Origin of the sequence: Burkholderia sp. AU31652 (assembly GCF_002223155.1) — a bacterium.
Classification (GTDB): Bacteria; Pseudomonadota; Gammaproteobacteria; order Burkholderiales; family Burkholderiaceae; genus Burkholderia.
Genome location: NZ_NKFG01000007.1, coordinates 625,980 through 683,650 on the forward strand (window position 1 = coordinate 625,980; position 57,671 = coordinate 683,650).

General features: G+C 69.4%; 37 protein-coding genes and 1 pseudogene (2 of these 38 cut by a window edge). 12 read left to right on the top strand and 26 right to left on the bottom strand.

The window, feature by feature from the left end:
* The 6 genes from CFB40_RS34600 to CFB40_RS34625 all read right to left on the bottom strand — a co-directional run.
* Window positions 1-11,408, bottom strand: the 5' portion of a protein-coding gene (locus CFB40_RS34600; protein WP_089433869.1) for a hybrid non-ribosomal peptide synthetase/type I polyketide synthase. It extends 2,635 nt beyond the left edge of the window; only the first 11,408 of its 14,043 coding nucleotides appear in the window; it begins with the start codon at window positions 11,406-11,408; its stop codon lies off the left edge, out of view.
* The gene (locus CFB40_RS34605; protein WP_089433870.1) at window positions 11,408-14,668 is read right to left on the bottom strand and encodes a non-ribosomal peptide synthetase; all 3,261 of its coding nucleotides are present in this window, start codon (window positions 14,666-14,668) and stop codon (window positions 11,408-11,410) included. Before CFB40_RS34605 ends, CFB40_RS34600 begins: the two co-directional genes overlap by 1 nt.
* 79 nt (window positions 14,669-14,747) lie before the next feature.
* Window positions 14,748-16,157: a hypothetical protein gene (locus CFB40_RS34610; RefSeq protein WP_089434036.1), complete on the bottom strand. Its 1,410-nt coding sequence runs from the start codon at window positions 16,155-16,157 to the stop codon at window positions 14,748-14,750.
* Window positions 16,158-16,227: 70 nt separating this feature from the next.
* Window positions 16,228-17,118, bottom strand: a complete 891-nt coding sequence (locus CFB40_RS34615; protein ID WP_089433871.1) for a cupin-like domain-containing protein — start codon at window positions 17,116-17,118, stop codon at window positions 16,228-16,230.
* 28 nt (window positions 17,119-17,146) lie between these two features.
* Window positions 17,147-18,574, bottom strand: coding sequence for an MBL fold metallo-hydrolase (locus tag CFB40_RS34620; RefSeq protein WP_089429907.1), 1,428 nt, complete (start codon window positions 18,572-18,574; stop codon window positions 17,147-17,149).
* Between the two features lie 128 nt (window positions 18,575-18,702).
* Complete coding sequence (locus tag CFB40_RS34625) at window positions 18,703-18,912, bottom strand: MbtH family protein (RefSeq protein ID WP_089429908.1); 210 nt, start codon at window positions 18,910-18,912, stop codon at window positions 18,703-18,705.
* A gap of 330 nt (window positions 18,913-19,242) precedes the next feature.
* Between CFB40_RS34625 and CFB40_RS34630 the strand changes: the two genes are divergently transcribed.
* Window positions 19,243-20,043 carry a thioesterase II family protein gene (locus CFB40_RS34630; protein ID WP_089429909.1) on the top strand — a complete coding sequence of 267 codons (801 nt, stop codon included), beginning with the start codon at window positions 19,243-19,245 and terminating at the stop codon, window positions 20,041-20,043.
* Between the two features lie 41 nt (window positions 20,044-20,084).
* On the opposite strand, the gene CFB40_RS34635 is transcribed toward CFB40_RS34630, so the two are convergent.
* A complete protein-coding gene (locus CFB40_RS34635; RefSeq protein ID WP_089433872.1) occupies window positions 20,085-20,786 on the bottom strand; it encodes a TetR/AcrR family transcriptional regulator in 702 nt (233 codons plus the stop codon).
* A 52-nt stretch (window positions 20,787-20,838) separates the two neighbouring features.
* Here CFB40_RS34635 and shc point away from each other — a divergent pair, with 52 nt between their 5' ends.
* Window positions 20,839-22,893: a squalene--hopene cyclase gene (shc, locus tag CFB40_RS34640; protein ID WP_089433873.1), complete on the top strand. Its 2,055-nt coding sequence runs from the start codon at window positions 20,839-20,841 to the stop codon at window positions 22,891-22,893.
* Window positions 22,894-22,918: 25 nt separating this feature from the next.
* Here shc and CFB40_RS34645 read toward each other — a convergent pair whose 3' ends face one another.
* Window positions 22,919-23,581, bottom strand: coding sequence for an ankyrin repeat domain-containing protein (locus CFB40_RS34645; protein WP_089433874.1), 663 nt, complete (start codon window positions 23,579-23,581; stop codon window positions 22,919-22,921).
* Window positions 23,582-23,779: 198 nt separating this feature from the next.
* Here CFB40_RS34645 and CFB40_RS34650 point away from each other — a divergent pair, with 198 nt between their 5' ends.
* Complete coding sequence (locus tag CFB40_RS34650; protein WP_256976966.1) at window positions 23,780-24,151, top strand: cupin domain-containing protein; 372 nt, start codon at window positions 23,780-23,782, stop codon at window positions 24,149-24,151.
* 27 nt (window positions 24,152-24,178) lie between these two features.
* Here CFB40_RS34650 and ampC read toward each other — a convergent pair whose 3' ends face one another.
* The 4 genes and pseudogenes from ampC to CFB40_RS34670 form a co-directional block, all read right to left on the bottom strand.
* Window positions 24,179-25,348, bottom strand: a complete 1,170-nt coding sequence (gene ampC / locus CFB40_RS34655; RefSeq protein ID WP_089434038.1) for a class C beta-lactamase — start codon at window positions 25,346-25,348, stop codon at window positions 24,179-24,181.
* A gap of 183 nt (window positions 25,349-25,531) precedes the next feature.
* Window positions 25,532-25,729 (bottom strand): annotated as a pseudogene (locus tag CFB40_RS39340) (zinc ribbon domain-containing protein); the annotation flags it as partial.
* A gap of 52 nt (window positions 25,730-25,781) precedes the next feature.
* Window positions 25,782-26,594, bottom strand: a complete 813-nt coding sequence (locus CFB40_RS34665; RefSeq protein WP_089433875.1) for an alpha/beta fold hydrolase — start codon at window positions 26,592-26,594, stop codon at window positions 25,782-25,784.
* A 70-nt stretch (window positions 26,595-26,664) separates the two neighbouring features.
* Entirely contained in the window at window positions 26,665-27,123 is a 459-nt protein-coding gene (locus tag CFB40_RS34670) for a hypothetical protein (protein WP_089429914.1), read from the bottom strand.
* A 402-nt stretch (window positions 27,124-27,525) separates the two neighbouring features.
* Here CFB40_RS34670 and CFB40_RS39345 point away from each other — a divergent pair, with 402 nt between their 5' ends.
* Together CFB40_RS39345 and CFB40_RS34680 are read left to right on the top strand one after the other, a co-directional pair.
* Window positions 27,526-27,660 (top strand): hypothetical protein, encoded by a 135-nt coding sequence (locus tag CFB40_RS39345; protein WP_006767081.1) that lies wholly within the window; start codon window positions 27,526-27,528, stop codon window positions 27,658-27,660.
* Between the two features lie 77 nt (window positions 27,661-27,737).
* Entirely contained in the window at window positions 27,738-28,550 is an 813-nt protein-coding gene (locus tag CFB40_RS34680; protein WP_256976967.1) for a class I SAM-dependent methyltransferase, read from the top strand.
* Window positions 28,551-28,653: 103 nt separating this feature from the next.
* On the opposite strand, the gene CFB40_RS34685 is transcribed toward CFB40_RS34680, so the two are convergent.
* From CFB40_RS34685 to CFB40_RS34730, 10 genes are all read right to left on the bottom strand, one after another.
* The gene (locus CFB40_RS34685; RefSeq protein ID WP_089433877.1) at window positions 28,654-31,560 is read right to left on the bottom strand and encodes a glycoside hydrolase family 2 protein; all 2,907 of its coding nucleotides are present in this window, start codon (window positions 31,558-31,560) and stop codon (window positions 28,654-28,656) included.
* Window positions 31,561-31,633: 73 nt separating this feature from the next.
* A complete protein-coding gene (locus CFB40_RS34690; RefSeq protein ID WP_089433878.1) occupies window positions 31,634-34,318 on the bottom strand; it encodes a glycoside hydrolase domain-containing protein in 2,685 nt (894 codons plus the stop codon).
* Window positions 34,319-34,765: 447 nt separating this feature from the next.
* Window positions 34,766-35,953, bottom strand: coding sequence for a beta-propeller fold lactonase family protein (locus tag CFB40_RS34695; protein WP_089434039.1), 1,188 nt, complete (start codon window positions 35,951-35,953; stop codon window positions 34,766-34,768).
* Window positions 35,954-36,081: 128 nt separating this feature from the next.
* On the bottom strand, window positions 36,082-37,587 hold the full coding sequence (locus CFB40_RS34700; RefSeq protein WP_089433879.1) for a M81 family metallopeptidase: 1,506 nt from the start codon (window positions 37,585-37,587) through the stop codon (window positions 36,082-36,084).
* On the bottom strand, window positions 37,584-38,873 hold the full coding sequence (locus CFB40_RS34705; protein ID WP_089433880.1) for a Zn-dependent hydrolase: 1,290 nt from the start codon (window positions 38,871-38,873) through the stop codon (window positions 37,584-37,586). Before CFB40_RS34705 ends, CFB40_RS34700 begins: the two co-directional genes overlap by 4 nt.
* Before the next feature lie 34 nt (window positions 38,874-38,907).
* A complete protein-coding gene (locus tag CFB40_RS34710; RefSeq protein WP_089429920.1) occupies window positions 38,908-39,609 on the bottom strand; it encodes an ABC transporter ATP-binding protein in 702 nt (233 codons plus the stop codon).
* The gene (locus tag CFB40_RS34715) at window positions 39,606-40,373 is read right to left on the bottom strand and encodes an ABC transporter ATP-binding protein (RefSeq protein ID WP_089429921.1); all 768 of its coding nucleotides are present in this window, start codon (window positions 40,371-40,373) and stop codon (window positions 39,606-39,608) included. Before CFB40_RS34715 ends, CFB40_RS34710 begins: the two co-directional genes overlap by 4 nt.
* A complete protein-coding gene (locus CFB40_RS34720; protein ID WP_089429922.1) occupies window positions 40,370-41,413 on the bottom strand; it encodes a branched-chain amino acid ABC transporter permease in 1,044 nt (347 codons plus the stop codon). The genes CFB40_RS34715 and CFB40_RS34720 overlap by 4 nt, the downstream gene beginning before the upstream one ends.
* A complete protein-coding gene (locus tag CFB40_RS34725) occupies window positions 41,410-42,270 on the bottom strand; it encodes a branched-chain amino acid ABC transporter permease (RefSeq protein ID WP_089433881.1) in 861 nt (286 codons plus the stop codon). The genes CFB40_RS34720 and CFB40_RS34725 overlap by 4 nt, the downstream gene beginning before the upstream one ends.
* Window positions 42,271-42,339: 69 nt before the next feature.
* Entirely contained in the window at window positions 42,340-43,548 is a 1,209-nt protein-coding gene (locus tag CFB40_RS34730) for an ABC transporter substrate-binding protein (protein ID WP_089433882.1), read from the bottom strand.
* Window positions 43,549-43,776: 228 nt separating this feature from the next.
* Between CFB40_RS34730 and CFB40_RS34735 the strand changes: the two genes are divergently transcribed.
* Entirely contained in the window at window positions 43,777-44,631 is an 855-nt protein-coding gene (locus CFB40_RS34735; RefSeq protein WP_089430150.1) for a FadR/GntR family transcriptional regulator, read from the top strand.
* Window positions 44,632-44,809: 178 nt separating this feature from the next.
* Here the strand turns inward: CFB40_RS34735 and CFB40_RS34740 are convergent, their stop codons facing one another.
* Genes CFB40_RS34740 through CFB40_RS34750 form a run of 3 tightly spaced genes read right to left on the bottom strand, consistent with a single transcriptional unit; the run spans window position 44,810 to window position 49,111 of the window.
* Window positions 44,810-46,234 carry an aldehyde dehydrogenase family protein gene (locus CFB40_RS34740; RefSeq protein WP_089433883.1) on the bottom strand — a complete coding sequence of 475 codons (1,425 nt, stop codon included), beginning with the start codon at window positions 46,232-46,234 and terminating at the stop codon, window positions 44,810-44,812.
* Window positions 46,235-46,264: 30 nt separating this feature from the next.
* Window positions 46,265-47,662 carry an aspartate aminotransferase family protein gene (locus tag CFB40_RS34745; RefSeq protein WP_089433884.1) on the bottom strand — a complete coding sequence of 466 codons (1,398 nt, stop codon included), beginning with the start codon at window positions 47,660-47,662 and terminating at the stop codon, window positions 46,265-46,267.
* Window positions 47,663-47,719: 57 nt separating this feature from the next.
* Window positions 47,720-49,111 carry an APC family permease gene (locus tag CFB40_RS34750; protein WP_089433885.1) on the bottom strand — a complete coding sequence of 464 codons (1,392 nt, stop codon included), beginning with the start codon at window positions 49,109-49,111 and terminating at the stop codon, window positions 47,720-47,722.
* A gap of 251 nt (window positions 49,112-49,362) precedes the next feature.
* Between CFB40_RS34750 and CFB40_RS34755 the strand changes: the two genes are divergently transcribed.
* The 5 genes from CFB40_RS34755 (at window position 49,363) to CFB40_RS34785 (ending at window position 54,531) form a co-directional block, all read left to right on the top strand.
* The gene (locus CFB40_RS34755; RefSeq protein WP_089433886.1) at window positions 49,363-50,457 is read left to right on the top strand and encodes an AraC family transcriptional regulator; all 1,095 of its coding nucleotides are present in this window, start codon (window positions 49,363-49,365) and stop codon (window positions 50,455-50,457) included.
* A 613-nt stretch (window positions 50,458-51,070) separates the two neighbouring features.
* Window positions 51,071-51,787: an ABC transporter permease gene (locus CFB40_RS34770; RefSeq protein ID WP_089429928.1), complete on the top strand. Its 717-nt coding sequence runs from the start codon at window positions 51,071-51,073 to the stop codon at window positions 51,785-51,787.
* Window positions 51,784-52,695 (top strand): glycine betaine ABC transporter substrate-binding protein, encoded by a 912-nt coding sequence (locus CFB40_RS34775; RefSeq protein WP_089433887.1) that lies wholly within the window; start codon window positions 51,784-51,786, stop codon window positions 52,693-52,695. Before CFB40_RS34770 ends, CFB40_RS34775 begins: the two co-directional genes overlap by 4 nt.
* A gap of 10 nt (window positions 52,696-52,705) precedes the next feature.
* Complete coding sequence (locus tag CFB40_RS34780) at window positions 52,706-53,359, top strand: ABC transporter permease (RefSeq protein WP_089429930.1); 654 nt, start codon at window positions 52,706-52,708, stop codon at window positions 53,357-53,359.
* Window positions 53,356-54,531 carry an ABC transporter ATP-binding protein gene (locus CFB40_RS34785; protein ID WP_089433888.1) on the top strand — a complete coding sequence of 392 codons (1,176 nt, stop codon included), beginning with the start codon at window positions 53,356-53,358 and terminating at the stop codon, window positions 54,529-54,531. The genes CFB40_RS34780 and CFB40_RS34785 overlap by 4 nt, the downstream gene beginning before the upstream one ends.
* A gap of 162 nt (window positions 54,532-54,693) precedes the next feature.
* On the opposite strand, the gene CFB40_RS34790 is transcribed toward CFB40_RS34785, so the two are convergent.
* Window positions 54,694-55,092: a surface-adhesin E family protein gene (locus tag CFB40_RS34790; RefSeq protein ID WP_089433889.1), complete on the bottom strand. Its 399-nt coding sequence runs from the start codon at window positions 55,090-55,092 to the stop codon at window positions 54,694-54,696.
* Between the two features lie 358 nt (window positions 55,093-55,450).
* On the opposite strand from CFB40_RS34790, the gene CFB40_RS34795 reads away from it, so the two are divergent.
* On the top strand, window positions 55,451-57,671 hold the 5' portion of the coding sequence (locus tag CFB40_RS34795; protein WP_089433890.1) for a PEP-utilizing enzyme. It continues 215 nt past the right edge of the window; the window shows 2,221 of its 2,436 coding nt (coding positions 1-2,221); it begins with the start codon at window positions 55,451-55,453; the stop codon falls past the right edge of the window.

The following is a 57,671-nucleotide window of genomic DNA, read 5'->3' on the forward strand; positions in this document are numbered from 1 at the left end:
GCGACGGCCCGATGGCTGACGTCGACGCCCTTCGGCACGCCGGTCGAGCCGGACGTGAACAGCGTATAGGCGGCCTGCTGCGGATCGATGCACGCGGGCAGCGCGCCGGCGGGCGCATCGCCCAGCACGGCAAACGCGATCGCCGCGCATCCGGGCCATGCCGGCGCCGCCGCCGTGGCGTCGTGCACGAGCAGCACCGGCGCCGCCTGCGACAGGATCGCGTGCTGCCGCGCGGCCGGCGCGGCGGGATCGAGCGGCAGGTAGGTCGCCCCGGCGTGCAGCACGCCGAGCAGCGCCACCAGTGCGTCGAGCCCCGTCGGCAAGCACAGCGCGACGCGGTCGCCGGTGCGCACGCCGCGCGCGAGCAGTGCGCCCGCGACCTGGTCCACCCGGGCCCGCAGCGCCCCGTAGCTGAGCGTCTCGTGCGCGGTGGCGACCGCGGGCGCGGCGTTGCCGGCCGTCAGCGTGCCCGACAGCAGCGACACGAGGTCGGACGCCGCCCGCGCAGGCGCGTCGACGGTGCCGGACGCCGCCTGCCATGCCTGCCGCTGCGCGGCCGACAGCACGCCCGCGTCGCCCAGCGGCGCATCGTCCGGCAGCGTCAGCAACAGGTCCAGCGCCGCGTGGAACTGTTCGACCACCTCGTCCGCCTCGCCCCGCTCCAGCGCGCCGTCGCGTGTCAGCAGCACGCCGCCGTAGCCCGCGCCGTCGCGATGCAGGTTCATCGTCAGGTCGTATTCGGTTTCCGTTTCCGGCGTGTCCTCGAACGCGACGTCCAGCGCGCCGATCCGCACCTGGCGAACCGGCGCCTCCTGCATCGAGAACACCACCTGGAACAGCGGCGTCAGCGACGCGTCGCGCGGGCCGGCGAAACGCTCGACCAGCTTTTCGAACGGATAGTCCTGATGCGCGTGCGCGGCCATCACGCAGTCGCGCACCCGTTCGATCCATGCGCGCGTGCTGCTGGCCGCCGGGAACGCCACGCGCAATGCGAGCAGGTTGACGAAAAAGCCGACGAGCTCTTCGGTGCGGCTCGACGCGCGGTTGGCGACCGGCGAGCCGACCACCAGGTCGCGCTGCCCCGTGCGCCGCGACAGCATCAGCAGGAACGCGGACAGGAACACGACGTACGGCGTCGTCCGCAAGCGCCGCGCCAGCGCGTCGACCTGCGCGGCGCGCCCGGCGTCCACCGCGACGCGGCCGCTGTGCGCGAGGCGTCCGGGCGTGCGCGCGCGACGCCGGTCGCCGCCGAGGTCGAGCACCGGCGCGCCGTCCAGGTGCGCCCAGAACGCCTCGTGCGCCGCGTCGTGCCCGGCGGCGAACCGCGCCGCCTGCTCCTCGCTGTAGTCCGCGTAGTCCCACGCGGGCGGCGCGGCCTCCGGCGCGCGCCCCTGGCTCGCCGCGCCGTACAGCGACGCGAGATCCTGCGCGATCAGCCGGAACGACCAGCCATCGACGACGATGTGATGGAACGACATCAACAGGCACGCGCGGCGCGGCCCGAGTTCGAGCAGCCGCGCGCGGAACAGCGGCGGCCGCGCGAGACCGAACGGCTCCGCCCGCAGCGCGTCGCGATGCTGCGCGATGAACGCGCGCAGCGCGTCGTCCGTGTCGTCCGTGTCGTCCGTGTCGTCCGTGTCGCCGGCGTACGCATGGATCGACAGCGCGACCGCCGCGTCGGCATGCACGTGCTGCTCGCCGCCGCCGTCCGGCCCCTCGTGGAACGACGTGCGCAGCACCGGATGGCGCGCGACCAGCCCGCCGAGCGCCGCGTGCAGCGCGGCGCGGTCGACGTCGCCGTGCAGATGCAGGCATTGCGGCAGGTGGAAGACCGAACCGCCCATGCCGAGCCGTTCGAGCGTCCACAGCCGGCGCTGCTGGAACGACATCGGCGCGCGGCGCGGCCCGGCGGCCGGCCGGCCAGCCGGCGTCGTTGCCGCCCGCTCGGCTGGCTGCGCGGGTTCCGCCTGCATGCGAATCGCGCAGGCCAGCCCGTCGATCGTCGGCGCACTGAAGAACGCCTCGAGCGTCAGCTCCGCATTCAGCCGCTCGTGAATCCGCGCGAGCACGCGCCCGGCCAGCAGCGAATCGCCGCCCAGCGCGAAGAAATCGTCGGTCGGCGTGATCCGCTCATGGCCGAGGCATTCCGTCCAGATGCGCGTCAGCGCATGCCGCACGTCGTCGGTTTCGACCGCTGCGGCGCGCGGGGTGTCGACCGCAACCGGTGCAGCAACCGGTGCAACGGCCGGCGCCTGCGGCTGCGCGCGCTCGAGGGGGCCGCCCTGCTGGGCCGGCAGCCAGTGGCGCGTGCGCTCGAACGGATAGCCCGGCAACGGCAGCCGCTTGCGGCGCTCGCCCGCGTACGCGTCGCGGCGCGTCAGTCGCGCGCCCTTCGCCCACAGCCGGCCGTAGCCGGCGAGCAAGGTCGCCATCGTGCGCGGCGCGCGCTCCGTGAAGCTTGCCAGCACCGCGTCGGCCGGCGCGCAGCGATGCGCGCGCACCAGCGCCGCGAGCACGTCGCGCGAGCCGATCTCGACCCACAGCGCGTCGCCCAGCGCCGCCAGCGTCCGCACGCCCGCCGAGAAACGCACGGTGCCGAGCACGTGCGCAGCCCAGTACGCGGGATCGGCGGCGCGCTGCGCATCCAGCAGCGTGCCGTCGAGGTTGGAGATCAGCGGGATGCGCGGCGCGTGCAGCGTCATCGTCGCGGCATGCGCCTGCACGCGCGCGGCCGCGTCGGCCATCATCGGCGAATGGAACGCGTGCGACGACGCGAGCGGCGCATGCGCGACCCCCGCGTTGCGCAGGTGCGCCGCGAACGCGTCGACCGCGTCCACCGGGCCGGACACCACGCACTGCAGCGGCCCGTTGACCGCCGCGACGGCGAGCGTCGGCGGCAGCTGCGCGGCCAGTTCGTCCTCCGCGATCGATACCGACAGCATCGCGCCGGCCGGCTGCGCCTGCATCGCCGCCGCGCGCGCCGCCACGAGGCCGACCGCGTCGTCGAGCGAGAACACGCCCGCGCAGCACGCGGCGACCAGTTCGCCGAGGCTGTGGCCGATCAGGTAGTCCGGCGTCACCCCCAGCGCCGCCCACGCCTGATACAGCGCGTACTCGTACGCGAACAGCAGCGGCTGGACCAGCGCCGTGTCGGTGGTGCTCGCGTCGCCCAGCAGGTACGGTTCGAGCGCCAGCCCGGCCGCCCCCGCGAACCGCCCGCACACGTCGTCGAGCGCGGCGCGGAACACCGGGTGCTCGCGATGCAGGTCGCGCGCCATCCCGGCGGCCTGCGCGCCCTGCCCGGTGAACAGGAAAATCACCGGGCGCGCGGGCGGCGCGTCGCCGGTGGCCGGCCACCCGCCCGCGGCCAGCGCATCGAGCGCCGTGTCGCGCGACTCGGCAACCACGAACGCCCGGCACGCGTGATCCTGCCGGGCGGCCTGCAGCGTATGCGCGACGTCGGCCAGCGCCCATTCCGGGTGGCGGCGCCACGCGGCGGCGAGGCGGTCCGCCGCGCGCCGCAGCCCGTCCGGCGTGGCGGCCGACAGCCGCAGGCAATGCGCGGCGGCGGCCGTCGGCGCATCCGCCTCGGGCGGCGCGGCTTCCAGGATCACGTGCGCATTGGTCCCGCCGATGCCGAACGAGCTGACGGCCGCGCGGCGCGGCGTGCCGCCGTCCGGCCAGTCGGCCGCTTCCGCGGTGAGGCGGAAGGCCGTGTCGTCGAGTTCGAGCAGCGGGTTGGGCGTGTCGAAATGCAGCGTGCCCGGCACCTTGCCGCGTTCGAGCGCGAGCGCCGCCTTGATCACGCCCGCGAGCCCCGCCGCGCTGTCCAGGTGCCCGACGCTCGTCTTGACCGCGCCGAGCAGGCGCGGGGCGCGTGCCGGGTGCTGGCCGTAGGTCGCCTTCAGCGCGGCCATTTCGATCGGATCGCCGAGCAGCGTGCCGGTGCCGTGCGTCTCGACATAGCCGACCGACGCGGCGTCCACGCCCGCGTCCGCCAGCGCGGCGCGGATCACCCGTGCCTGGCCCGCGGGGCTCGGCGCGGTGTAGCCGGCCTTGTCGTGGCCGTCGTTGTTGATCGCGGAGCCCTTGACGACCGCATACACGTGATCGCCGTCGCGGCGCGCGAGATCGAGCCGCTTCAGCACCACCGCACCCGCGCCGCTGCCCTCGACGGTGCCGCTCGCGGCCGCGTCGAAGGCGCGGCAATAGCCGTCCGCGGAAAAGATCCCGCCGGTGCGGTGCAGGTAGCCCGGCACGCCGTCGACGCCGATCGACGCCGCGCCCGCGAGCGCGAGTTCGCAGTCGCCCTGCGCGACCGCGCGCGCGGCCATGTGCAGCGCGACCAGCGACGTCGAGCACGCGGTGTTCAACGTGACCGCGGGGCCGGTGAGGTTCAGCCGGTAGGCGATCTGCGTCGCGGGCTGGTTCAGCACGTTGATCTGGTACAAGCCGAGCGCGTCGACCGCGTCGCGGTTGCCGAGCACGTGGTTCGCGAGGTACTGGCTCGCGCCCACGCCGACGTAGACGCCCACGTCGCGCGCGAGCCCGGGCCCGGCATAACCGGCGTCCTCGAGCGCGCGGTAGCTTTCCTCCATCAGCTTGCGCTGCTGCGGATCCATGATCTCGGCTTCGCGCGGCGTATAGCCGAAGAACGCGGCGTCGAAACAGTCCGGATCACGAATCAACCCGCGCGCGGCGACGAAGCGCGGATTGCCGAGCAGGTCGTCCGGCACGCCGAGCGCGCGCAGCCGTGCGTCGTCGAGCCGGGTGATGCCGTCCTCGCCCGCGAGCAGCATGCGCCAGAACTGCTCGACGTCGTCCGCGCCCGACACGGCCGCGCTCATCCCGATGATCGCGACGTCGCGGCTGTCGACGGGCGATGGGCTCACGGCCGCGACCGCGCCGTCGGCATCCGCATCGGCCGACGACGTGCCGGACGCGGACAGCCAGCCGGCCAGCGTGCGAATCGTCGTGTAGCGGAACAGGTGATCGATGTCGACGTCGCGGCCGAATTCGCGACGCAGCCGCGCCTGGCACTGGATCAACGCGAGCGAGTGGCCGCCGGCGTCGAAGAAGTTGGTGTCCGGATCGATCTCGGCGAGGCCGAGCACGTCGCACCAGATCGCCGCGACCGCGCCCTCGGCATCGCCGGGTGTGCGGTGTGCGGGGCTGGCAGGGCCGGCGGAATCGGTGGCGCCCGCCGCGTCGAGCGGCCAGTCGGCCAGCCGGAGACGATCGATCTTGCCGCTGCCGGTCATCGGCATCGCGTCGAGCACGACGATCCGGTCGGGCACCATGTACGGCGGCAGCGCCTGTTGCGCATGCGCCTTCAGCGCGCCGTCCGGCAGCGCGCCCGCCGCCTGCACGAACGCGCAGAGCACGGCGCCCGCGCTCCCCGTACGCGCGAGCACCGCGACCTTGGCGACCCCCGGATGGCGGCCCAGCACCGATTCGACTTCGCCCGTCTCGATGCGGAAGCCGCGCACCTTGACCTGCTGGTCGTCGCGGCCCACGAATTCGAGGTCGCCGTGCCGATCGAAGCGGGCCAGGTCGCCGGTGCGATACAGCACGCGATCCGCATCGCCGGTCGCATACGGATTCGGCACGAAGCGCTCCGCGCTCAGCTCGGGTCGGTTCAGGTAGCCCGACGCCAGCGCGCGCCCGGACAGGTAAAGCTCGCCGGTCACGCCGATCGGCAGCCGTGCGAGATCGGGCGCGAGGATGTGCGTGCCGACGTCGCCCACCGCGCGGCCGATCAACACGGGGCCGCTCGCGCAGCGCCATACGGTTGCGTAGATGCTGGCCTCGGTCGGGCCGTAGGCGTTGAACAGCGGCGCGTGCGGCAGCACGCGCGCCGCCAGCTCGACGGTCGCCGGCAGCAGCGGCTCGCCGGCGGCGAATACCGCGCGCAGCGGGCTCGCCGCGCCGGCGTCGAGCGACTGCAGGAACAGGTGCAGCATCGACGGCACGAAATTGACCACCGTCACGCGATGCTGCTCGATCGCGCGCTGCAGGTAGCGCGGATCGTACTGGCCGTCCGGCCGCGCGATCACGATCGCGGCGCCCTTCATCAACGGCCACAGCATTTCGGTAAGCGAAACGTCGAACGATTGCGCGGTCTTCCACAGCACCCGATCGCCCGCGGCCAGCGGATACGTGCGGGCGAGCGCGTCGAACAGCGCGAGGATGCCCTCCTGGCGGCACAGCACGCCCTTCGGCGTACCGGTCGAGCCGGACGTATAGAGAATGTAGGCCGGGTCGCCGGGGCTGACGCGCGGCGCGGCGGCCAACGCGGCCGGGCCCGCTTCCGCCAGCGCCGCCTGCTCGACGAAGCGCACGCCGCACGCGCGCAGGCAAGTGGGCGCGGCGGCATCGCCGACGATCGCCACCGGACGCGCGTCATCCACCATGAAGCGATGGCGCGCTTCCGGCAACGCGGGATCGAGCGGCAGATACACGGCGCCGATCCGGAACAGCGCGAGCACGGTCCGCAGCGTCGCCGCCGTGCGGCCCGCGCACACCGCCACGACGTCGCCCTGCCGCACGCCCAGCGCGGTGAGCGCAGCGGCGTGCCGGTCGCACTGTTCGAGTAGCGCCGCATAGGTCGTTTCGCCCGTGTCGTCGATCAGCGCGACGGCGTCCGGCGCGGCGGCCGCGCACGCGGCAAGGCGCTCGCCGACGCTCGCGCCAACCGGCCGCCCCGGCTTCGGCGCCGCCCAGTCGTCGAGCCGCGCGAGCGTGGCAGGCAGCAGCCACGTCGCCGCGGGTGCGCCGGCAAGCCGCCGCAGCGCTTCGTGCTGCGCGTGCGCGATGTCTTCCGCGTCGGCGCGCCGCAGGCTGTCGGCCCGGTAGCCGACGATGCAACGCAGCCGCTGGTCGCTCGCGGAGACGGAGAAGTCGACCTGCACCGGAAAGCTGTTGACCGCATGGCCGTCGCGGCCCGCGAGCATCCGCACGTCCGCGTCGTCCAGCTCGCGCAGCACGTGGAAGCTCGTGAAATTGAACAGCACCTCACCCAGCTCGATCCCGCCGTTGTCCTGCCGGATCTGCTGCGACGGATAGAAGCGGTGCCGGAAAATACCCGACTCGATCTCGAACACCTGCCGCACCTGCGCGACGGGCGATGCCGCGCCGTCGAGCGCCGCGCGCACCGGCACCGAATTCAGGAACAGCCCGACCGCACGCGCCGCATGCTCGGTCTCGGGCCGCACGTGCGTCACCATCGACGTCAGCACGTCGCGCCGCCCGCTCAGCGCCTGCAGCGCGCGCAGGTGGGCAGCGAGCAGCACGCTCTTGAGCGGCACGTTCGCGTCGCGCGCGAGCGCGCGCAGCGCCGCCTCCAGTTCGACGGAGACCTCGACCTCCAGATAATCCACCCGTTCGTCCGCCGCGTCGCCCGGCAGCGGCGCGCGGCGCAGCGACAGCGCCTGCGCGCCGTCGAGCTGGCCGCGCCAGAACTCGCGCTGGGCCGGATCGGCGAGCGCGGCCTGTTCCAGTTCGATGAAATCCCGGTAACCGGCCTGCACCGGCTCGTCGTCCTGCGGGTTCCGCGCGCCCGTCAGGCCCGCCGTGTAGAGCCGGATGAATTCGGCGGTCAGCGCGGCCTCGCTCCAGCCATCGAGTATCGCGTGATGGAAGCTCCACACCAGCTTGAAGCGCTGCGCCGCCAGCTTGAACACGAAGCAGCGAAACAGCGGCGCGGCGGCGATGTCGAACGCGGCGAACCGCTCGCCGTCCATGAACGCGGCGATCCGGGCGGCCTGCGCCGTCGCGTCGAGCGCGGTCAGGTCGGTGACCGTCAGCGGAATGCGCGCCGTGTCGAACACGAGTTGCAGCGGCACGCTGAACCCCTCCATCCGCAGCGCGGTGCGCAACGCCGGATGGCGGGCCGACAGCCGGTCGAGCGCGTGCGCGAGGCACGCTTCGTCGTACGCATACGCGACCTCGTAGCCGATCACGTCGTGGTACACGCTCGAGCGCTCGTGGCGCAGGCCGTGATAGAGCATCCCCAGTTGCAGGCGGCTGAGCGGATACGCGTCGACGACGCCGGCCGGCAGCCGCGCACGATCCGCTTCGCTCGTCAGCGGCGCCCGGGCGACGGCGGCCTCGGCCGGCGCAACTGCAACTGCGCCCGCCCCCGCGCCGCGCTGCCGCTCGATGTGCTCGCCCAGCGTCCGCACGCTCTGGTGGACGAACAGGTCCTGGATTTCGAATTCGAGCCCGTGGCGCTGCGCCTGCGCCTTCAGCCGGATCGCCAGCAGCGAATCGCCGCCGAGATCGAAGAAGCCGTCGTCGAGGCCGAACCCGCTGCGGCCGAGCACGTCTTCCCACAGCGTGCGCAGCACGCGCTGCGTGTCCGTCAGCGTCTCGGGCGCCGCGTCGACGGGCGCGTCGGCCGGCGTGAGCCGCGCGAGCGCGGCCCGGTCCACCTTGCCGTTCGCCGTCAGCGGAATGTGCGGCACCGCGTGGAAGCGCGCCGGCACCAGATGATCCGGCAGCGACGCCCGCAGCTGCGCGCGCAGGCCGGCTTCGTCCGGCACGTCCGCGCCCGTGCCCGGGCTTGCGGTCCAGTACGCGACGAGCTGCTTGTCGCCCTGCGGCGTCGCGTCGACCGTCACGACGGCGGCCTGCACGCCGCGGCACGCGGCCAGCGCCGCCTCGATTTCCGCCGGCTCGATCCGGTAGCCGCGCAGCTTCACCTGCCGGTCGCGCCGGCCGAGGTAATGCAGCGCGCCGTCATGCGCCCAGTAGCCGACGTCGCCGCTGCGGTACATGCGGGCGCCCGGCTCGCCGCCATGCGGATCGGGCACGAACGCCGCCGCGGTCAGGTCCGGCCGGTTCGCGTAGCCGTGCGCGACGCCGGGCCCCGCGATGTAGAGGTCGCCCGCCGCGCCGGCCGGCAGCGGATTCAGGTCGTCGTCGAGCACATACACCGACGTGCCCTGGATCGGCATGCCGATCGGCACCGTGCGCCCGGCCGCCAGCGCGCCGCGCACCGGGTACGCGGTGGCGAAGGTCGTGGTCTCGGTCGGCCCGTAGCCGTTGACCACCTGGCCGCGTTCCAGCAGCGCGCGGGCGCGCGCCACGTGCGGCAGCGACAGCACGTCGCCGCCGCAGACCAGGTAGCGCAGCTGCCGCAGCGCGTCCGGCGCGTGATCGACCATCGCCGCGAACAGGCCGCTCGTCAGCCACAGGATCGTCACGCCCGCGTCGACCAGCAACGGCCCGAGCTGGTCGAGCGACGCGTCGCGCCCGACCGGCACGACGAGCGACGCGCCGTTCAGGAGCGCGGTCCAGATCTCGAACGTCGACGCGTCGAACGCCGTCGGCGCGAACTGGAGGAACACGTCGTCCGGCGTCACGTCGAGATAGGCCGGCCGGTAGGCGAGCCGCAGGATCGCCTGTTGCGGCACGATGACGCCCTTCGGACGATCGGTGGTGCCCGACGTGTACATCAGGTACGCCGGCATCTGCGCCGGCAGCCCGCTCGCGACGAACGCGCCGTCGCGCGCGGCGATCTCGTCGTCGTGGTCCTCGAGGACGATCAGGTTCAGATAGCCGTCGCGCAGCGCATCGGTGCGCGCCACCACGTCGTCGCGCGTGACGATCACGCTTGCCTGGCTGTCGTCGATCAGGAATCGCAGCCGGTCCGCCGGATAGCGGCTGTCGAGCGGCACATACGCGCAGCCCGCGTTGAGCACCGCCAGCATCGCGACGATCAGTTCCGCGCCCGGCTCGAGGCACAGGCCGACGGTCGAGCCCGGCGACACGCCGAGATCGCGCAAGTGGCCCGCCAGCCGGTTCGCGCGCAAGTTCAGCGCGTGGTAGTCGAGCGTCGCGTCGCCGTGGCGGATCGCCGTGCGGCCCGGATGCTGCCGCGCGAGCGCGTCGATCACCGCGCCGATCGAGTCGGGCAGCGGCTGCCCGAGCGGCCGGCTCTGCCAGCCGCGCAGCGCGTCGAGCGTGGCCGCGTCGCCGCGCGCGAGCGTGCCGAACGGCGCGTCCGGCTGCGCGGTCAGCGCGTCGAGGTACTGCGCGTAGGTGCGCGACAGCCGCTCGATATCGGCGGCCTCGAACAGATCGGTGCGGAACACCGTGCAGCAGCGCACGCCGTCGGACGTCAGCTCGGCGAACAGCGTCAGGTCGAACTGCGCGTAGCGGTACAGGTCGTCGCGCACCGTCATCGCCGGCATCCCGGCCGGCGTCGCCGGCTCGGCGGCGCCGGGCACCGCGCCTTTCGTGTCCTGCAGCACGAAGTTGACCTGGAACAGCGGGCTGCGCGCGGCATCGCGCGCGACGCCGACCTGCTCGACCACCTGGTCGAACGACACCGCCTGATGCCGCAGCGCGTCGGCGACGGTGTCGCGCTCGCGCTCGACCAGCGCGGCGAACGTGGCGCAGCCTTGCCGCGCGGTGCGCAACGCGAGCAGGTTCGCGAAGAAGCCGACGATGCGCTCGCTGCCCGGATGCACGCGGTTCGACGCGGTCGTGCCGATGCAGAAGTCGTCCTGGCCGGCGTAGTCGCCGAGCAGGCACCGCCACGCGGCCAGCATCACGGTGAACAGCGTGCCGCCCTGCCGGCGCGCCAGCGCCTCGGCCCGCGCGCGCACGGCGGCGGGAATCGTGAAGAACACCAGTTCGCCGTCGTGCGCGCGCCGCGGCGGGCGCGGCAGCGCGAACGGCAATTCGAGCGTCGTCGCGCCGGCCAGCCGGCCCTGCCAGTAGGCAAGGCTCGGCGCGCTGTCCGCGGCGCCGCGCGCCTGCTGCCACAGCGCATAGTCCGCATAGTGCGGCTCGTCGTCGGCCGGCGGCTCGAGCTCGCGGCCCGCCAGCCGCGCCGCGTAGGCCCGCCACCAGTCGGCCAGCATCAGTTCCAGCGACCACCCGTCGACGATCAGGTGATGGGCGGTCAGCACCAGAATCTGCCGGACGTCACCGACACGATGCAGCGACACGCGCAGCAGCGGCCCGTGCACCAGGTCGAACGGCTGCGCGATTTCGGCGGTGATCGCGCGGGCGATGTCCGCGTCGGTCGCGCCCGCCGCATGACGATGGACGGGCAGCGCCGGATCGAGCTCGGGGTGCACACGCTGGTACAAGCCGCCGTCGCGCGCGTCGAACGTCGTGCGCAGCGCCTCGTGCCGCGCGACCACGTCGCACAGCGCCGCCCGCAACGCCGCTTCGTCGAGCGTGCCCGCAATCTCCAGCACGTGCGGCACGTGGAAATGGCCAGCGCCGCCGCTGATCGCCATCTGCACCCACATCCGCACCTGTTCCGCCGACGCGGGCAGGTCCGCCGGCCGCGCCTGGCGGGTAATCGCGTCGCGGCTGCCCGCGCCGCGCTGCCTGCCGAACGCTTCGAGCAATTGGCGACGCTTGTTTTCGGTGGAATCGTTATGCGACATCAAACCAGCTCTCCCGACGATGAAAACAGTGTGAGTAGTTCGTCCATGTCGTCCGGCGCGAGGCGATCGAGCAGCGCTTCGAGGCGGTCCTCCCGCTGGGCCTTCTGGCCGAGCGCGACCAGCACCTGTGCGCTGAACCGGTCGAGCTGCGGTGCGCCGAACAGCAGCGGCGGCGACAGCAGCAGCCCGTAGCGGCCATTCAGACGCGCGATCAGCTGGATCGCCTGCACGGAGCTGCCGCCGAGCATGAAGAAATGATCGTCCGGCCCGATGTCGGCGACGTCGAGCACGGCCGACCACTCGGCGGCGACCTCGGCCTGGAACGGTGTCTTGGCGCGCGCCTCGGCGCCGCGCGCGCGCGTCTCGAGCGCCGCGTCGGCGAGCTGGGCCAGGCGCTTGCGGTCGATCTTGCCGGCCGGCAGCAGCGCGATGCGCTCCACCACGTCGATGCGCGCCGGACGCATCGATTCGGGCAGCCGCGCGGCCAGCTCCGTGTGCAGCGCGTCCACCGGCCAGCTGTCCCACCCCGCGGCCGGCTCGACGAACGCATGCAGCAGCCGCACGCGCCCGTGCACCCGCACCGGCACCACCGCGCACTGCGCGATGCCCGGCAGCGCCAGCAGGCACGCCTCGATCTCGCGCAGTTCGATCCGGTTGCCGTTGAACTTGACCTGCTCGTCGCGCCGGCCGAGGTAATGCAGTTCACCGTGCTCGCCGAACATCGCGATGTCGCCGGTGCGGTACATGCGCGCGCCTGCACGGCCCGCGTACGGATCGGGCACGAAGCTCGCCGCGGTGAGATCCGGGCGGCCGACATACCCTTGCGCGAGCCCCGCGCCGCCGATGTACAGCTCGCCCGCGCGGCCGGGCGCGCAGGGCTCGAGGCCCGCGTCCAGCACGTACAGCGACACGTTGTCGATCGGCCGGCCGATCGGCACGCCGGCGCGCGCGTAAGCCTCGCCCGGCGCGCAATGCCACACGCTCACGTCGATCGCCGCCTCGGTCGGCCCGTACAGGTTGGCGAGCCGCACGCCCGGCAGCAGCCGGTGGAAGCGCTCGGCCTGCTCGGCGAGCAGCGCCTCGCCGCTGCAGACGACCAGCGCGAGATCCGGGAAGCGCTGCCCGGGCACCGCGTCCAGGAACGCGTTCAGCATCGACGGCACGAAGTGCGCGACCGCGATGCGCGCGTGGCGCAGCAGCGCCGCCAGCCCGGCCGGGTCCTTGTGCAGCTCCGGCGGCGCGATCACCAGCGCATGTCCGCTCTGCAGCGTCCACAGGAATTCCCAGACCGACACGTCGAAAAAGTACGGCGTCTTCTGCAGCACGCGCACCGGCGCGGCATCGGCGAGCAGCGAGCCGTGCCAGTCGAGCCGGTTGACCAGCGCGCGATGCGTGTTGGCGACGCCCTTCGGCGCGCCGGTGGAGCCGGACGTGTAGATCACGTAAGCGATCCCGTCCGGGTGCAGGCGCCGCGCCGGCAGCGGCTCGGCGGCGAGCCACGCCGCCCGGTCGTCCAGCGCCTGCCGCGCGGCCGGCCCGGCGGGCAGGCGCGCCAGCAGGTGCCGCTGCGTAAGCAGCAGCGCGAGCCCGGCATCGTCGACGATGCGCCGCAGCCGCTCCGGCGGCGCGGCGGGATCGAGCGGCACGTAGGCCGCGCCCGCGCGCAGCACCGCGACGATCGCCAGCACCATTTCCGTCGAGCGCTCGCAGCACAGCCCGACGAGGGCCCCCGGCGTCACGCCGCGCGCCGCGAGAAAACCCGCGAGCCGGGCCGACAGCGCATCCAGTTCGCGATAGGTCAGCTGCTCCGCGCCGAACTGGACGGCCGGCGCATCCGGCGTCGCGGCGCACTGCGCGGCGAAGCGGGCCGGCCAGTCCGTCGCGTCGAGCGGGCGCGCGGGCCCGTGCCAGTGGCGCGCGAGCCGCGCGCGCTGCTCGGGCGCCAGCAGGTCGACCGCGAGCGCGGGCTGCGCATCGTCGTCCAGGTACGCGCGCAGCAGCCGGCCGAAGGACGCGGCGAACTCGCCGATCCGCGCCGCCGGCACGCGGCCCGTGTCGTATTCGAGATTCACGTGCAGGCCGTCGGGCGTCAGCTGATACGCGAAGTTCAGGTCGAACGGCCGCTCGGCGGCGACCGCCGGCAGCAATTCCGCTTGCACGCCGTGGAAGGCGAGCGGTGCGTCCTGCACGAAGAACGCTTCCGTCACGCCGACGTTGAAGACGGGCGCATCGGCCAGCGAGCGCGTGCGCCGCAGCGCCGTCACGAGATCGGTCAGCGACAGCTGCTGATGGCGCTTGGCCTCCGCACGCTGGGCGGTGGTGCGCGCGACGATGTCGATGAACGTGTCGCCCTGCCGCAGCGAAAAGATCATCGGCAGGTTGTTCACGAAGCATCCGCTGGCCTCGCGAAAACCCGGCGAGCGCATGTTGACGGGATAGGTCACGACCAGTTCGCGCACGTCCTGCCAGCGGGCCAGCGCGATCGCGAACAGGCTCGACAGCACGAGAAACGGGGTCGACCGGCTCGCGCGGGCACGCGCGCGCAGCCGGCGCGTGATGTCCGCGTCGAAGCGCAGCCGGTGGATGCGCCCCTCGCCCGGAGCGGCCGATGCCGGTGCCGCTGCCGCCGCGTCGAACTCGAGCCCGAGCGGCGCGTGCGCCAGCGCGCCGAGCCAATAGGCGAGGTCTTCGTCGTAGCGCGGCGACGCGCGGTACGCGGCTTCGAACGCGAGCTGCTCGCCGAGACCGCGCAACGTGCGGGCGGGCGCCGGGCCCACGCCGAGCGCGTGGTTGTACAGCGCCGTCAGCCGCTGGTTGATGTACACCGCCGAAAACGCATCGGAGATGATGTGCGGAAAGCTGAGCACGAGCCGGTGCACGTCGGCCTCCTCGCGCAGCAGCGCGAAGCGAAACAGCGGCGCGTCGTCGAGCGCGAACACGTGCGCCGCGCGCGCGGCGATCCACGCGTCGGCCTCGGCGGCGTCCAGCGCCGGCGCCGCCCGCGCGTCGCGGTAGTCGAGCGCGACCGTCACGCGGTCGTGCACGTCCCGCACCACGCCGGCGTCGCCCATCCGGAACGAGCTGCGGCATCCTTCGTCATGCTCGTGGACGAACGCCTCCAGCGCGCGCCGCAGCGCGTCGCGATCCAGCGGACCCGACAGGCGGTAGACGAGCGCGGTCGTGTAGGCCGACGAGTGCGGATTGAGCTGCCACTCGAGCCAGAAGCGGTACTGATAGGCTGAAAGCGAAGTGGTACGCATGGTAGCCCCTGTCTGGATGCATGAAGGACGTGAAGGACATGGAGGACGGCGCGGCGGGTCGCGCCCGGCGCGCCGCGCGTCAACGGACCGCGTGGCCCGCGACGTCCGGTGCCGCGAAGTGTTCGGCGATGCAGTGGCGCAGCCGCGGCCCGAACACGGCGGCGATGTCGTCGGCCGAGTACGGCGCGATGGCGTCGTCGATGCCGAGCGAGCGATCCACCTCCTGCTGGAGCCGCGTGAAGATCCGCTGCGCGGCGCGCTCGTCGTGCAGGTACGTATTGAGCGCGTCCGCCGTCGCCCGCGCCGCCGCCGCGTCGAGCCCGTGCGCCGCGAACGCGTCGGCCGACCATGCGTCAGCGTCGCGCGGCGCATCGCGCATGGCGTCGATCTCCGCCAGCAGCGCCGGCCCGTGCGCGCCGAGCGTGGCCACGCACATCCGGTCCGCCGCGGCGACGAGCTGGTTCAGCCCGGCCGTCATCTGGCCCAGCACCGTCCCCGCCGGCCATTGCCGCGCACGCGCGATCTCGGCCTCGTCGCCCTGCAGCAGCATCGTCAGATCCTCGCGGGCGATTTCGTGCGCGAGCGGGCTCGTGTGTTCGGTGGACCAGTCCTCGAAGCGCGCCAGCGCGTCGCGGAACGCGTGTGTGCGCGCCTGCCCGGGCACCGCGTCGAGCGCGACGATCAGCGCGCGCAACTGCTGCGCCGCACGCACCGCGAACAGGTATTTTTCGGCTTCGAGCTTCAGGAACGCCGCCGCGTAGCGGTAGAAGCCGGGCTCGGCCGCGCTCGCTTCGGCGCCCGCCAGCGGCGCCGGCTCGATCATCGCGCGATAGGCCTGCTCGACCATCGTCTGCGGCCCCGCGCACACCGAGTTGCGGCCGACGAGCAGGCCCGCCGCCTCGGCGACCAGGTAATACGCGTCGCTGGCGAGGCACGGCGCGGCCGGATCGCCGCCCGACGCCATCCGCTTGATCAGCGAGATATGCACGATCCGGTGCATGCCGAGCGAGATCCGGTAGATGATCGACGGCACGACGGGAATGGCATCCGGGTCGGCCGGCTGCTCGCGCCGGCGGATCAGGTACGCGGGCAGCAGCTGGCACAGCTTGCTGATGAACCACAGGTCGAGCATCGACACCGCGCCGTCGTGGCCGCGCAGGCGGCAATACCCGTCGCGCAGCGTCGAGATGGTCGGCAGCACCAGATGCCAGTGGTTCGCGAACTGCCGCAGCGACGAGATGTTCATCGGCAGCGCGTGATGGAACCGGCTGCCCTCGTACTCGCAGCGCGCGGCTTCGATCTCGATGCCGTCGCGCGCGTCGGCCGGCGCGATCTCCTCGCCGAGCGGGCGAAAGAAGCTGTCGCGATACGCGACCATCGAGCCCAGCATCGAGCGCCAGTAGAACTCCGGTTTGTCGAGCGCGCGCGGCCCGTGATAGCCGGTCGCGTACAGCGCGTCGATGACGGTGAAATCAAACTCGTTCTGCATCATGGCTTCCTGAAGAGACACGGCCGCCGGCACGGCGGCCCGATAGAACGAACGGCGTGGCGCCGGCGCGTCAGCGCGGCATCGACATCGGCTTGTCGGCCGTGCCGGCCGCGCGGCCCCACCGGCGCGCGAGCGCCTGCCACAGGCTCGCGAGCTCGACCCGGCAGAAGGTCCGCACGGCGCGGGGCGACCACCACCAGTAATTCACGTTGATCGAATCGCTCAGCGATTCCACGTAGTGCCACCAGCCGGGCGGCAGGTACAGCACCTCGCCCGCCTCCAGCACGAAGTCGTGGCGCGGCGCCGACTGCACGCGCGGAAACCGCACCGGGTCCGGATCGCTCATGTCCACCGGGCTGAAGATCACCGGCAGGTCGCGGCGCTGCCGGTAATACACGTTGGCCGACTGCCCGGGCGCGAACAGCACCCAGCGCTTGCGGCCGTACACCTGCACGTTCAGGTTCTCGTGCCGGTCGAAATGCATCGGCGACGAGATCCCCGCGGGGCCGAGCCAGAAGCCCGGCCGCAACACCAGCCTGCGCCGCAGCCAGTGCGGCATCCAGCCGGGAAAGCCGTGCTGCTCGTGCAGCGGCGCGATGTCGTCCTTCAACGCCGGCGCCGTCGAATAGATCGCCGCGTAGGTGATGTACGCCGTACGGGCGCTGCCCTGCGCCTGCATCGCCCGGATCGTTGCGCCCAGGCGTGCGGTCTCGTAGCGGCGCGCGCCCAGGTACAGGTCCGGCTGCGTCGGCGTCGGCGACAGCTGCGAGGTCTCCACCGTGATCTCGTGCTCGCCGTAGCGCTCGACGAAGAAATCCGGCGTCCAGCGCGTGCGCGCGGGCCACGCTTCGATGAAGCCTTCCAGCACGGCCGGATGCTTCAGTCCGGCCAGAACGTCGCGCATGCTGCGGCTGCCGTCATAGCGAATCCGCGGCATCGGCACAATCTTGCTGCCAGTCATCGTGGGGCTCCTGTCGACGGGAAGAAAATCAGGACACCTGCCAGTCGCCGTGGTGACGCAGCACGTCGCCGGGCAGCCAGCGAATCACGCGGGTGGCGCCGCCGAGTGCGCCGATGCGCGCGTCGATCTGGTCGAGCGTTTCGGCTTCCGCGGGCTCGCCGTTGATCCAGCCGATGTCGCCGATCTCGGTGGCGATGCCGCAGAACCCGTTCGCATACGGCGCGAACGCGCGCGCGCCGGCGCGTGCGCAGAGCTCGCCGATGCCGTCCGGGCCGAGCGTGATGGACGGGCCGTCGCCCGCCTCCGCGATGCGCGGCAGGCGTTGCAGCTCGGTCATCGGCAGCACCATCCAGAACGTGAACAGGCCCTGCCAGAACGGCGCCTTGCGCAGTTCGCGGCAGCAGCTCAGGACCAGGTCGGGCCGGCCGCGACGGGCGACCGACTGGTCGATCACGTCCATCACCGAGCCCTTTGCATCCTCGCCGCTGTCGACGAGCAGGATCACCGAGAACTGCGGCGTCGTGACCCGGTAGCAATTGCCCCAGTTGCGCACGTCGTGCGGCGGCACGGCCGCGCCGATGGTCGGCTGCTCGCCGTAGAACGGCAGGATGTCGATCTCGATGTCGCCGATCCGCACCGTCTCGCCCCAGCCGGGCGCGAGCACCGTCTGCCCGACGTCACGCAGCGACTGCTGCATGTCGTCCTGCGCCAGCAGCGATGCGACCGGGATGCGCGGCACGATGACGGGCACCGATCCGTCGCCGCCGTGCCGCAGGATCGTCGGGACATGCCAGTGGTCGAGATGGCCATGCGTGACGAGCATGCCGTCGATCCGCTGGCCCAGGTTGGACGGCGCGCGATCGAGATCGGGCAGGCCGACGTTGCCGCCGATCGCGAGGCTGATCGGGTCGGTCAACAGGCGGGTGGTGTCGGAGGCGATCAGCAGCGACGCGTGTTCGAGCCGCTGGATGCCCGGGCCGTCGAACGCCGGCCACGCCAGCGCCGCGTCGTCCGTGGGCCGTTCGCAGCCGAGCAGGCGGGGATCCGCGTACAGCGCGGACAGCGGCTGCCAGTGGTTGCGCTGCAGCGCGTCGCGCAGCGCGTTCGCGAGTCGCGGCACGTCGCCGGCGGCAGTGTCGAGCACGATCGGCTCGCCGTGCCGCGGCGCGAGCGCGAGCGTCCAGCGGTCGCGCTGCTGATGCAGATCGTAGAGCAGCGCGCGGCTCGCGATACAGCCGCCGGCCGCCACCGAATCCGGATCGAACAGCTCCTCCAGGAACGGATAGCGCGCAATCGCGTCGCGCAACAGCGCGGCGCAGGCGGCCGGCTCGAATTTCGCTGCCATGAATTGCTGCATGAGCGCGTCCTGCTGCTCGATCAGCCGGCCCAGGTCATGCGCGCGCGAAGCCAGAATGCCTGTATTGAGGAAGACCCCCAGGCGATCATCGACAGACATGGTGTGTTTACCCTCGGATTCTCTCGGCGAAACGCTGCATGCGCCCGCGCGCCCCGTCACCGGGCCGCGAGAGGCCGCATCGTTCCTTTATCTTTTATTGCGCCGTGCGTGGCGCGACGCGTCGACCGTCAGGCCGACAGCGCGACCCGGACGCTCAATGGCCGCATGTCGGTCCAGTTGGCGTTGATCCATTCGAGACAGGCGTCCCGGGTTCCCGACGGGCCCGCCGCCCGCCAGCCGTCCGGCACGCGCTTGTCGTCCGGCCAGATCGCGTATTGTTCCTCGTGATTGACGACCACCTTGAAAATGGTGTCGTGGTTCGGCATTTCGGCTTCCATGTCTCTCTCGTTTCAATAATCGATCAAGCGTGTCACACGCATAACATGATTCGATATTTCTATAAAAACAGCACGCCCAGCCATGCCGGGTAACGATGCAAGCACTTTGAAATCGAAGCGAGCAGACTTTACCATAAGCCATCCGAAAACAATTACATTTCTATTGAATAAAAACAAAGCAAATCATAAGCGGCGCCGGCCAATAATCCCGGCCATTGTTTATAAATATGTGAATCGATGACAAACAATCTGTCCTTTCGATTAAATCGATAATCGGCTTAATTGTTTGAATATTTTGTATGGTTCGTTTTTAAAGCGGAGTCCCGACGCATGGCCTTGCTACCCAGTACCCTCACCATCCCGCGCGAGCGCCCGACGGCTCGGCACCGGCTGCTGGTGTTCCATCACGCGTGCGGCGCGGCGGCCAATTACTACCGGTGGGCGGCGTCCTTCCCGGACGATATCGAGGTCTGGCTGATCGAGCTGCCCGGTCGCGGCAAAAGCCTGGGCACGCGCGCGATCGATACGTTGTCCGAACTGATCGACTTCCTGCGGGCGCTCCGGCCGCTGCTGCCGCGCGACTACGCGGTGTTCGGCCACAGCATGGGGGCGCTGATCGCGTACTGTTTCGCGCGCGACATGGCGCAACTGGGGCATCCGCCCGTCTGGCTCGGTGCGTCCGGCACCGATGCGCCGTTCTACCCGCATCGCCACGCGCCGCTTGATGGCGCGCCGGTGCACCGGCGCAACGACGCGGACATCGTCGACTATGTCGTGTCGCTCGGCGGCACGCCGCGCGAGGTAGCCGAGCACGACGCGCTGCGGGCGATGCTGCTGAAGCTGGCCAAGGCGGATTTCCGCGTGATCGAGGCGTGCTTCCCGCTGCCGTCCGCAACGGCGCTGCCCTGCCCCGTCACGGTCTTCTCGGGCCGCGACGATACGTTGCTGAGCCCCGCCGGGCAGCGTGACTGGTTGCGCGCATCACGGCACACGGTCACCTTTCGCGCGTTCGACGGCGGGCACTTCTATCTGTTGGAAAACCCGGCCGCCGTTCAGCACGCGATCGGCGAGGCGCTGGCCGATGCGGTGCGATGCGACACCGCCGAGGCGTCGGCCGGCCCGTGCCGCTGACGTCGACGCGTGCGGTGATGCCGTCAGTCGCGACGCATGCGTCACGCGGCGCCGTCGCGCCCCTTCGGGAACACGCCGTGGCTCATCGCGTCGAGCTGCCGGCCGATCTCCGCGCGCAATTCGGCGGAGATCTCGAGGCTGTCGAGCAGTTTCGAAATCCACAGCCCGTCGGCGGCGAGCCGGCAGATCATCAGCGTCGCGGCCTGCTCGAGCGGCACGGGGTCCGGCCGCGTCCATTCCCGCATCGGCACCGACCAGCGCGCGCGCGTGTCCTGATCGGTAATCATCGACGCGACCAGCACGCGCAGCACGTCGGTGCTCGCGACCGAATGCGACTCGTCGAGCACCGCGTGCATGTAGGCCCGCGCCACCGCGCCGGCGCCTTCGGCATCCGCCGCCACCCGCGCGGCCATCTGCGCGGCGAACCGCTCGGTCGCCTGGCCGAACAGCGCATCCAGCAGCCCCTGCTTGTTCGCGAAGTGATACTGCAGCGCGCCTTTCGTCACGCCGGCCCGCTCGGCCACCGCATCGAGCGTCAACGCGGCCACGCCGTGATGTGTCGCGATTTCCGATGCAGCCGCCAGCAACTGCGCACGCACCTGATCCGGCGCTTTTTTCCGACGCACGCCGGCGGTGGGGACAGCCGGCGCCGGGGCTGCTTCAGGCGCCCGCGCGCCGGCCGTTCCGGCCGGTTCGACGGGCGCGGACGCATCGTGCGGCGCGGGTTCGAGGTGTTTTTTCATGGTGCGGATGGTAGCACCCGGCGTCTCGATATAAACATTCCGGCCGGATGGTATGATCCGCCGCATGACTACACCGACCTCCTCCCCCTGGTCCGCGCTCGACACCGCCATCGCCCGTGGACGCGACGCCCTGGTGCGTCTCCAGCAGCCTGACGGCAGCTGGTGTTTCGAACTCGAATCCGACGCGACGATCACCGCGGAATACATCCTGATGATGCATTTCATGGACAAGATCGACGACGTGCGCCAGGAGAAGATGGCGCGCTACCTGCGCGCGAACCAGCGGCTCGACACGCATGGCGGCTGGGCGCTGTACGTCGACGGCGATCCGGACGTGTCGTGCAGCGTGAAGGCGTACTTCGCGCTGAAGGCAGCCGGCGACAGCGAACATGCGCCGCACATGGTCCGCGCGCGCGACGCGATCCTCAAGCTCGGCGGCGCGGCCCGCGCGAACGTGTTCACGCGCATCCTGCTCGCGACGTTCGGCCAGGTGCCGTGGCGCGCGACGCCGTTCATGCCGATCGAATTCGTGCTGTTCCCGAAGTGGGTGCCGATCTCGATGTACAAGGTCGCGTACTGGGCGCGCACGACGATGGTGCCGCTGCTGGTGCTGTGCTCGCTGAAGGCGCGCGCGCGCAATCCGCGCAACGTCTCGATCCGCGAGCTGTTCGTCACGCCGCCGGACGAGGAACGCCGGTACTTCCCGCCCGCGCGCGGCATGCGCAGGCTGTTCCTCGCGCTCGACCGCACGGTGCGCCACGTCGAGCCGCTGATCCCGAAGGGCCTGCGGCAGCGCGCGATCCGCCATGCCGAGGCGTGGTGCGCGGAGCGCATGAACGGCGAGGACGGGCTCGGCGGCATTTTCCCGCCGATCGTGTATGCCAACCAGATGATGCAGGTGCTCGGCTACCCGGACGACCATCCGCTGCGGCGCGATTGCGACAACGCGCTGGAGAAGCTGCTGGTCACGCGGCCGGACGGCAGCATGTATTGCCAGCCGTGCCTGTCGCCGGTGTGGGACACCGCGTGGAGCACGATGGCGCTCGAGCAGGCGCGCGGCGTGGCGGTGGCGGAAGACGGCGAGCCGGGCGACGCACGGCGCGCGCTCGACGAGCGCATCGCACGCGCGTACGACTGGCTGGCCGAACGCCAGGTGAACGACCTGCGCGGTGACTGGATCGAGAACGCGCCGGCCGAAGTCCAGCCGGGCGGATGGGCGTTCCAGTACGCGAACCCGTACTACCCCGACATCGACGATACGGCGGTCGTCACCGCGATGCTCGATCGCCGCGGCCGCACGCATGCCAACGCGGACGGCACGAACCCGTATGCGCCGCGCGTCGCGCGCGCGCTCGACTGGATGCGCGGGCTGCAGTCGCGCAACGGCGGCTTCGCGGCATTCGACGCCGACTGCGACCGCATGTACCTGAACGCGATCCCGTTCGCCGACCACGGCGCGCTGCTCGATCCGCCGACCGAGGACGTGTCGGGCCGCGTGCTGCTGTGCTTCGGGGTGACGAAACGGTCGGACGAACGCGAGTCGGTCGCGCGCTGCATCGACTACGTGAAGCGCACGCAGCAACCCGACGGCAGCTGGTGGGGCCGCTGGGGCACGAACTACATCTACGGGACGTGGAGCGTGCTGGCCGGCCTCGCGCTCGCCGGCGAGGACAAGTCGCAGCCGTATATCGCACGCGCGATCGAATGGCTGCGCTCACGGCAGCATGCGGACGGCGGCTGGGGCGAGACGAACGACAGCTACATCGACCCGAAGCTGGGCGGCACCAATGGCGGCGAGAGCACGTCGAACTTCACCGCGTGGGCGCTGCTCGCGCAGATGGCATTCGGCGATTTCGAATCCGATTCGGTGAAGCGCGGCATCGCGTATCTGCTGTCGGTCCAGCAGGAAGACGGCTTCTGGTGGCACCGCTCGCACAATGCGCCGGGCTTTCCGCGCATCTTCTACCTGAAGTATCACGGCTATACCGCGTATTTCCCGCTGTGGGCGCTCGCGCGCTATCGGCGGCTGGCGGGCGCGGCGGCCGCGCGGGCGTCGGCTGCGCACGGTGCGACGGCGGTCAAGGCAGCGGCCACGGTGCTCGCTTGAGCGGTAACGTGACGGCGCAAGGCCGTCACACGAAGCCCTCTTCGACCAGCGTGCAGCCGTGCGCCGTGATCTCGTGCCGCTGGCCCGAGCCGCCGACCACGCGGCTCCAGCTCTTCGACACGAGCATGGCCGCGGCGCCGTCGGCGTGCAGCGCATAGCCGAACCCGCCATACATGCCCGGCACGCCGAACCATACGCTGTCGGCCTGCGCGTCGAGTTCCAGCAGCAGTTCGAGTTCGGGCAGGCGCAGCGCGTCGACGCGCAGGTGTGCGATGCGGCCGAGTATCATCTCGTGGAAGTGGCGCTGGATGTCGCGCAGCGTTTCGTCGGGCACGAAGCGTCGCGGCTGCGGCGTCAGCAGATCGATCAGATGCCGATGCCCGCGCTGCGCGGCGATATCGACCGGGCGCGCGCCGTCTGCATCGCGCAGCATGCGCCACGCACCGAGCTGCAACAGTTCGACGACGACCTCCTGCGGCGCGCCGCCGTAGGCAGCCTGATGCAGCGGGGTAAAAAGCGACTTCCCGCCAAGCCGTGTCGCGTTGACGAGCTTGTGCTCTTTTGCAATGCAGTCGAGCATCGTCGCCCAGTCGCCGTTGCGCGCCGCATCGGCCAGCGCGTGCCGGCTCGCGACCTGCGCGTCGTCGAGCACATCCGCGCCCGTGATTCCATCCCATGTGATGCCCAACCGTTTTCTCCTTTCGCCTCTCGCGCATCCGGCCGGCGCGTCGTCCGCTCATCATAAGCGTTCGTCACGGCCGTGCGTCGCGACACGAGTCGCGGCGCCGGCAACCGCCAAACCCGCCCGCAAGTATGGAATCATGCGAACGCGCCGTCGGCGCGTTCATTTCACAACGACTCAGCACAACGACTCAGGAGGCCAGCCGTGCTCGACATTACCGCCATCACCGATGCCCTCACCCCGAACGGCGAACCCGTGCAATACCGCGTCGCGCCCGAGAAACTGCTGGCGGGCGACCCGCTGCAGACGCTCACGCCCGGCTTCACGAGCCCGTGCGGCCGCTTCTCGACCGGCATCTGGGAAAGCACGCCGGGCTGCTGGCGGGTCGCGTATACCGAAGCGGAATACTGCGAGATCCTGGCAGGCACGTCGGTGATCACCGACGAGGAAGGCAACGCGAAAACCCTCCGCGCCGGCCATCGCTTCGTCATTCCGCCGGGCTTTCGCGGCACGTGGGAAGTCGTCGAGCCCACGCGGAAGATCTTCGTCGCGTACGAAGCGCAGCCGACGGAATGAGCCGCACCGGCCCCGGCGTCGGAAACGTTACCGCCAGCCGTCGAGCGCGCCGAGGATCCCGTACGCGACCTTCACGCGATCCTCGTTCGGATAGCTGCGGTTCGCGAGCATCACGATCGCGATCCGCTTCGACGGGACGAACGCGACATAGGTACTGAAGCCGTTGGTCGAGCCCGTCTTGTTGATCCACGTGTCCGCGCTCGGCGCGAGCGGCGGCTTGATCGCGGCGGCCGGTAGCCCGTCACGCAGCATCTTCATCGAGTTGCCTTCGAGCAGCGTCGGCAGCGCGACCGGATACGGATACTGTTCCCAGATCAGGTCCTGCGTCAGCGGCCCCGAGCGGAAATAGCCGGTGTGCGTGCGTTCGAGCGCGCGCTGCAGGCGCGGCGCGGTTTCGATCAGCCCCATGTTCGCCTGCACGAAGCGCAGCAGGTCGGCCGCCGTGGTCCGCACGCCGTAGGCCGGCTGCCACAGCATGCCGCCCGTCATCCGGATCGGCTTGCCGTCCTGCGTATAGCCCTGCGCATAGTCGGCCTGGCGCGCATCGGGCACGTTGATGTACGTGTGCGTCATGCCGAGCGCGGGAAAGAGCAGCTGCTCCATCAGCACCGCGAAATCCTTGTGCATCGCCTTCGCGGTGAGCCACCCGAGCATGCCGACCGACACGTTCGAATACGTACGGTACGTACCCGGCGCGTGCGCGGGCCGCCACGCGCCGAGATAGCGGATCAGGCCCGCGTCGTCGCGGATGCTGTCCGGCACCTGCACGGGCATGCCGCCGGACGTGTGCGTGCCGAGATCGCGCAGCGTCACGACACCGAACGGCTTGCCCTGCAGCGCGGGCAGGTACTTGCCCACCGGGTCGGCCAGCGACAGTTCGCCGCCCTCCTGCGCATCGGCCGCGAGGGTCGCGGTCAGCGTCTTGCTGACGGAGCCGATTTCGAACAGCGTATCGCCGGTGACGGGCTTGCCCGATTGCGTCGACATCACGCCGTAGTCGAACACGTAGGGCTTGCCGTCGGCGATGATGCCGATCGCCATGCCGGGAATCGCGTACTGCTTCATCAACGGCGCGATGTGGCGGGTGACGGTGTCGTGGAGCGCGTCCTGGGTGACGGCGGCCGCGCGGCCGGCCGTGGCGGTGGCGCACGCGGCGACGAGCAGGGTCGCGGCGAAGCGTGTCGCGTTGAATCGCATGGTGGCGGTTCCTTTGAGTTCTGATGGTTGCGTGGACAACGGTCCGGCCACGCCGTGCGGAAATCGCAGTGGCCGGCCTGCCGAAGCAGGACTATCCCCTGTCGATCCGCCGCCAACAATCGACGATATGTTGCGCGAGACGAAAGAAAATCTTTTGGCGCCGTCCCCTGCCGAACGGCGGGGGATTCCTATGCCTGGCGATGCACGTCCGCATCGGAGCATGTTCGACGCAGCGTTGGTATCTCGATCATGCGAGACACCGCATTCACTTCAGGCCCACGCTCTTGTTCGCAGCCCGGCGAACCTTTTCGGCCGCGTCGCGCCGTCCTTCGACCCGTACGCCGAACAGGGCTGGGTAGAAGAACCGCCTTCGTCGAACGGATGAAATCGGTACAGCGATGGATAACGCGGCCGCCGGCGGGCCGCGCGACCATCACCCCGGCAGCCGCCCGAGAAACGCGAGCATCGCCGCGTTGAACCGCTCGGGCCGCTGCAGCGGCGCGAAATGGCTCACGCCGGGCAGGGTCGTCAGCGTCGCGCCCGGAATCGTGCGCGCCAGGTACGCCGCGTGCTCGGGCCGGATGAATTCGTCGTGCTCGCCCAGCACGATCGTCACCGGAACGGCAATCGCCGCGAGATCCTGCGCGCGGTAATCCGGTTGCGTGCGCATCATTTCGCTGACCGCCGCGACGAAGGCGTCGAACTGGTCCGGCGTCGCGGACAGTGCTGCGTAGTCCTTGCGGTGCCGCGCGAAGCAGCGGTCGAGCAGCGGGCTCGGCACGATCTCCTTCGTCCCGCTCGGGTCCATGTTGCACGCGAAGAAGAACACGCCGGCCGCCCGTTCCGGCGCGCGATCGGCCAGCACGAGCGCGATGCACGCGCCGTCGCTCCAGCCGACGAAGCGCGCACGGTCGACGTGCAGCGCGTCGAGGACCGCCAGCACGTCCGAGGCCATGCGTTCGTAGGAATAGGGTTCGTCGTCGCGCGTGCTGCGGCCGTGGCCGCGGCTGTCGATCACGATCGCGCGGTAGCCGGCCGCGAGCAGCGCCGGCACCTGGTTGCCCCAGTTGCCGCTGTGGCCGAGGCCGCCGTGCAGCAGCACGACCGCCGGGCCATGGCCGAACGACGCGTGCCAGATGCGCGCGCCGTCGTGTTCCAGCCATCCTTGCTCATCGGCCGCCGGCAGCGGCGTGCCGCCTTGCGACTCGAAGCGGGCGAGGTCGTCGTCGTTGAATTCCGCATTCATCGTTCAGCCGTCCTGTCGAGGGAGACGTGCTCGCGATTGTAATGCGTGCGGTCGACACGGCCGCGACCGGTCAGGCCTGCGTCGACACCAGCCCGCCCGCCTGCGAGCCGCCCGATTTCTGGATCGCCGCCGCGAGTTGCGAGATCGCAGTCGAAAGCGCCCCCGAGATCGCGCTGGCTTGCGCGCTCAGCGACTGCTGTTCGATCGCCGCGGCCGGGTCGTCCTTCGCGCGCTGGCTCGCGCTCGCGATCTGCTGCTCCAGTGCCGCGAGCTGCTTCTGCAGCCGCTCGATCAGCGCCTTCAACTGGCTGACCGCCGGGTCGTCCGACGACGCGCCCGATGCGCCGAGCGTTTCGCCGGTGGCGCCGGTCGACTCCTTCGTGCCGGGGGTGGCGGTCGTACTCGTCGCACCCGAGGTACTCGTCGCGCCATCGGTGGACGTCGTCGCCGCAGCGCCGGACGAAGCGTTCGCGTTCAGGTTGCCGTCCGCCAGCGGCGAGCGTGTGGTCGTGGAGAAATCGATCTGCATCGTGTCGGTCCGTATGTCGGTAAGCGAATCGTGACTGGGATGAAACTGCCTTCCAGAATGTTTACGGCATTCGTCACACGAAACTTGAGTATCGGGGACGGACTGATTTAGCCGAAGATCGACCGGTTTAGCCACGAAAGGGCCAGATTGACGGCCCGGCGGCGCTGGTAAAATCGCGGCTTCGCCAGCGGGATGCGCGCGCCGATCGCCTCCGGGCACGTGCACGCAACGCCGCCGGCTTCGACTCCCGCCCTTCCGGGCGCGGCACGCGCCACGTGTCGGCGCCGCGGTCACGGCTGCGCGGGTCGCCTTTTTCGTGCGCCGGTGTGCCCCGCTCGCCCTGTCGAGCAGCGAGCGCCATGCGGCGCGCACGCACTTCATCACGTATTCGAGGAACCCACGATGGCCCGCATCGGCGCCTTCTGCATCACGACGTGGCTTGCCGCCGCGATTCTCTACTTCGGCCAGCACTCCGTCGCGATGATCGTATTGAGCGGTGTCGTCGTATTCGGCGGCTTCGATCTGCTGCGCCCGTAGACACGCCTGGCGACGCCACCGCGCACGGCCGCGATGGCCGATGCGATTGTGATAGCCTCTCCGGCACCATCCGTCAGATGCGCGCGCCGCTGGCGAGAACAGGAGAACGGGAATTGAATCACAACCTGAATCGCCACCCGGCGGCCCTTGCCTGCAAAGTGTGTGCTGCCCACGCGCCCATCTGCGGCCTGGTCGATTTTTCGCGCTGCGGCGCCGACTTCATTGCCGGTAAAAAGGTCGACCCGTATGCGGGGGTGCCGGTCTACTACCATGCGTGCGAGCAATGCGGCTTCACGTGGGCCCCGATGTTCGACAGCTGGACCCACGACGATTTCGCGCAGCATGTCTATAACGCCGACTACCCGCGCCACGACCCCGAGTATCTCGAGATCCGTCCGCAACAGCATGCCGACCTGATCTGCACCAGCTTTCCGGAAATGCGGGAAGGCCGGGTGCTCGATTTCGGCTCGGGGCTGGGCTTGCTGGAACGGAAGCTGGCATCGCGCGGCTTCACGGACGTGACGTCGTACGATCCGTTCTCGCACCCGGTTCCGCCCGAAGGCAGCTTCGATACGATCCTGTCATTCGAGGTGTTCGAGCATCATCAGGCGCCGGTCGACCTCTTCGACCAGATCATGCGCCATCGGAAGCCCGACGGCGCGCTGCTATTCCAGACGTCGCTGATCACCCGGGACATCCTCGATCAAGGCATCGATCAGTGGTGGTACTGCGTGCCGCGCAACGGGCACATCTCGTTTCACACCGCCCAGTCCCTGACGCTGCTTGCCCAACGCCACGGGCTCGAATATGGCGCATTCGGCCCGTCGCTGCACGTCGTCTTCGATCGCGCGGCGACACCGCGCTGGCTCGACAAATTCCTCAAGCAGTAGCGGCCTGGCGGCTATCCGGCAGGCCACGAACACCGCGCGCATTCACGCGGCGCGTCACCGGAGCGCTCCCGCTTGGCGCGCCCTCACGCAGCACCCACCTCCGTCAGCAGGCCGCGAACGTCGGCACCGCCGGCGCGACCGCCAGCGCGCGCTCGTTGAACACGACCGGCACGCCGCCGAGCCCCAGCCGGCAGTTCGGGCGATCGAGCCGCCACCCGTCGACGCGCAGCGCGACGCGCGACACCGGCGCGCCACCCGCATGCGGCAGGTCGATCGTGATCTGCCGCTTCCCGCCGGGTATCAGGTTCAGGTAGTTGTCGCTGTAGAACGCCGGCAGCACACGCGCGCCGGTCGACGGATCGAATACCTGCACGTGCGTCATCAGCGCGACGGCGGCGCCGAGGTTCGCGACGTCGACCGTGATGCGCGTCGTCACGTCGTCGGCCTCGGCCGACGATGCGTGGACGGATACGGCCGCACCCGGCATCGTGTCGAGCGACGTGTATGCGTCGTCGCCCCCGTCGCGCTGCCGCCAGTAGACGTTCTCGGCCAGCGCATTGCCGCCCGCATCGGTCAGCGCGAGCGCGACGATGCATACGTCCGATTTCGCGGCGGCCAGCGCCGACGCGAGGTTCGCCACCACGCGATACGACGCCTTCGCGACGCCGCCGACATCCGCGCTCGTCCGGCTGCTCAGCGTGCCATCGAGGTTGTACACGCGCATCTCGACGCGGCCGGTGACGGCCGCCGCCGTGTGATTCGCGATCGTCACGTCGGCCGTGCTCGCATCGAGAATCGCATTGACGCGACGGCACCCGTGCCGCACCGCGAAGAACGACGCGTGCGCCTCGAGATCGTGGCTGTACATCTGCCACACGAAGCTCGGCTGCGCGGGGTTCGTCATCCACATGATCACGCCGGTGGCCGGCGACGTGATCTTCCCGGCCACCGGGCCGATCATCACGGCCGCGTTCGCCTCGTAGATCGAGCGGATGCATTCGTAGTTCATCATCTGCGCCTTGCGCACGAAATCCGCGAGATTCCGGATCGCGCCGTAGCGCAGCGCCGTCATCGCGATGTAGCCGGCGCCGCCCTGCTTGCCGACCGCCGGGTAGTACGCGCCGTTGCCGTTCATGTCGCGATCGGCCCAGAAGTCGTCGGGGCATTCGTACGAGGCCGGCGGCAGCATCGCTTCGACGCATTCGAGCGTCGGGATCGAATGCGAGCCGACTTCGTTGTGAAACGCGACCGACGTCGTGCCGTAGCCGCGGCTGAACGCGGCCTGCGGCGACGCCCAGTTGTACGGGCCGCCTGACGAATAGCCGTTCACCGCGCCGGCGCCCGTATCGCCGGTCGAACTCGTGAGGCACAGGCGCTGCGGGTCCAGCTCGGCGACGAGCGCGTCGAGCCCCTTGACGAGTGCCGGCGGCGGCGCACCTTCGTTGCCGCCGCACCAGAGCAGGATCGACGGCCGATGACGGTGGCGTGCGATCACGTCGCGGATATTGTCGAGATCGCGCGGCACGTTGGCCGGGCCCGACCCGTCTCCTTCGGTCGAGAAGAAGAAATCCTGCCAGACGAGGATCCCGTAGCGGTCGCATGCGTCGAAGAAGTCGTCGCTCGTGCTCTGCCCGTTCCAGTTGCGGATCAGGTTGAGGTTCGCGTCGCGATGGAGCCGCACCTGGTGGAACAGCCGCGCGCGCGGAATGCGCTTCAGCGCTTCGTCGAGCCCCCAGTTGCCGCCCATCACGAGAATCGGCAGGCCGTTGACCGTGATGCTCAACTGCTTGCCCATGCCGATGTCGCGCGCATAGTCGATGCGACGCAGGCCGATGTTCAGCGTGCGCTCGTCCGACAGCAGGCGCCCGACCTTGACGCCGACCGTCACCGCATGAAGAGTCGGTTCGCCGTACCCGTTCGGCCACCACAGGCGCGGTTGCTTGATCGACAACGCCGCGATCTCCGACGACGTGAGCGACACCTTCGTCGTCGTGCCCGACGCGGGAATCGCGATGTCGTGGCTGAACGGCGCGCCGTTGCCGATCGTGCCGACGAGCGTCGCGACGAGATCGGCGCCCGAGCCATTGTCCAGTTCGAGATCGAGCCGCAGCTCGGCGCGCGACAGGTCGGCGGACAGCGTGTGCGCGACGTGGATCGCCGCGATGCGCACCGCGCCGGTCGTGAACCAGGTCACCGGCTGCCAGATGCCGAGCGCGCGATCGGGAATCGTCGGCAGCCAGTCCCAGCCCGCCGAGCAGAAGAACGTCGGCCCGTTCTTCAGCGTGACGCCGGTCGGGCCGCCGTTGCGCCCGCCACGCGTGACGCCGCTCTGGTAGCTCGGCAGCAGCGGCCCTTCGGAGAAATCCAGCTTGACCACGCGCACCGCGAGATTGGCCGCGCCACCCGCCTGCGGCACGAGCCGCGAGATGTCGAACGCGCCCTGCTTGAACGCGCCTTCCAGCCGGCCGACGAGCGCGCCGTTCAGCCAGACCTCGGCGCAGTAGTTGACGCCGCCGAAACGCAGCCACAGCCGCTGCCCCGGCTGCCGCGCCGGCGCCGCGAAGGTCGTCCGGTACCAGTAGTCGGTGTCCTTCAGCGTATCGGGAATGGTGTCGGTGACGATGCGGCCGTAGAACGGATCGGGATACTTGCCGTTGACGATCATGCTGTTCAGCACGGTGCCGGGCACCGTTGCCGGCGCCATGCCCGCCACGCCAGCGGCGCCAGCGGCGCCAGCGGCGCCCGACAGTTGCGCCCCGCCGGCGCCCGGCAGGCTGCTCGCCGATGCGAACGTCCAGTTCGTGGCGAGTTCCTGCGTGGCCAGCAGGCTGCGCGCCGGGTCGTTCGGCACGCCCGGCACGGTCGGTGTGACCGTCGCGGGACCGTCGGCGCCCGGCGTGCCGGCCGTGCCCGCTGCCGGATCGATATCGCCGTTGCAGCCGGCGAGCCAGCTCGTACCGGCGAGTGCTGCGCTGTAAGACAGGAATTTCCGGCGCGATGTCGATCGCATGGTGTCGTTCTCCCGGATGGCGTCGTCTCGACGGGCGCGCAGGGTGGCCCCTGCGCGTCGTGCCCGTTTGGGTTTATCGCGCGCCGGCCTCGCGCATGCGCATCGCCGCTGCCGACCCGCCGGCCGTCATCTGCGTGTAGTCCGCGTTCGGCCCGGACGGCGGCGTCAGGTTGTCGGCAGCCGCCCATTGCGTCGGCGTCGCGGACAGCGCGTAGCTCATCGTGCCGCCATTGGCGATCTTGCCCAGCGGCAGCCACGACCCCGCGTAGTCCGCGCCATTGACCTTCAGCGACTGGACATACGCAAACGACGGGCGCCCCGCGCTGTCCATCGTGACCTGCTTGTCGCTTTCGAGCCGCAGCGTCTTGCCGTTGCCGAACCACACCGTGATCCCGCTGAACTGCGGCGTGGACAGCGCGAGCCCCGCCTCCGACGGAATGACCGGGAACATGCCGAGCGCCGCCCACACGTACCAGCTCGACGTCGCGCCCATGTCGTCGTTGCCCGGCAGCCCGTCGCGGGCGGTCGTGAACGCCTTCGACATGATGATCGGGAGAACGTACTGTGCGCCGCTCGGCTGCCCGGCCCAGTTGTACCCCCACGGCGACTGGAACGACGGTTCGTTGCCGATGTACAGGGTGTTCGACGATTCGCCGCCGTTCAGGCTGCCGGAGGACGGCACGGTCGAGAACGGCGTCGTGATCGCGAACAGGTTGTTCAGCCGCGTGACGGCTGCCTGCTTGCCGCCGATCGCATCGATCAGCGCGCTCCAGTCCTGCGCGAAGGTCCAGAAGTAGTTCGGCTCCGTCGATTCGTGGAACGCGCCCTGCACCAGCGTGCCCAGCGTGCCGGGCGCCGAGCCGGCCGGCGGCGCGTTGCGCGCGGCGATCACCTTGTTCGTGTAGTCGAAGATGTTGCGCCACCACCCGGCCCGCGTGTACAGCGTGCCGATGGTGTCCGGCGTCACGCCGACCGACGGCGCGTTCAGCACGCTGGCGGGCAGCGCCTGCAGGAACGCGGCCGCGGAGCGGTCGCTCAGCACGCGCTCGATGGTCGCCGACGACGAGTGACCGTCATCGCTCTGCGACAGATAGTGGGCCGTCAGGAAATTGGCCAGGCCCGCTGCGCTCGTGCGATCGTTGCAGGCGCTGGACGGATCGAACACCGACTGCTTCGTCAGGCGGGCGGCCGACACCAGGTCGAAATCGGTCGCACCGAACTTGTACGCGCCGGCAATCACGTTCAGCGCGTTGTCGCCCGCCATCGGCGTCGAGTCGTCGCTGCCGTCGACCCAGTGCGAGAACGCGCCGCACTGCAACCCGTCGACGACGAGCGACTGCATCATGTCGCTCGATTCCTTCGGTGCGAGCAGCGCCAGCAGCTGCGCCTGCGACCGGTACGTGTCCCACAGCGAGAAACCCGTGTAGTGGTTGCCCGCGCCGCCCTGCGATCCGTCGGCGCGCCGGAATGCGTAATCACTGACCTTGGCCGTCTCGCGCGGCGGAATGGTGCCGGTCTGGTCGACCGACTTCGGATAGCTGCCATCCGCGTTCCTGGGCTGGCGCATGCTGCGGAATTCGCCGTTCGTGTCGCTGTAGAGCGTCGGCGTGCCGAACACGCGATAGAGCGCGGTGTAGAACTTCGTCAGGTTCGCCTTCTGCGTCGCATTCAGCGATGCGGGCGTCGCGGCCTGGTCGATCTGGATCGTGTTGAGCCGGTCGTTCCACAGGCCGGACGCGTTCTTGCGTGCGTCGTCGAACGCGAGCGTCTCGCCCTCGGCCTTCAGGTTCGCCTGCGCATTCCGGACGCTGACGGACGACACCCCGACTTTCACGGTGACGGTCCGGTCCGCGTCGGTCAGGTCGAACTGCAGCGTCGCCGCGCCGTTGCTGGCGGTATTCACCGCCGAGGTGCCCGCCTGCTTGCGCAGCGGCTTGTCGAAGCTCGCGTAGAAATATACGGGCGCATTCCATACGGTGCCGTACGGCGTGCAGAACGCCGGCGCCACGGCCTGCCCGCTTATCGACTTGCCGTCGCTCGCGAGCGCCAGCGCGACGTTGTTCGCGGTGACCTTCGTGCTGCCCGAATCGCTGTTGCCGTTCAGCTTCGCGTCGATCGAGAAGAAGCCCTTGTCCTTGTTCGTGTACGTGAAGCGCGCGATGCCGGCACGCGCGGTCGCGCTCAGCTCCGTCACGATGCCGTTCGCGAGACGCACCTTGTAGTACCCGGGCTCGGCCGTTTCATCGCCGTAGCGGTACCCGACGCCGATCGGCCGGCCGCCCGATGCCACGGGCGTCGCCGCGTCGGTCGGTAGCATCGCGACCGTGCCCTGCCCCGGGCACCCGACACCGCTCAGGTGCGTCACGCTGAAGAAGTCGATCGTACCGCCCGACCCGCCTGTCGACAGGTAGCCGCCCGAGCCGTTGAAGTTGTAGCGCGGCGTGTTCGGCCCGAAATTCACCATCCCGAACGGCACCATCGCGCCCGGGCTCACGTTGCCCGCGTAGCCGGAATCCGCATTGACCTGCGTGCCGATCAACGGATTGACGAACTGCGTCAACGCCATGTCGGTGCGCTTCGGCGGGGCCGGCTGATCCGGCTGGGAAGGTTGCGACGGCCCCGCCGTCGGCGGGACGGTCGACGGCGTGTCGCCTGCGCCGTTGCTGGCCGTCTGGACACTGTTCACGTCGTCGCCGCCACACGCGGCCAATGCCGCGCAAGCCAGTGCGGCGACGAGCAAGAGTCGTGGATTTTTCATTGTTTCGTTTAGTACCGTTAATTAAAACGATTGATCCGGCGCCGACGATCATCCGGCACTCCGCCCGGCTTGCGCCCCTGCGCGGCACATCGATGCCGCGCGGCGTGGCGTCGGCTGCCCCCCAAACGACGTCACGCTGACTTTCAGATGCGAACACCCGGCGACGATCGTTGCCGCCGCAACCGTCGCCTCCACCGCCCTGCCTCCTGGAGCGTCACAGGCTTCCCAGGGGCTTACAGTGCCGCAACGACTGTTTATTCACTACAAGAAGTTTCCCGAATTTTCAGTTTGTTTAACTAAACAATCCGGCGTTAAGTGGCTTTGGGTACAAAGTTCCGCCATTGTTGCGTTGCAACGGCGGCGCACAGGAGGTGTGCTTTGACGGGCGCCCGGCGAATCCGGGCGCCGCATGAACTGACGGAACGGAACGAACGAATGCCGCGCGCGTCAGCGCGGCAAAGTCCTCAACGAAGAAGGCCCGCCCGTCAGCGCGATCCGCTTGCCCGTATCGTGCAGCTTGCCGCCTTCGACCGAATAGAGCGCCAGTTGCCGTTCGACGTTGAACTGCACGATCACGTGCCGGCTGTCGGCGGTGAACACGATGCCTTGCGCGGCTTCGCCGCCGGGCAACTCGCTCACCTTCACGGCCTGCCCGTTGCGGATCTCGAACAGCAGCACCTTGCCGATCTTGTGGCGGCCCGGGTTGTCGGCCGTCAGGTTCGAGCCGTCCATCGCCTGCACGGCGATCCACTTGCCGTTCGGCGAGATCGCGACGCCTTCCGGCAACGACGGCACCGTCAGGTACTGGACCGTGCGGAACGGCGTGCGCGACACGTCGATCAGCGCGACGGTATCGGCGTCGCCCGCCAGCGTGCCCGTATAGCCCGGCAGCCCCGCGAGCCCGACGTTGCTGACGACGGCCCAGCGGTTGTCGCTCGACACGTCGATCGTGTAAGGCGCGACGCCGGTGCTCAGGCGCGACCCGCTGTCGGTCACCTTGCCGTCGTCGACGTTCAGCACCGCGATGCCCTGCTCGTCGCGCAGCGACACGAGCGCATGCTTGCCGTCATGGGTGAAGCTGATCCCCGCCAGCCGCTTCTTGCCGATCTTCAGGTTGCCGTCGAGCGTCACGTTCGTGCCGTCGATACGCAGGATCGACACGCTGCCGTCGACGTTCGCGACGAGCGCGAGCTTGCCCGAGCGGTCGATCGCGATGCCTTGCGGATGCGTGCCGAGCTCGATGCGCGTGATCGACGGCGGCGCGGCGTCGAGATTCACGACCTGCAGGAACGTGTCGAACACGAGCTGCTTCGCGGCCGTGTCGTAGCGCGTCGGCGCGCCGACGAGCGCGAGCTTCGCGTCCGGCGTGATCGCGACGGCCTGCGGCGGCCCCTGGATGCCGTTCTCGACGTCGACCTGCAGCGCGACCTTCGGCGGGAACGTGCTGGCGTCGAGCAGCGTCAGCGTGTCGGCGGGCGGCGAAGCCAGATAGGTGTCGCGGCCCTCGACGCGCTGGTACTTGCCGTCGTTGCCGGACACGATCCAGTCGGCGGCGTGGGCGGCAACGGCCGTCGTGGAGAGGGTCAGCGCGGCGAGCAGGCGCGCACTGCGCGGGCGAAAAGGATTCGAATGCATGTCGGTCGATTCTCCGGATCGGTTGCGGACACAATGGATGGCATCGACCCTGCTGCTCGACGGGTCGGTGCCATCGCATGATGCCCGAAAGCCGGCAAATCCGGCGTTTTGCGCCCGGTCGGTTTCCGTCACGCCGTCCCGCGCGCGCCGGACGACGACCATTCGCCCACCACGTCGAGCGGATACACGGGCCGCGCCAGCCGCTCGTATTGGAACAGCCCGTAGTCCGACCCCGTCACGCCGCGGCTGTCGCATTCGACCAGCGCGGCTGCGATCGGCACGAACACCGGCCGGCAATACATCCGCGACTTCAGCAGCAGGAAGCGCGCGCGGCGTGGATCGACGCCGACGCTCTCGAACACACCGAGATCCCACGGCTCCTGGGTCCGCTCGGTGATGACCAGCGTGGCCGCGCCGATGTCGAGCACGGCCGTGCGGCCCATGTACGCACGCTGGCCCGTGTAAGTGGGCCCCGTGATCACGTATTCGCCGTCGGTGAGCGCACGCACGACGCCGGTCGCGCGGAACGGCTCGCGCCGCACGCCGCCGTGCGACGGCAGGCGGTTGCCGACCGATACCGTGACGGTCGCGCCGACACCCGCGTCGATCAGCGCTGCGACGGCCTGCGGGTCGCACAGCGGCCCGCTGACGATGCCGTCGAGCCCGTGCGCAAGCGCGGCCTCGAGCAGGTCCATCGTGTCGCACGGGCCGCCCGACATGCAGTTGTCGCCGTGATCGAGCATCAGCACCGGGCGATCCGCGCCGTGCGCGAGCGTCGCGGCCTGCGCAACCGATTCAGCGAGCGGCGCGCTGCGATAGACGAAATCGTCGCGCGCGTCCCAGATCTGCCGCGCGATGCGCTCGGCCACCGCGTCGGCGGCGGCCCGGTCGCCATCGGCCACCACGACCACGCTGATGCACGGCGCGGGAATGTCCGCGAGCGAGAAGCCGGGCAGCACCGAGACCGCGAGCATCCCGTCGGCCTCGGCGGCGCGCGCGGCCTCCACCGCGCGCCGCATTGCGCCTTCCGCGCTCGCACTGCGCAGCGTCGATGCCATCAGCGGCGGCTGCCGCCACGCGAGCACGGGCCGCGCGCGGCCGTGCAACCGGTCGAGCAGCACGCGCGCCGCATGCTCGCCCGTCTCGTACATATCGACGTGCGGGTAAGTCTTGAAGCTGACGATCACGTCCGCGTGATCGATCATCTTCTGCGTGACGTTCGCATGCAGGTCGAGCGCGACCGCGATCGGCGCGTTGGGCAGCGCCGCGCGCACACGCTCGAGCAGGTCGCCCTCGCCGTCCGCGCTCTGCTCGGCGACCATCGCGCCGTGCAGGTCGAGCATCACCGCGTCGCAGCCGGGCGCGGCCGCGACGATCGCGTCGCAGATCGCCGCATACGCGTCGGCCGCGACCGGCCCGCTCGGGTTCGCGGCCGCCGATACGGGCGTCACGATGTCGGCGCCTTCACGTTCGGCCGCGTCGAGGAACGCGGCCATCGCGGTACGCATCCCGCGATTCGCGCGATAGGCGTCATCGCCCCAGTCCGGGCCGTTGCGGCCGAACGCGGCAAGCGGCGTCGGCACCGGCGAGAACGTGTTGGTCTCGTGGTTCATCCGTGCGATCAGGATTTTCATCGTGCGCGGCCCTCCGCGATCCCGGCAGCGCCGAGCATCGCGTGCAGCAACACGTTGCAGCCGGCCTCCAGATGCGCGGGATCGGCCTCCTCGATCTCGTTGTGGCTGATCCCGTCCTTGCACGGCACGAAGATCATCGCGGTCGGCGCCACGCGCGCGAGATACACGGCGTCGTGGCCCGCCCCGCTGATCACGTTCATCGACGACAGCCCGAGCGCGCGCGCGCCCGCACGCACCTGCTCGACCAGCGTCGCGTCGAACGGCTGCGGCGGGAAGTACACGACCTGCTCGACGTCGATTGGCATGCCGGCCGCTGCGCCCAGGTCGGCGCACGCCGCACGCAGCTCGGCATCCATCGTCGCAAGCGTCGCATCGTCGGCTGCGCGCAGGTCGACGGTCAGCGTCACCCGGCCCGGAATCACGTTGCGCGAATTCGGGTGCACGTCGACCCAGCCGACCGTGCCGCGCCCATGCGGCGGATGCGCGCACGCGATGTCGTTCACCTTGCGCACCAGATCGGACGCGACGAGCAGCGCGTCACGCCGCAGCGCCATCGGCGTCGGGCCCGCGTGCGCCTCCATGCCGTGCACGGTCACGTCGTACCAGCGCTGCCCGAGCGCGCCCTCGACCACGCCGATCGTCGTGTCGTGCGCCTCCAGCACCGGGCCCTGCTCGATATGCGCTTCGAAATACGCGCCGACCGGATGCGCGCCGCGCCCGTCGTTCGCATCGCCCGCATAACCGATCGCGGCCAGCGCGTCGCGCACCGACACGCCGTCGCGGTCGCATTGAGAGAGCGCATGGTCGAGCGTGAACGCGCCCGCGAACACGCCGGAACCCATCATCACGGGCACGAAGCGCGACCCTTCCTCGTTGGTCCACACCGCGACCTCGAGCGGCGCCCGCGTGCGCACGCCCGCATCGTCAAGCGTGCGCAGCACTTCGAGGCCCGCGAGCACGCCGTAGTTGCCGTCGAACTTGCCGCCGGTCGGCTGCGTGTCGATATGGCTGCCCGTCGTCACGGGCGGCAGGTCGTCGCGTTCGCCCGCGCGCCGCGCGAAGATGTTGCCGATCGCGTCGACGCGCACCGTGCAGCCGATTTCCTTCGCCCACGCGGCGAACAGGTCGCGCGCCTCGCGATCGAGTTCGGTGAGCGCGAGGCGGCACACGCCCCCTTTGTCGGTCGCGCCGATCCGCGCAAGACGCATCAGGCTGTCCCACAGCCGCGCGCCGTCGACGCGCAAGCCGGACGCCGCGACGCCCGGTGTCGAATCCTGAACTTGCATCGATGGAATTCCTCGCAATGAAAGGACGCGGCGCTTACGCGACACCGACGCCCAGGTAACGGTCCTTCACCTCGTGATCGGCCGCGAACGCCGCGTTGCTGCCTTCGTAGACGATCACGCCCTGTTCGATCACGAAGTGGCGGTCGGCGAGCTGCGTGCACACTTCGAGGTTCTGTTCGACGAGCAGGATCGCCACGCCGGCCGCCTTGATCCGCTTCAGCTGCTCGACGATCTCCTCGACGATCACCGGCGCGAGCCCTTCCACCGGCTCGTCGAGCATCAGCAGCCGCGGGTGGTTCATCAGCGCGCGGCCGATCGCGAGCATCTGCTGCTCGCCACCCGACAACTGCGCGCCGCCGTTGCGGCGGCGCTCCTTCAGGCGCGGGAAGATCCGGTAGATGTCGTCGAGCTGCCACGGTGAATCGCGGCGCGCACCGAGCCGCAGGTTCTCCTCGACCGACAGCAGGCGGAAAATCCCGCGATGCTCCGGCACGAAGCACAGGCCGCGCGCGGCGATCCGGTGCGCGGGCTGCCCGGACACCGGCCGGCCCGCGAACGTCACCGTGCCGCCGGTCGGCGCGACGACGCCCGCGATCGTCTTGAGCGTCGTCGACTTGCCCGCGCCGTTGCGGCCGAGCAGCGTCACCGTCTCGCCTTCGTCCACGTTCAGCGAAATGCCCTGCAGGATGTGGCTCTTGCCGTAGCAGGCATGAACGTCCTTCACGTCGAGCATCATGCGCGGCCTCCCGTGATCATGTTGCCGAGATACGCGCTGCGCACGCGCTCATCGCCGCGAATCGCGTCCGGCTTGCCTTCGACCAGCACGCGGCCCTGCTGCATCACCGTAATCGTGTCCGAGATGTCCATCACGATGCCCATGTTGTGTTCGATCAGCACGACCGTGTAGTCGTCTCGCAGGCCGCGGATCAGTGCCTTCATGTCGTCGAGATCGTCGATCCCCATGCCCGACGTCGGCTCGTCGAGAAAGATCGCGCGCGGTCGCGCCGCCAACGCCATCCCGACCTCGAGCCGGCGCTGCTGGCCGTGCGACAGCACGCCCGCCGCCGTATCGGCGAAGCGCTGCAGGCCGAGCCGCTCGAGCACGTCGTCGACGATGCCGTCGTGCGCGAGCGCACCGCGCGGCGCCGCCCACGGATTCAGCGCGCGCCGCGCTTCGACGCCCTGCGCGGCGACGCGCAGGTTCTCGCGCACGCTCAGGTTCGGAAACAGGCTCGTCACCTGGAACGAGCGCGCGATGCCGCGCCGCACGCGCTTGTGATCGGGTTCGCGCGACACGTCGTGACCGTCGAACAGGATCGAGCCCGACGTGATCGGCAGCGTGCCCGTCAACGTATGGAACAGTGTCGTCTTGCCGGCGCCATTCGGCCCGATCACCGAATGCACGGTGCGCGGCATGATCCGCAGGTCGACGCCGCCCAGCGCCGTGAATTTGCCGTAGCGCTTGACGATGCCGCGCGCCTCGAGAATCGCTTCGCTCATTGCTGCTCCCCGGTCGTCGTCGCCGTCCGTGCACCGCGCCGCAGCGACGCCGCGACGCGTTCACCCAGTCCCCACAACCCGCGCTGCATGAACAGGCTGACCGCGATCAGCACGAGGCCGAGCAGCAGCAGCCAGCGCGGCCACAGCGTCGACAGCCAGTCCGCGAACAGCACATAGAACGCCGCGCCGAGCACCGATGCGAACAGGTTGCCCGTGCCGCCGATCACCGTCATCACGAGGATCATCTCGCTCGTGTGATAGTCGATGTTCGACAGCGGCGCGATGCCCGTCATCAACGCGTGCAGCGCACCGGCGAAACCCGTGACCGCACCCGACAGCACGAACGCCGCGAGCTTGAAGCGCTTCACGTCGTAGCCGGCCGCCGCCGCGCGCGCCTCGTTGTCGCGGATCGCGAGCAGCGTACGGCCGAACACGGAGCGCGACACGCGCAACAACAGCCAGAACACCGCGACGAACAGCACCGCGACGAAGCCGTAGTAGCGCCACGGTGAATCGAGCGAGACGAGCGGATGCCCGAACAGGGACAGCGCGGGGCGCGGGATGTCGAGCAGCCCGTTGTCGCCGCCCGTGAGGTCCGGCGTCGTATAGGCGAGAAAGTAGAACAGCTGCCCGAACGCGAGCGTCAGCATCACGAAATAAGTGCCGCGCTGCCGGATCGAGAACCAGCCGACGAGCGCGGCCGCGACGGCACCGAGCACGGTGGCGGCCACCAGCGCGGCAGTCACCGATGCGACGCCGTGCGTCAGCACCAGCCCCGCCGCGTAGCTGCCGAGCCCGAAGAAGATGCCCTGCCCGAACGACAGCAGCCCCGTGTAGCCGAGCAGCAGGTTGCAGCCGAGCGCGGCGAGCGCGAACACCAGCACCTCGGTCGCGAGCGAGCCCGAGCTCAGCGCAACCGGCAGCGCGCACACGACGGCCACCGCGAGCCAGCCTTCCGGCCGCTGCCATGCGCCGCGCCACGGCCGCGGGCGTGACGAGGCCGCCGTCCCGGGCGGCAGCGGTTTCGACGATTCGATCATGCGGCCCTCCCCAGCAACCCGTTCGGACGCAACAGCAGCACGGCCGCCATCGCGACATAGATCATCAGCCGCGCCCCTTCCGGCCACAGCGTGCTCATCAGGCTCTGCACGATGCCGACCAGCAGCCCGCCGACCAGCGCCCCGAGAAAATTCCCCATCCCGCCGACGACGACCACGACGAACGCGACACCGAGCGCCTCGATACCCATGAACGGGTCGACGCCGCGGATCGGTGCAGCGAGCACGCCCGCGAGCGCGGCCGTCGCCGCGCCGAGCGCGAACACGAGGCTGAACACGCGCGTCACGTTGATGCCGAGCAGCGACACCATCTCCGTCGATTCGCTGCCCGCGCGCACCGTGCTGCCGAGCCGCGTGCCTTCGAGCACCCACCACAGGAGCGCGGCGAGCACGGCCGTGAACGCGATCACGAACAGCCGGTATTTCGGGTAGACGAAGCCGCCCCAGATCACGACGCCGTTCAGCACGTCGGGCGGCGGCACGTTGTCGCCGAGCGGGCCCCACGCGAGGATCGCGCACTCCTGCAGCACGAGCGCGAGCCCGACCGTCGCGAGTATGTGGAATTCGTGCTGCTGCGCGTACACATGACGCAGCACGAGCTTTTCGACGCTCCACGCGAACGCGCCGACGACGAGCGGCACGACCGCGAGCGCGACCCAGAAATTCGCCGACCATTGCAGCGCCTGGTAGCAGAGATACGCACCGAGCAGGTAGAACGCACCGTGAGCGAAGTTCACGAAGCGCAGCAGGCCGAACACGATCGACAGGCCGACGGCGAGCAGGAAATACAGCATGCCCACGCCGATGCCGTTGACGATCTGCAGCAGATAGACGTTCATGGCTTCCGTGTCAGAAAGGAAGGTAACGGACGTCCGCGGCGCGCGACGGCCGCGGACGCATGCACTGCGTCACGCGAGCTTGCAGCTCGTCTTGTCGACCGGCAGGAACGACTGGCCCGAACTGACGATGTCGGCGTAGTCGTCCGCGTTCTTCATCCGGCTCTTCGGCTTGCCCTTCAGCAGGTAGTAGTTCTTCAGCACCTGGTGGTCGCCCTTGCGGATTTCCTCCGGGCCCGTGAGGCCGTCGTACTTCATGCCCTCCATCGCCGCGACCACCTTCTTCGGATCGGCGCTGCCGGCCTTCACCATCGCGTCGACCAGGATCTTCGAGCAGATGTAGGAACCCGCGAGGCTGTAGTTCGGGTTCGCCTTGAACGTGGCGTTCGCGCGCTTCACGAGGTCGCGGTTCAGCGGCGAATCGATGCCGTGCCAGTACTGCGCGCCGAAATACACGCCGTCGCAGATGTCGGGCCCGAGCGCCTCGAACTGCTCGAGGCCCGATGCCCACGCGAGCAGGATCGTGCAGTTGCGCTTCATCCCGAAGCTGACGGCCTGGCGCAGCGTGTCCGACGACTGCGAGCCGAAGTTCAGGATCAGCAGCACGTCCGGCTGCGCAGCCGCCGCATTCGTCAGGTAGCCGCTGAACTCCTTCTCGGCGAGCGAGTGGTAGCTGTTGCCGACATGCTCGATGCCCTTTTCCTTGAAGATCGCCTTCGCGGCCGACAGCAGGCCGTCGCCGAACACGTATTGCGGCGTGATCGTGTACCAGCGCTTCGCCTTCGGCAGCATCTGGGTCAACGGGCGCACCGTCTGCTCGATCGCGCCGAAGGTCGGCACCGACCAGCGGAACGTCGCGGCATTGCAATCCTTGCCGGTGATCTCGTCCGCGCCGGCCGTCGTGATGAACACGCCGCCCGCCTTCTGGACTTCCTTGCCCATCGCCAGCGACTCGGACGACAGGATGCCGCCCGCGAAGAAACGCACGCCCTTCTGCTGCGCGATCTCCTGCACGCGCCGCACGGCGGTCGCGGGCTTGCCCTCGGTGTCGAGCGCCGTGTAGGCGAGCGGCGCGCCAAGCACCTTGCCGTATTGCTGGACGATGAGCTGCATGCCGAGATCGGCGTACTTGCCGTTGGCCGCGAACGGCCCCGACATCGGCACCGGGCATGCGAGCTGGATGGACGAACCCTGCGCGAACGCGGCGCGGGACGACATGCTGCCGAGCGCACCCGGCACGGCCGACAGCGCGGCCAGTTTCAACAGTTCTCGGCGATTCAAGTTGACGCTCCTGATAAAGGGGGACACACGCGATGCGACCGACTGCCAAACCGTGCCCACGCCCTGCAGGATGCGCGCCGCCGGTTGATCCTATTTATCATGATAAATAGAATGAACCTGATGCTAGAGTTGATCAAAATTGGTGTCAATCAGGCAAAATTCCGTACCCGCGCCGGAACGGATCGTCGACGATGACGCGGCGCGCAGTCAGACAAAGGAGTCGTGAAGATGGTCATGGACCGAGCCAGGGCGGGCCTCGCGGTCGAAATCAAGCAGCCGAAGCGGGCCGACCTCGTCGCCGAGGAGATCAAGCGGCTGATCACCGAGAAGGACCTGAAGCCGGGCGATCGCCTGCCGCGCGAAGCCGAGCTGCAGCAGCTCTATGCGGTGAGCAAGAGCACGATCCGCGAGGCGCTGAAGTCGCTCGAGGTGCAAGGGCTGATCAAGGTCACCACGGGGCCGTCCGGCGGCGGGATGGTCGTCGAGGTGCCGCTCGACCGCACGTTGCAGCTGCTGCAGAACTACCTGTTCTTCAAGGACGTGACGATCGACGACATCTACACCGTGCGCAAGCTGCTCGAACCCGAGCTGGCGGCCGGTGCCGTGCCGCATCTGGGCGAGCGCGACTTCGCGGCGCTGGAGGCGAACATCGCGTGCTGCGACGGCGCGTCGGGCGTGCACGACCGCGGGCACATGCTGCGCCAGCGCCAGGAGGACACGACGTTCCACGACATCCTCGCGGCCGCGAACCCGAACCCGTTCCTGCGCTTCAGCTGCGAGCTGATCAACGAGATGATCCGGCAACTGATCGAGTTCCGGAACGATACGCCGCTCGTGGAGCACAAGCGCTTCGGCGAAGCGAACGTGTCGATCCACAAGGCGATCCTGCAGGCCGCGCGCGAGCGCGACGCCGAGCGCGTCCGGGCGCTGATGGTCGAGCACATGACCGAGGCGCCCAAGCATGTGAAGCGGATGAAGGGCAAGCTGCGCGGGCGGTTGATCCTCGATTCCGAGATCCGCCGGCGGGCCGCCGCGCCCGTTGCGGGATCCGATGCGGGCGCAACGGATCCCGACGAGGACTGACTGCCGGCGAGCGCGGCGTCGGCGCGACGCCGCGTGCTCCGCAGCGCACGGGAAGTATCAGCCACGCGGTCACTGCCGACGCCGTGCGTGGCCGTGGCGGCCGGCCGCCGCGAGCGGCGCAGGCAATCGCGCACGCGCGCCGCGATTCACCCGGGCGGGCGCCGCATCGTGCGGACGCTCACGCGTACCCCGTCGTGCCCTTCGTCTCCAGATACTCGACGAGGCCGAACTCCGCATACTCGCGGCCGTTGCCCGAGCGCTTGTAGCCGCCGAACGGCGCGGCCGGATTCCATGCCGGGTAGTTGATGTGGACGTTGCCGACCCGCAACCGCGCCGCCACCCTGCGCGCACGCTCGATATCCTTCGACTGCACGTAGGCCGCGAGCCCGTAGACCGAATCGTTTGCGAGCGCGACGGCTTCTTCTTCGGTCCGGTAGGTCATGATCGACAGCACCGGCCCGAAGATTTCCTCGGTCGCAATCGTCATGTCGGGCGTGACGTTCGAGAATACCGTCGGCCGCACATAGAACCCTTCACCGAGCCCGTCAGGCCGCCCCGGCCCGCCGGCGACGAGCGTCGCGCCTTCTTCGATCCCGAGCCGGATGAAGTGCTGGATGCGGTCGAACTGCGTGCGGCTGACCACCGGCCCGATACCGGTTTCCGTCGAACGCGGATCGCCGACGACCGTGCGCTCCGCCTCCCGCCGCGCGGCCTGCTCGGCCAGCGCCAGATGATCGGCATGCACGAGCATGCGCGTCGGCGCATTGCACGACTGGCCGCTGTTGCTGAAGCAGCTGCGCACGCCACGCGTGACCGCGTCCTCGATATCGGCGTCGGGCAGGATCAGGTTCGGGCTCTTGCTGCCGAGTTCCTGGTGCACGCGCTTCACGGTATCGGCGGCCGCCTTCGCGACCTCGACACCGGCGCGCGTCGAGCCCGTGAACGACACCATGTCGACATCCGGATGCCGCGACAGCGCGTCGCCCACTTCGTGCCCGTAGCCGTGCACGAGGTTGAACACGCCGGGCGGCACGCCGGCTTCGTGCAGGATCTCCGCGAACAGGATCGCGCTGAACGGCGCGATCTCGCTCGGCTTGAGCACCATCGTGCAACCGGCCGCGAGCGCCGGCGCGACCTTGCATACGATCTGGTTGATCGGCCAGTTCCACGGCGTGATCAGCGCGCATACGCCGATCGGCTCGTGCGACACCAGCAGCGAATCGGTCTGCGTGCTGAAGCGAAACGACTGCAACGCGCGGATCGTCTGTTCGAGGTGCGCGGTGCCGACGGCCGCCTGCATCGCGCGCGCGAATGCGATCGGCGCGCCCATCTCCTGGCTGATCGTCCGCGCGACCTCCTCGTAGCGGCGCTGGTAAATGTCGAGCACGCGCCGCAGCAGCGCGACGCGCTCGTCCACCGGCCAGCGCGAATACGTGTCGAAAGCCTGCTTCGCCGCGCCGACCGCGCGATCGACGTCGGCCGCATCGCCGATCCTGAGCTGCGCATACGGCCGCGCCGTGCTCGGATCGATCACGTCGATCGATCGTGCGTCAGCCGGATCGAGCCACTGGCCGTCGATGTAGGACTGTTGTGTCGTTCTCATCGAATGCTCCTGAAATGAAGGACGCCGCGCTCAGCGCGTCGCCCGTGCATAGGTGTCGACGAGGATGTCGCGGATCTTCGCGACGAACCACACGATCTCGTCGCGCGACATCACGAGCGGCGGCGAGAACTGCACGATCGGCGTGCCTTCGTGATCGACGCCCGCGCGGCACAGCAGCCCTGCGTCGAAGATCGCGGGCGCGAGCAGCGTCGACACGAACGCCTGCGCGCTGATGCCGGCCGCCCAGCAGCGCGCGGCCTTGTCGGTCACGAGTTCGAGCGAATAGTGATAGCCGTCGCCGCGCACGTCGCCGACGCACGGCAGTTCGAGCAGGCCGTCGAGCGTCTGGCGGAACACCGCTTCGTTGCTGCGGACGTTCTCGAGCACGCCTTCGCGCGCCATGATCGCGAGGTTCGCGAGCGCGGCCGTGCACGCGACCGGGTGGCCGCCGTAGGTCGCGCCGTGCAGGAACATCTGCTGCGGGCCGTCGAGCACCGTGTCGACCACCGCGTCGCTCGCGATCACGCCGCCGAGCGGCACGTAGCCCGACGCGATGCCTTTCGCGAACGTGATGATGTCCGGCTTCAGCCCGTAGCGCGCGGAGCCGAAATATTCGCCGAGCCGGCCGAACCCGCAGATCACTTCGTCGGCGACGAGCAGCACGCCGTGCCGGTCGCAGATGTCGCGCAACCCGGCCGCATAGCCGGCCGGCGGCGTCAGGCTGCCGCCCGCGTTCTGCAGCGGCTCGACGACGATCGCGGCGACGGTATCCGGCCCTTCCTGCACGATCAGCGATTCGATCTCGTCGAGCAGGTGGCGCGTGAACTGCGCTTCCGTCTCGCCCGCCGGGCGGCCGTAGCGCTTCGTGTTGCCCACGTGCCGCACGCCCGACATCAGCGGCTCGAAATGCTTGCGGAAGTTCGTCATCCCGTTCAGCGCGAGCGCGCCGAACGACGTGCCGTGATACGCGACGCGCCGCGCGATGAACTTGCGCCGCTGCGGCTCGCCGCGCGACTGGTGATACTGGCGCACCAGCTTGATCGCCGATTCGTTCGACTCCGAGCCGCTCGACGTGAAGAACACGCGGTTCAGCCCGTCGGGCGCGAGCGCCGCGAGCTTGTGCGCGAGCTTGATCGCCGGCTCGTGGCCGACACCCCAGTTGGTCGCGAAGGGCAGCCGCACCATCTGCTCGCGGATTGCGTCGCCGATTTCCGCGCCGTGGCTGTAGCCGACCTGCACGCAGTACAGCCCGGCCAGCCCGTCGAAGTAGCGCTTGCCGTTGCGGTCGACGAGCCAGCAGCCCTCGCCGCGATCGAACACGGTGAGCGCGTGGTCGCGATACGCATCGGCGTGCGTGAAATGCATCAGCAGGTGGCGTTTGCCGATGGCCTGCAGGTCCGCATCGAGATTGACGTCAACAGCGTTCATGGATGATTCCTCCTTCAGGGTTTCAGAGCCGGCGGCCGGCAGTCGGCCACCGGTCATTCAATTCATCGACAGCGTCGGCGCCGGGCGCGTGAAGCCGCGCGTGAGCCACACGAGCTGGCAGAGTCCGAGCACGAGCCAGCCGGTGCCGACGTAGAACGTCTGGCGCGACAGGCCCGACCAGAGCCACACGTTCATCGCGAAGCCGATCGCCGGCATCACGCCGAACGTGATCCAGCCCGCGAAGCGGCGATGCTCGGGCCGGCACAGATAGCTGCGCATCACGCACAGGTTCACCACCGCGAACGCGACGAGCGCACCGAAGCTGATCATCGTCGACGCGAGATCGAGCGTGATGAACAGCGCGGACAGCGACACGATGCCGACCGCGAGCGTCGCGCGCACCGGCGTGCGCAACCGCGCATGCAGGTGGCCGAAGACGCGTTCGGGCAGCACGCGGTCGCGGCCCATCGCGAACAGCACGCGCGTCACGCTCGCCTGGCCCGCCATCGCGCTCGCGAAACAGCCGGCCACGTACACCGCGACGAAGAACGCCGACAGCGTGCCGCCGCCGATGCGCCGCATCAGGTCGAGGCTGGCCGAATCGAGATCCTTGAATGCGTGCCAGTCGGGAAACACCACTTGCCCGACGTACGCGACCAGCATGAACAGCACGCCGCTCGCCAGCGTGCAGAGCAGGATCGCGCGCGGCACCGTGCGCTTCGGCTCGCGCGTTTCCTCCGACAGCGTGGTGACCGCGTCGAAGCCGAGGAACGACAGGCACAGGATCGCGGAGCCGGCGAAGATCGCCCGCGCATCGCCCGACGACGGCAGCGCGACGGCCATCGACAGCCCTTCGCCCGACGCGACCCGCGCGGAAGCGATGAAGAAGATCGCGATGAACACGAGCTGGCTCGCGATCAGGATCAGGTTCACGCGATTGACGAGCCGGATGCCGACGATGTTCAGCCCGGTGATCAGCACGATGCTGCCGACGATCCACACGCCGGCCGGCACACCCGGGAAAATCTGCTTCATGTAGATGCCGATCGCGAGGTAGCTGATCATCGGGATGAACAGGTAGTCCATCAGCAACGCCCAGCCGACCATGAAGCCGGCCGACGTGCCGAAGTTGCGGCTCGCGAACGTATAGGCCGACCCGGCGCTCGGCATCAGCCGCGCCATGTGGCCGTAGCTGCGCGCGGTGAACAGCATCGCCACCAGCGTGACCGCATACGCGGCGGTCAGGTGCCCGTTCGTCTCGCTCGTGACGATCCCGTAAGTCGTGAACACCGTCATCGGCAGCATGTACGCGAGGCCGAAGATCACCAGCGTCGCGAGCCCGAGCAGGTGCGGCTTGCGGTGTTGGTCCGCGTCGCCTCGCATCGCGTGCGCGCCGACGTCATGCATCGCGGCGGCTGACGCGTATCGACCTGGGCTGTCGTTGTCCATGCTGTCCTCACGTGGGTGGCGTTCACGGCTTCAACACTCGTTCGCCCGGCACGGCCGGCGGCGCACGACTGGGAGAAAGTGTGGTGCGCCAAAAAATCCGCCACGAATGAGAAAAGCGGACGTAATCAGGGGATATTTCCGGACACACCGCCGTGCGTCGCGCCGGCGAGCCATGCATGCTGCTGTGCGGCACTGGCGTTTTGCGGACATTCCGGCTATGTTCTACGCGACCCCGTCGCCCCTTCAGCACCATGAACAGCCGCCCCCATCCAGACCAGAGCCGGGCCGAGCGCAGCCTGCGCTCGTCGCTCGGCCTCGCACGCCCGGCCGGGCGCCAGGAGGACATTCCTGCCACCGTCCACGCGATTGCGGTCGCGCTGGACGAGTGCCGCGTGCGGCATATCGACGGCGCCGCGCTGCTCGACGGCACGGGGCTCGGCGCGGACGAAGTCGCGTCGCCGAACCTGCACGTGAATCGCGGCCAGGAGCAGCGCTGCTTCCACAACCTGCTGCAGTGCAGCGGCGTGCCGTCGATCGGTCTGTCGATCGGCGCGCGGCTGCACGTATCGACGCTCGGCCTCGCCGGCTACGCGATGCTGATCAGCGGCTCGGTGATGCAGGCGTTCCGGTGCATGGGCCAGTTTCCGCTGTTCATGGGGCTGTATTTCGATGTGCGTATCGATACGCACGCGGACGGCATGAGCGTGACGATCAGTCGCTACAACGGCGAGCCCGATCTCGAGGTGTTCCAGGTCGACATGTGCCTGTCGAGCCTGCGGCTGATCGTGTCCGATCTCGTCGGCAAGCCGGTCTGGCCCGAGCAGGTGCAGCTCGCGCGCCGCACGCCGCGCAACGCGGCCGACTACACGCGCCACTTCGGCTGCAAGGTCGTGTTCAATGCGGGCGACAACCGTCTCGTATTCACGTCGGTGAACGGCACCGAGACGCCGCTGCTCGCGAACGAAGTCAGCTTCAACGCGTTGCATGGCCAGTGCGAGGCGCTCGAACGGCAGTGGGCCGCGTCGGTCGGCACGCGCTTCGCCGATCGCGCGAGGGAGCTGATGGCGCGCGACCTCGCGCGCTTCAAGTCGATGACGTCGCTCGCGGATGCACTGCACCTGACGGAGCGCACGCTGCGCCGGCGGCTCGACAAGGACGGTCTCACGTTTCAGTCGCTCCTCGACGACGTGCGCCGCGACGAAGCAGTGCGGATGCTCGACGATCCCGAGCTGACGGTCGCGGCCATCGCCGAACGTCTCGGCTACAGCGAGCCGCGCAGTTTCCGTCACGCATATCGACGCTGGACCGGCAGGGCACCGCGCGCCGATCAGGACGGCAGCGAATAGGCCGGGCGCGCGTGGAGATATGGTGGTGCGTGACGGTCGGGCACGACGCTGGGGCGCTCGCGAAACCCGCTTCAAGTCGACGGCCTCGTCAATCGATTCGGAATTCGAATCATTTTTCAAACACCTGATCCTTCCCCGTTTCATCGCCACCGCACGATCGTCGGCACGCAATCCCGATCGCTCCCCAAGGTAGACGCGATCATTCGATTACTCTATACTCAGCCCAACTTCATCACAAAATGCATGATCTCGTGTGCAACGTGATGTCATTTCGCAATTCGTTGCGCATGCATCCGTTTCGCCACGTCAAGGGGGCCTCCGGCTCCAGCGGCAGGTGTCACGCCCGCCGCATCCATGCCGTCCTCACGGGGCGGTGCCCTGCTCGAACGCGCCTCGCCATGACGGCGCCGCCGGGCTGAACATGACAATCAGACGAACGCAGCATTGCGTTCACTCGACCGCCAGTCGCACCTCGTTGCGGCCGGCATGACTGTTTCCGTCAGTTCAAATCGCGGCCATGCCGGGATCACGAACTTCCATCGCGGCGCCATCCGGCGTCCACGCGGCGCGCGCTCGTGCGTGTGCCGCACCGAGATTGAGGGGGTGTATCTTCATGACTCGACGCACTGTCCAGCTGGTGGGCAGCCTGATCGCCATCGTCGCCATCGCCTGGGCGCTCGCCCGCGGCATCGGCGCCGACACATTCAGCCAGCGCGCGGACGATCTCGCGTACTACGCGGGCCAGCACATGCTACTGGTCGTCTATTCGATGGCGCTCGCGATCGCCGTGGGCGTGCCGGCCGGCGTGCTGCTGAGCCGGCCGCGCTTCCAGCATCAGGCCGAGCGCTTCATGCAGGTCTTCAACATCGGCAACACGATCCCGTCGCTCGCCGTGCTCGCCATCGCGCTCGGCATCTTCGGCATCGGCAGTGTGCCCGCGATCGTCGCGCTGTTCCTCGCATCGCTGCTGCCCATCACGCGCAATGCCTACGAAGGCATGAAGAACGTGCCGGCCGCGCTGCGCGAAGCCGCCAAGGGCATCGGCATGACGGGCTGGCAATCGCTCGTGCGCGTGGAGTTGCCCAATGCGCTGCCGATCATCGTCGGCGGCGTGCGCACCGCGCTCGCGATCAACGTCGGCACGGCCCCGCTCGCGTACCTGATCGGTGCGGACAGTCTCGGCTCGCTGATTTTCCCCGGCATCTATCTCGACAACCAGCCGCTGCTGCTGCTCGGCGCGTCGCTCACCGCGATCCTCGCGCTCGTGCTGGACGGCCTCGTCGCGGCCGGCAGCCGCCATTGGCTCGCCCGCCACGGAGGTGCCGCATGACGCTCCACCGCACCATTCGATCGCTCGCGCGCCTGTGCGCCGTCGCCGCGTTGTGCGTGGCGGCGAGCGCACCGGCCTGCGCGGCGAAGCTCGTGCTGGGCGCGAAGAACTTCACCGAGCAATACGTGCTGGCGGAACTCACCGCGCAATACCTGCGCGCGCGCGGCTACGACGTGGAAGTCCGTTCGGGCCTCGGCAGCACGCTCGTGCGCAGCGCGCTGGAGAACGGCCAGTTCGATCTCATGTGGGATTACACGGGCACCGCTGCGCTCGTCTACAACAAGATCAACGACAAGCTGTCGCCCGACGAAATGTACCGGCGCGTCAAGGCGCTCGACGTGCCGCGCGGGCTCGTCTGGCTCGACGCGTCGCCGCTCAACGACACCTACGCGATCGGCCTGCCCAGCCCGCTCGCGCAGGCCACCGGCATCCGGACCGTCTCGCAGCTCGCCGAGCACCTGAAGACCGATCCGGCCGCGAAGCACTACGTGTTCGGGATGGACGCCGAATTCGCGAATCGCCCCGACGGGCTGAAGCCGCTGCTCGCCGCCTACGGCATGCAGTTCAGCCGCGCGCAGCTCAAGCAGATGGAACCGGGGCTCGTCTACACGGCGCTGCACAACAACCAGCTGAAGATCGGCCTCGTCTACACGACCGACGGGCGCGTGAAGGGCTTCGGCATCGTGCCGCTCGAGGACGACAAGCACTTCTTCCCGCCGTACAACGCGACGCCCGTGGTGCGCAAGGGCACGCTCGATCGCAATCCGAAACTTGCGACGCAGCTCAACGCGCTGTCGGCCGCGCTCGACAACGACGTGATGCAGGCGATGGCCAAGGAGGTCGACCTCGACGGCAAGTCGCCGCGCGACGTCGCCGACGCGTTCCTGCGCACGCACAAGCTGCCCTGAAGGAGAACCGATGAGCGTATTCGACTATCTCGCGTCGAGCTGGCCCGAACTGCTGCAACTCACGTTGCAGCACATCTGGCTGGTCGGCATCGCCGTAGGCTGCGCGATCGTGGCCGGCGTGCCGCTCGGCATCCTCATCAATCGCCACGACTGGCTTGCCGGGCCGCTGCTCGGCGTCGCGACCATCGTGCTCACGCTGCCGTCCATCGCGCTGTTCGGCCTGATGATCCCGCTCTTCTCGCGCTTCGGCCAGGGGATCGGCGCCGCCCCCGCGATCACGGCCGTGTTCCTGTACTCGCTGCTGCCGATCATGCGCAACACGTACCTCGCGCTGCACAACGTGGATGCGGGCATCAAGGAAGCCGGCACCGGCATCGGCATGACGTCGTGGCAGCGCCTGCGGCTCGTCGACCTGCCGCTCGCGGTGCCCGTGATTCTCGCGGGCGTGCGCACCGCGGTCGTGATGAACATCGGCGTGATGACGATCGCCGCCGTGGTCGGCGCGGGCGGGCTCGGCACGCTGATCCTGCGCGCCATCGGCCAGAGCAGCATGATGAAACTGCTGGTGGGCGCGGTGCTCGTGAGCCTGCTCGCGATCGTCGCCGACCGGCTCCTGCAGAGGCTGCAGCGAGCATTGACACCGAAGGGAGTCCAGAAGACATGATCGAACTCGACAAACTGACCAAGACCTTCACGCGCAAGGACGGCCAGGCCGTGCGCGCCGTCGACGCCGTGAGCCTCTCGGTGGCCGAGGGGGAAATCTGCGTGTTCCTCGGCCCGTCGGGTTGCGGCAAGACCACCACGCTGAAGATGATCAACCGGCTGATCGCCCCCACGTCCGGCCGTGTGCTGATCAACGGCGAGGATACGGCGCAGCTGAACGAGGTCGACCTGCGGCGCCACATCGGCTACGTGATCCAGCAGATCGGGTTGTTCCCGAACATGACGATCGAGGAAAACATCATCGTCGTGCCGCGCCTGCTGGGCTGGGACAAGAAGCGCTGCGCCGAACGCGCGCGCGACCTGATGGCGATGGTCGCGCTCGATCCGAAGCTGTACCTGAAACGCTATCCGCGCGAGCTGTCGGGCGGGCAGCAGCAGCGGATCGGCGTGATTCGCGCGCTGGCCGCCGATCCGCCCGTGCTGTTGATGGACGAGCCGTTCGGCGCGGTCGATCCGATCAATCGCGAATCGATCCAGAACGAGTTTTTCCAGATGCAGCGGCAACTGAACAAGACCGTGATCATGGTGAGCCACGATATCGACGAAGCGATCAAGCTGGGCGATCGCATCGCCGTGTTCCGGCGCGGCCAGCTCGTGCAATACGATCACCCCGACACGCTGCTCGCCCGCCCGCGCGACGAATTCGTCGCGCAGTTCGTGGGCCAGGACAGCACGCTCAAGCGCCTGCTGCTCGTGAAGGCCGGCGACGCCGCCACGCAGCCCGAAACGGCCCGGGTCGATACGCCGCTCGCGCACGCGCTCGCCGTGATGGACGAAACCGACTGCCGCTACCTGACCGTGCTCGACGACGCGGGCCGCGCGCTCGGCTACGTGACGCGCCGCGCGGCGCGCACCGGCGGCGGCGTGTGCGGCGAGCGCGTGACGCCCTTCCCGGCCGGTGTCGCGGCGGACGACAACCTGCGCATCGTGCTGTCGAAGATGTACCAGTACAGCGCGTCGTGGATGCCGGTGCTCGACCCCGACGGCGCGTGGCTCGGCGAGATCACGCAGGACTCGATTGCCGCGTACCTCAGCTCGGGCCGCTCGCGCCGGCAGACGGGCCAGCCGCCCGGCACCCCGGCCGATGCGGTCGCGGCAAGCGCCACGCACTGATTCGTCTCCGTGCCGGTGCGGCGTCGCACCGGCACGGGCAAGCGAATCGATACCGTGCGCGATGGAAAAAAACGCGCGGCCAGGCCCGGCGATCAAACGCCGCCTGACCCGCCTTCAACTGAAAACCGTCGAACCGGAACCGGCGAGCGGACGCCATTTCGATCATCCGTGTTTGCCGCAGACGTAATCCATGACCAGCGTCTGAATGGAGTCGCGCTCGACATACCGGTAATCATCCGAATTTTCGCGAGATACGTAGACCTCGCCCGGCTGCACTCCGACCATGCTGGTCTTGCCCATCGCCCAGGTCTTGTTCTCGCAGTCGAACGACCAATCGGAAACGACGCGCTTCACCGGAAACGGCGCCGAGTAACGGCGCGGCTCGGCATAAACGATCTTGACCGTCACCCACGAATTGAGCGGATGACGCTCGACGGAAGCGGGATCCACATAGAGCGCGATAGCCGGGCCCGGGCCAAGCGTGATCCAGCTCTCGGCCCATGCCCCGCTTGCGACGAGCGCAAGGAATGCACCCGCAATCCAGCGTCTTTTCATTTTCATTCCTCGAATCCGGCTCGGTGAATTCCGGCGGCCTGATTCTACTTTCTCCGGTTGCGTGACGTGCGCGATTCAAACCGGATCATTCACCGACTTCAAATCATTTCGCCCAATCGACATCCGGTCACACCTATCGAGCGCATATAGAACAATCCGCGCGACGAATGCATCGCGAATTGCATGAATTCGACTCGCGTAGAATGCCCGCAATAATCGAACATCAAGCCGAGCGGGCCGCCCTTCCATTCCACTCGCACCGGCGCAACGCGAACACGACAACACGGACACGACCCGTGGCATCCGCAAACGGCGCCGCCCCGACCGCGCGCCCTTGCGACGATCGCCCGCCGACGAAGCCTCCATGAGCAAACCGATCCTGTACCTCCTCGCCGGCAACGGCAGCGCGGCCGACTGGTGGGACGATGCGCTGCCCCACTTCCGGCATTACCAGCCGGTGCCGCTGGAACTGCCGGGGTTCGGCGACAACCCCGCGCCGCCCTGCGAGGATCTCGCCGCCTATGCGCAAGCGCTGCTCGACATGACCGAACCGGGCCACGCGATCATGGCGGTCGGCGTGAACGCGCTGCTGGTGCTGCACGCGTTGCAGCGACGCCCCGGCCACTTCAGCCGCAGCGTGCTGCTCGCGCCCGTCGGCGCGTTCCTGTGGGAACGCCGCCTGCCGAAACTGATGGCGCCGAAGCCGCTGCGCAAGACCATCCACTGGCTGCTCGCGCACTACCCGACGCTGTTCGCCCGCAAGTTCTCGAACCTGACCTGGACACGCGCACAGTACCGCCGCATGGGCGCCGGCTATGCGCGCTGCCGTGCGTTCCTGCCGCACTGGGATCTCGTGCGCGCCGATACCGCGCTACCGCTGCTCGAGTGGGTCGCCGATCGCATCGAACTCGTATGGGGCGACCAGGACAACGTGCTCGGCGTGCGCCAGGCCGCCGCGTGGTCGGCGATTCTCGCGCGCGCCGACCTCACCGTCACGCTGCAGGCCGGCTGGGGACACTATCCGTGGATCGACGCGCCGGCGGCATTCGTGCACTGGCTCGAAGCGGGCGATGCCGGCTTCGTCGCGCATACCAAGGGCGGGCGTCTGGCGCTGGCGACGATGGCCGGCCTGCCCGTGCCGCCCGCGCTGTCGCTGACCCGCGCCGACGATCCGCGCCTGCCCGGCTTTCTCGCGAGCCAGCCCGATGCCGAGTGGGCGATCCGCTCGTCGAGCCACGGTGAAGACCAGGCCGATGCGGCCAACGCCGGCCTGCATACGACGTTCCTGCGCGTACCGGCAGCGCAGGCGGCCGCGCGTGTGGCGGAGCTGCTCGATGGCGGCCTCGAGGAAGCGGTCGTGCAGCGCTTCATCACGCCCGTGCTGTCGGGCATCGCGTTCGTGCGGCATCTGGCGGTCGAAGTCGAATGGGTGGAAGGCCACCTCGAAACGCTCGCCGACGGGCAGGCCAGCCCGCAACGCGCGACCCTGTCGCAGCTCGGCGAGCCCTGGCAGCGCGGTACGTTCCCCACCGCGCACGGCCTGGGCGCGACGCAACTGTGGACCTTCCTGCAACGCGTGCTGCGCGCGTTCCACTACGTGCCGGGCGACGTCGAGTGGGCATGGGACGGCCGGCAGCTGTGGCTGCTGCAATACCGGCCGATCAGCAGCTACGGCTGGCATCGCCACCTGACCGCCGCGAACATCGCCGAGATCCTGCCGCCGCAGCCGAGCCGGCTGGTCGAGTACGCGCAACGACGCGCGGCCGGCAGCATCCCGGCGATCATGGCGCGCTGGGACGCACGCGTACTGCAGGACAACGAACCATTCACCGCGCTCTATGGCGGCGCGTCGTATATCAACAACGACCTGTTCCTCGCCCGCCTCGCCGACTGGGGCGTGTCGGCCGGCAACTACTCCGGCGAGATCGGCGGCGCGACGCCGCCGCTGCGCTGGCGCCCGCTGCGGCTGCTGCGTTCGCTGCCGGTGTTCTGGCGCATGCTGCGCGTCGCGCGCGGGCACCTGCCGACACTCGAACGCGGCTTGCAGCGCTTCGACCAGGAACTCGCGACGCTCGTCGAGCAGCACGCCGACGGCCAGCAACTGGCCGACTGGTTCACGCGCTTCTACGTGTTCGTCGTGCAGGGCAACCTGTGCATCGCGTCGTCGCTGGCCAGCAGCGGCGGCGCACTGTGGGGCCGTCCGCCGACCGCATACGGCCAGCTCGACGACAGCCCGCATCGCCTGCCGTGGGAAACCGATCCGGGCACCGCGCGGCCCATGCCTACCGATCTCCCGCTGCAGGCGTTTCCCGACTGGCCGCTGCCGGTTCGCGTGCTCCACGCGCTCGGCGCGCCCGGCATGCGCGGCTGGTATCTGCAGGTGCGCGAGTGGTATCGCGACAACCTGATGCGCGTGTTCTTCCGCCTGCATCATGCGATGCCGGCCGCCGATCGCGACACGTGGTTCGCGCCGCATCCCGATCGCCGCGAACGCAACGGCAGTTTCTGGCAGGACGGCAGCGAAGGCACCGACGAGGCGGCCGGCTTCATGATCTATCCGGGCCACACGCAAGGCGTGCTCGGCC

What these genes read in the sequence shown, in the direction of transcription:
- CFB40_RS39345 (WP_006767081.1), top strand. Translation starts at nt 27,526, where the DNA reads ATGGCCCGCATCGGCGCCTTCTGCATCACGACGTGGCTTGCCGCCGCG.
- CFB40_RS34735 (WP_089430150.1), top strand. Translation starts at nt 43,777, where the DNA reads ATGGTCATGGACCGAGCCAGGGCGGGCCTCGCGGTCGAAATCAAGCAG.
- CFB40_RS34615 (WP_089433871.1), bottom strand. Translation starts at nt 17,118, where the DNA reads ATGACTGGCAGCAAGATTGTGCCGATGCCGCGGATTCGCTATGACGGC.
- CFB40_RS34635 (WP_089433872.1), bottom strand. Translation starts at nt 20,786, where the DNA reads ATGAAAAAACACCTCGAACCCGCGCCGCACGATGCGTCCGCGCCCGTC.
- ampC (WP_089434038.1), bottom strand. Translation starts at nt 25,348, where the DNA reads ATGCGATTCAACGCGACACGCTTCGCCGCGACCCTGCTCGTCGCCGCG.
- CFB40_RS34745 (WP_089433884.1), bottom strand. Translation starts at nt 47,662, where the DNA reads ATGAACGCTGTTGACGTCAATCTCGATGCGGACCTGCAGGCCATCGGC.
- CFB40_RS34695 (WP_089434039.1), bottom strand. Translation starts at nt 35,953, where the DNA reads ATGCATTCGAATCCTTTTCGCCCGCGCAGTGCGCGCCTGCTCGCCGCG.
- CFB40_RS34755 (WP_089433886.1), top strand. Translation starts at nt 49,363, where the DNA reads ATGAACAGCCGCCCCCATCCAGACCAGAGCCGGGCCGAGCGCAGCCTG.
- CFB40_RS34630 (WP_089429909.1), top strand. Translation starts at nt 19,243, where the DNA reads ATGGCCTTGCTACCCAGTACCCTCACCATCCCGCGCGAGCGCCCGACG.
- CFB40_RS34770 (WP_089429928.1), top strand. Translation starts at nt 51,071, where the DNA reads ATGACTCGACGCACTGTCCAGCTGGTGGGCAGCCTGATCGCCATCGTC.
- CFB40_RS34715 (WP_089429921.1), bottom strand. Translation starts at nt 40,373, where the DNA reads ATGAGCGAAGCGATTCTCGAGGCGCGCGGCATCGTCAAGCGCTACGGC.
- shc (WP_089433873.1), top strand. Translation starts at nt 20,839, where the DNA reads ATGATCCGCCGCATGACTACACCGACCTCCTCCCCCTGGTCCGCGCTC.
- CFB40_RS34775 (WP_089433887.1), top strand. Translation starts at nt 51,784, where the DNA reads ATGACGCTCCACCGCACCATTCGATCGCTCGCGCGCCTGTGCGCCGTC.
- CFB40_RS34665 (WP_089433875.1), bottom strand. Translation starts at nt 26,594, where the DNA reads ATGAATGCGGAATTCAACGACGACGACCTCGCCCGCTTCGAGTCGCAA.
- CFB40_RS34610 (WP_089434036.1), bottom strand. Translation starts at nt 16,157, where the DNA reads ATGCAGAACGAGTTTGATTTCACCGTCATCGACGCGCTGTACGCGACC.
- CFB40_RS34740 (WP_089433883.1), bottom strand. Translation starts at nt 46,234, where the DNA reads ATGAGAACGACACAACAGTCCTACATCGACGGCCAGTGGCTCGATCCG.
- CFB40_RS34685 (WP_089433877.1), bottom strand. Translation starts at nt 31,560, where the DNA reads ATGCGATCGACATCGCGCCGGAAATTCCTGTCTTACAGCGCAGCACTC.
- CFB40_RS34690 (WP_089433878.1), bottom strand. Translation starts at nt 34,318, where the DNA reads ATGAAAAATCCACGACTCTTGCTCGTCGCCGCACTGGCTTGCGCGGCA.
- CFB40_RS34705 (WP_089433880.1), bottom strand. Translation starts at nt 38,873, where the DNA reads ATGCAAGTTCAGGATTCGACACCGGGCGTCGCGGCGTCCGGCTTGCGC.
- CFB40_RS34700 (WP_089433879.1), bottom strand. Translation starts at nt 37,587, where the DNA reads ATGAAAATCCTGATCGCACGGATGAACCACGAGACCAACACGTTCTCG.
- CFB40_RS34720 (WP_089429922.1), bottom strand. Translation starts at nt 41,413, where the DNA reads ATGATCGAATCGTCGAAACCGCTGCCGCCCGGGACGGCGGCCTCGTCA.
- CFB40_RS34780 (WP_089429930.1), top strand. Translation starts at nt 52,706, where the DNA reads ATGAGCGTATTCGACTATCTCGCGTCGAGCTGGCCCGAACTGCTGCAA.
- CFB40_RS34605 (WP_089433870.1), bottom strand. Translation starts at nt 14,668, where the DNA reads ATGCGTACCACTTCGCTTTCAGCCTATCAGTACCGCTTCTGGCTCGAG.
- CFB40_RS34680 (WP_256976967.1), top strand. Translation starts at nt 27,738, where the DNA reads ATGCGCGCGCCGCTGGCGAGAACAGGAGAACGGGAATTGAATCACAAC.
- CFB40_RS34625 (WP_089429908.1), bottom strand. Translation starts at nt 18,912, where the DNA reads ATGGAAGCCGAAATGCCGAACCACGACACCATTTTCAAGGTGGTCGTC.
- CFB40_RS34750 (WP_089433885.1), bottom strand. Translation starts at nt 49,111, where the DNA reads ATGGACAACGACAGCCCAGGTCGATACGCGTCAGCCGCCGCGATGCAT.
- CFB40_RS34670 (WP_089429914.1), bottom strand. Translation starts at nt 27,123, where the DNA reads ATGCAGATCGATTTCTCCACGACCACACGCTCGCCGCTGGCGGACGGC.
- CFB40_RS34790 (WP_089433889.1), bottom strand. Translation starts at nt 55,092, where the DNA reads ATGAAAATGAAAAGACGCTGGATTGCGGGTGCATTCCTTGCGCTCGTC.
- CFB40_RS34785 (WP_089433888.1), top strand. Translation starts at nt 53,356, where the DNA reads ATGATCGAACTCGACAAACTGACCAAGACCTTCACGCGCAAGGACGGC.
- CFB40_RS34620 (WP_089429907.1), bottom strand. Translation starts at nt 18,574, where the DNA reads ATGTCTGTCGATGATCGCCTGGGGGTCTTCCTCAATACAGGCATTCTG.
- CFB40_RS34710 (WP_089429920.1), bottom strand. Translation starts at nt 39,609, where the DNA reads ATGATGCTCGACGTGAAGGACGTTCATGCCTGCTACGGCAAGAGCCAC.
- CFB40_RS34725 (WP_089433881.1), bottom strand. Translation starts at nt 42,270, where the DNA reads ATGAACGTCTATCTGCTGCAGATCGTCAACGGCATCGGCGTGGGCATG.